The 55,383-nt window shown below is 63.8% G+C and carries 59 protein-coding genes (2 of these 59 cut by a window edge); 25 read left to right on the top strand and 34 right to left on the bottom strand.

The window, feature by feature from the left end; genetic code table 11:
- Positions 1-121, top strand: partial view of a hypothetical protein gene (locus XI06_RS10450; RefSeq protein ID WP_237858720.1) — the 3' portion only. 35 nt of this gene lie to the left of the window's left edge; the window shows 121 of its 156 coding nt (coding positions 36-156); its start codon lies beyond the left edge, outside the window; the stop codon is at positions 119-121.
- A 16-nt stretch (positions 122-137) separates the two neighbouring features.
- On the opposite strand, the gene XI06_RS10445 is transcribed toward XI06_RS10450, so the two are convergent.
- Complete coding sequence (locus XI06_RS10445) at positions 138-764, bottom strand: ParB-like protein (RefSeq protein ID WP_237858722.1); 627 nt, start codon at positions 762-764, stop codon at positions 138-140.
- Between the two features lie 289 nt (positions 765-1,053).
- On the opposite strand from XI06_RS10445, the gene XI06_RS10440 reads away from it, so the two are divergent.
- The 6 genes from XI06_RS10440 (at position 1,054) to XI06_RS10415 (ending at position 5,867) form a co-directional block, all read left to right on the top strand.
- The gene (locus tag XI06_RS10440) at positions 1,054-1,398 is read left to right on the top strand and encodes a hypothetical protein (protein WP_237858724.1); all 345 of its coding nucleotides are present in this window, start codon (positions 1,054-1,056) and stop codon (positions 1,396-1,398) included.
- A gap of 258 nt (positions 1,399-1,656) precedes the next feature.
- Entirely contained in the window at positions 1,657-1,944 is a 288-nt protein-coding gene (locus tag XI06_RS10435) for an acyl carrier protein (protein WP_007592476.1), read from the top strand.
- Positions 1,945-1,954: 10 nt separating this feature from the next.
- On the top strand, positions 1,955-2,425 hold the full coding sequence (locus XI06_RS10430) for a 3-hydroxyacyl-ACP dehydratase FabZ family protein (RefSeq protein ID WP_237858726.1): 471 nt from the start codon (positions 1,955-1,957) through the stop codon (positions 2,423-2,425).
- Entirely contained in the window at positions 2,422-3,627 is a 1,206-nt protein-coding gene (locus XI06_RS10425) for a beta-ketoacyl-ACP synthase (RefSeq protein ID WP_237869600.1), read from the top strand. Before XI06_RS10430 ends, XI06_RS10425 begins: the two co-directional genes overlap by 4 nt.
- A gap of 18 nt (positions 3,628-3,645) precedes the next feature.
- A complete protein-coding gene (locus XI06_RS10420) occupies positions 3,646-4,923 on the top strand; it encodes a beta-ketoacyl-ACP synthase (RefSeq protein WP_237858730.1) in 1,278 nt (425 codons plus the stop codon).
- Positions 4,924-4,934: 11 nt separating this feature from the next.
- Positions 4,935-5,867, top strand: coding sequence for a lipid A biosynthesis lauroyl acyltransferase (locus XI06_RS10415; protein WP_237858732.1), 933 nt, complete (start codon positions 4,935-4,937; stop codon positions 5,865-5,867).
- A gap of 19 nt (positions 5,868-5,886) precedes the next feature.
- Here XI06_RS10415 and XI06_RS10410 read toward each other — a convergent pair whose 3' ends face one another.
- From XI06_RS10410 to XI06_RS10355, 12 genes are all read right to left on the bottom strand, one after another.
- On the bottom strand, positions 5,887-6,999 hold the full coding sequence (locus tag XI06_RS10410; protein WP_237869603.1) for a polyamine ABC transporter substrate-binding protein: 1,113 nt from the start codon (positions 6,997-6,999) through the stop codon (positions 5,887-5,889).
- Between the two features lie 6 nt (positions 7,000-7,005).
- Entirely contained in the window at positions 7,006-8,184 is a 1,179-nt protein-coding gene (locus XI06_RS10405) for an aminotransferase (RefSeq protein WP_237858736.1), read from the bottom strand.
- 7 nt (positions 8,185-8,191) lie between these two features.
- A complete protein-coding gene (locus XI06_RS10400; RefSeq protein ID WP_237869604.1) occupies positions 8,192-8,518 on the bottom strand; it encodes a rhodanese-like domain-containing protein in 327 nt (108 codons plus the stop codon).
- A gap of 156 nt (positions 8,519-8,674) precedes the next feature.
- On the bottom strand, positions 8,675-10,603 hold the full coding sequence (locus tag XI06_RS10395) for a potassium transporter Kup (RefSeq protein WP_237869605.1): 1,929 nt from the start codon (positions 10,601-10,603) through the stop codon (positions 8,675-8,677).
- 155 nt (positions 10,604-10,758) lie between these two features.
- Positions 10,759-12,657 (bottom strand): potassium transporter Kup, encoded by a 1,899-nt coding sequence (locus tag XI06_RS10390; protein WP_237858740.1) that lies wholly within the window; start codon positions 12,655-12,657, stop codon positions 10,759-10,761.
- Positions 12,658-12,831: 174 nt separating this feature from the next.
- The gene (locus XI06_RS10385) at positions 12,832-13,662 is read right to left on the bottom strand and encodes an OmpA/MotB family protein (RefSeq protein WP_237858741.1); all 831 of its coding nucleotides are present in this window, start codon (positions 13,660-13,662) and stop codon (positions 12,832-12,834) included.
- Positions 13,663-13,686: 24 nt separating this feature from the next.
- Positions 13,687-14,460, bottom strand: a complete 774-nt coding sequence (locus XI06_RS10380; RefSeq protein WP_237858742.1) for a motility protein A — start codon at positions 14,458-14,460, stop codon at positions 13,687-13,689.
- A 212-nt stretch (positions 14,461-14,672) separates the two neighbouring features.
- Positions 14,673-15,497 (bottom strand): SDR family NAD(P)-dependent oxidoreductase, encoded by an 825-nt coding sequence (locus tag XI06_RS10375; RefSeq protein ID WP_271605243.1) that lies wholly within the window; start codon positions 15,495-15,497, stop codon positions 14,673-14,675.
- 12 nt (positions 15,498-15,509) lie between these two features.
- The gene (locus tag XI06_RS10370) at positions 15,510-16,229 is read right to left on the bottom strand and encodes an RraA family protein (RefSeq protein WP_271605242.1); all 720 of its coding nucleotides are present in this window, start codon (positions 16,227-16,229) and stop codon (positions 15,510-15,512) included.
- Positions 16,230-16,349: 120 nt separating this feature from the next.
- The gene (locus XI06_RS10365; RefSeq protein WP_237869609.1) at positions 16,350-17,231 is read right to left on the bottom strand and encodes a CDP-alcohol phosphatidyltransferase family protein; all 882 of its coding nucleotides are present in this window, start codon (positions 17,229-17,231) and stop codon (positions 16,350-16,352) included.
- Between the two features lie 87 nt (positions 17,232-17,318).
- Positions 17,319-18,023 (bottom strand): phosphatidylserine decarboxylase, encoded by a 705-nt coding sequence (locus XI06_RS10360; RefSeq protein ID WP_271605454.1) that lies wholly within the window; start codon positions 18,021-18,023, stop codon positions 17,319-17,321.
- Between the two features lie 75 nt (positions 18,024-18,098).
- Positions 18,099-20,039: an ABCB family ABC transporter ATP-binding protein/permease gene (locus XI06_RS10355; protein ID WP_237858755.1), complete on the bottom strand. Its 1,941-nt coding sequence runs from the start codon at positions 20,037-20,039 to the stop codon at positions 18,099-18,101.
- Between the two features lie 202 nt (positions 20,040-20,241).
- On the opposite strand from XI06_RS10355, the gene XI06_RS10350 reads away from it, so the two are divergent.
- Complete coding sequence (locus XI06_RS10350; RefSeq protein ID WP_237858756.1) at positions 20,242-20,847, top strand: TIGR00730 family Rossman fold protein; 606 nt, start codon at positions 20,242-20,244, stop codon at positions 20,845-20,847.
- A 2-nt stretch (positions 20,848-20,849) separates the two neighbouring features.
- Here XI06_RS10350 and XI06_RS10345 read toward each other — a convergent pair whose 3' ends face one another.
- The 4 genes from XI06_RS10345 to cysS form a co-directional block, all read right to left on the bottom strand.
- The gene (locus XI06_RS10345) at positions 20,850-21,227 is read right to left on the bottom strand and encodes a VOC family protein (protein WP_271605241.1); all 378 of its coding nucleotides are present in this window, start codon (positions 21,225-21,227) and stop codon (positions 20,850-20,852) included.
- Positions 21,228-21,303: 76 nt separating this feature from the next.
- Positions 21,304-22,902: a citramalate synthase gene (gene cimA / locus XI06_RS10340; protein WP_271605240.1), complete on the bottom strand. Its 1,599-nt coding sequence runs from the start codon at positions 22,900-22,902 to the stop codon at positions 21,304-21,306.
- The gene (locus tag XI06_RS10335) at positions 22,899-23,408 is read right to left on the bottom strand and encodes a GNAT family N-acetyltransferase (protein ID WP_271605239.1); all 510 of its coding nucleotides are present in this window, start codon (positions 23,406-23,408) and stop codon (positions 22,899-22,901) included. Before XI06_RS10335 ends, cimA begins: the two co-directional genes overlap by 4 nt.
- 115 nt (positions 23,409-23,523) lie before the next feature.
- Positions 23,524-24,921: a cysteine--tRNA ligase gene (gene cysS / locus XI06_RS10330; protein WP_271605238.1), complete on the bottom strand. Its 1,398-nt coding sequence runs from the start codon at positions 24,919-24,921 to the stop codon at positions 23,524-23,526.
- A 293-nt stretch (positions 24,922-25,214) separates the two neighbouring features.
- Between cysS and XI06_RS10325 the strand changes: the two genes are divergently transcribed.
- Both XI06_RS10325 and XI06_RS10320 read left to right on the top strand, forming a co-directional pair.
- Positions 25,215-25,520, top strand: coding sequence for a hypothetical protein (locus tag XI06_RS10325; RefSeq protein ID WP_237858766.1), 306 nt, complete (start codon positions 25,215-25,217; stop codon positions 25,518-25,520).
- A 143-nt stretch (positions 25,521-25,663) separates the two neighbouring features.
- Positions 25,664-26,842, top strand: a complete 1,179-nt coding sequence (locus XI06_RS10320) for a DUF2865 domain-containing protein (protein ID WP_237858768.1) — start codon at positions 25,664-25,666, stop codon at positions 26,840-26,842.
- A gap of 139 nt (positions 26,843-26,981) precedes the next feature.
- Here the strand turns inward: XI06_RS10320 and XI06_RS10315 are convergent, their stop codons facing one another.
- From XI06_RS10315 to XI06_RS10305, 3 genes are read right to left on the bottom strand one after another with little or no spacing between them, the layout of a single operon-like run.
- Positions 26,982-28,739: an NAD+ synthase gene (locus XI06_RS10315; RefSeq protein WP_271605237.1), complete on the bottom strand. Its 1,758-nt coding sequence runs from the start codon at positions 28,737-28,739 to the stop codon at positions 26,982-26,984.
- A 15-nt stretch (positions 28,740-28,754) separates the two neighbouring features.
- Positions 28,755-29,108, bottom strand: a complete 354-nt coding sequence (locus XI06_RS10310) for a diacylglycerol kinase (protein ID WP_237858772.1) — start codon at positions 29,106-29,108, stop codon at positions 28,755-28,757.
- 4 nt (positions 29,109-29,112) lie between these two features.
- Entirely contained in the window at positions 29,113-30,501 is a 1,389-nt protein-coding gene (locus XI06_RS10305) for a class II 3-deoxy-7-phosphoheptulonate synthase (RefSeq protein ID WP_271605236.1), read from the bottom strand.
- A gap of 181 nt (positions 30,502-30,682) precedes the next feature.
- Here XI06_RS10305 and XI06_RS10300 point away from each other — a divergent pair, with 181 nt between their 5' ends.
- Positions 30,683-31,579, top strand: coding sequence for an alpha/beta hydrolase family protein (locus XI06_RS10300; protein WP_237869615.1), 897 nt, complete (start codon positions 30,683-30,685; stop codon positions 31,577-31,579).
- Between the two features lie 143 nt (positions 31,580-31,722).
- Entirely contained in the window at positions 31,723-32,514 is a 792-nt protein-coding gene (locus XI06_RS10295; RefSeq protein ID WP_271605235.1) for a COG4705 family protein, read from the top strand.
- On the opposite strand, the gene XI06_RS10290 is transcribed toward XI06_RS10295, so the two are convergent.
- Positions 32,511-32,774: a hypothetical protein gene (locus XI06_RS10290; RefSeq protein WP_237858777.1), complete on the bottom strand. Its 264-nt coding sequence runs from the start codon at positions 32,772-32,774 to the stop codon at positions 32,511-32,513. The genes XI06_RS10295 and XI06_RS10290 overlap by 4 nt on opposite strands.
- A 198-nt stretch (positions 32,775-32,972) precedes the next feature.
- Between XI06_RS10290 and XI06_RS10285 the strand changes: the two genes are divergently transcribed.
- Complete coding sequence (locus tag XI06_RS10285) at positions 32,973-33,350, top strand: winged helix-turn-helix domain-containing protein (protein WP_237858778.1); 378 nt, start codon at positions 32,973-32,975, stop codon at positions 33,348-33,350.
- A gap of 3 nt (positions 33,351-33,353) precedes the next feature.
- Here XI06_RS10285 and XI06_RS10280 read toward each other — a convergent pair whose 3' ends face one another.
- Both XI06_RS10280 and XI06_RS10275 read right to left on the bottom strand, forming a co-directional pair.
- Complete coding sequence (locus XI06_RS10280) at positions 33,354-33,731, bottom strand: hypothetical protein (protein ID WP_237869620.1); 378 nt, start codon at positions 33,729-33,731, stop codon at positions 33,354-33,356.
- 129 nt (positions 33,732-33,860) lie between these two features.
- Positions 33,861-34,433 (bottom strand): hypothetical protein, encoded by a 573-nt coding sequence (locus XI06_RS10275; protein WP_237858780.1) that lies wholly within the window; start codon positions 34,431-34,433, stop codon positions 33,861-33,863.
- 160 nt (positions 34,434-34,593) lie between these two features.
- Between XI06_RS10275 and XI06_RS10270 the strand changes: the two genes are divergently transcribed.
- Both XI06_RS10270 and XI06_RS10265 read left to right on the top strand, forming a co-directional pair.
- Positions 34,594-35,532 (top strand): LysR family transcriptional regulator, encoded by a 939-nt coding sequence (locus tag XI06_RS10270; protein WP_271605234.1) that lies wholly within the window; start codon positions 34,594-34,596, stop codon positions 35,530-35,532.
- Positions 35,533-35,633: 101 nt separating this feature from the next.
- Positions 35,634-36,581 carry a helix-turn-helix domain-containing protein gene (locus XI06_RS10265; protein ID WP_237858784.1) on the top strand — a complete coding sequence of 316 codons (948 nt, stop codon included), beginning with the start codon at positions 35,634-35,636 and terminating at the stop codon, positions 36,579-36,581.
- Between the two features lie 18 nt (positions 36,582-36,599).
- On the opposite strand, the gene XI06_RS10260 is transcribed toward XI06_RS10265, so the two are convergent.
- The 5 genes from XI06_RS10260 to XI06_RS10240 all read right to left on the bottom strand — a co-directional run bounded on the left by XI06_RS10260 (position 36,600) and on the right by XI06_RS10240 (position 39,385).
- On the bottom strand, positions 36,600-37,172 hold the full coding sequence (locus XI06_RS10260) for a TIGR00645 family protein (protein WP_237858786.1): 573 nt from the start codon (positions 37,170-37,172) through the stop codon (positions 36,600-36,602).
- A 29-nt stretch (positions 37,173-37,201) separates the two neighbouring features.
- Complete coding sequence (locus tag XI06_RS10255; RefSeq protein WP_237869625.1) at positions 37,202-37,840, bottom strand: TerC family protein; 639 nt, start codon at positions 37,838-37,840, stop codon at positions 37,202-37,204.
- Positions 37,837-38,199: a hypothetical protein gene (locus XI06_RS10250; RefSeq protein WP_237858791.1), complete on the bottom strand. Its 363-nt coding sequence runs from the start codon at positions 38,197-38,199 to the stop codon at positions 37,837-37,839. Before XI06_RS10250 ends, XI06_RS10255 begins: the two co-directional genes overlap by 4 nt.
- 2 nt (positions 38,200-38,201) lie before the next feature.
- A complete protein-coding gene (locus XI06_RS10245) occupies positions 38,202-38,648 on the bottom strand; it encodes a TerB family tellurite resistance protein (RefSeq protein ID WP_271605233.1) in 447 nt (148 codons plus the stop codon).
- Between the two features lie 356 nt (positions 38,649-39,004).
- Positions 39,005-39,385, bottom strand: a complete 381-nt coding sequence (locus tag XI06_RS10240) for a nuclear transport factor 2 family protein (protein WP_271605232.1) — start codon at positions 39,383-39,385, stop codon at positions 39,005-39,007.
- Positions 39,386-39,569: 184 nt separating this feature from the next.
- On the opposite strand from XI06_RS10240, the gene XI06_RS10235 reads away from it, so the two are divergent.
- From XI06_RS10235 to XI06_RS10225, 3 genes are all read left to right on the top strand, one after another.
- Positions 39,570-41,321 carry an MOSC and FAD-binding oxidoreductase domain-containing protein gene (locus XI06_RS10235; protein WP_271605231.1) on the top strand — a complete coding sequence of 584 codons (1,752 nt, stop codon included), beginning with the start codon at positions 39,570-39,572 and terminating at the stop codon, positions 41,319-41,321.
- Positions 41,322-41,337: 16 nt separating this feature from the next.
- Positions 41,338-41,928, top strand: a complete 591-nt coding sequence (locus XI06_RS10230; RefSeq protein WP_237869633.1) for a redoxin domain-containing protein — start codon at positions 41,338-41,340, stop codon at positions 41,926-41,928.
- Between the two features lie 107 nt (positions 41,929-42,035).
- A complete protein-coding gene (locus XI06_RS10225; RefSeq protein ID WP_237858800.1) occupies positions 42,036-42,665 on the top strand; it encodes an FMN-binding negative transcriptional regulator in 630 nt (209 codons plus the stop codon).
- A gap of 17 nt (positions 42,666-42,682) precedes the next feature.
- On the opposite strand, the gene nhaA is transcribed toward XI06_RS10225, so the two are convergent.
- Complete coding sequence (nhaA, locus tag XI06_RS10220) at positions 42,683-43,909, bottom strand: Na+/H+ antiporter NhaA (RefSeq protein ID WP_271605230.1); 1,227 nt, start codon at positions 43,907-43,909, stop codon at positions 42,683-42,685.
- Positions 43,910-44,539: 630 nt separating this feature from the next.
- Between nhaA and XI06_RS10210 the strand changes: the two genes are divergently transcribed.
- A complete protein-coding gene (locus XI06_RS10210) occupies positions 44,540-45,775 on the top strand; it encodes a carboxylate-amine ligase (RefSeq protein ID WP_271605229.1) in 1,236 nt (411 codons plus the stop codon).
- 13 nt (positions 45,776-45,788) lie between these two features.
- On the opposite strand, the gene XI06_RS10205 is transcribed toward XI06_RS10210, so the two are convergent.
- The gene (locus XI06_RS10205) at positions 45,789-46,097 is read right to left on the bottom strand and encodes a hypothetical protein (RefSeq protein WP_237858806.1); all 309 of its coding nucleotides are present in this window, start codon (positions 46,095-46,097) and stop codon (positions 45,789-45,791) included.
- 354 nt (positions 46,098-46,451) lie between these two features.
- On the opposite strand from XI06_RS10205, the gene XI06_RS10200 reads away from it, so the two are divergent.
- Positions 46,452-47,591, top strand: coding sequence for a hypothetical protein (locus XI06_RS10200; RefSeq protein WP_271605228.1), 1,140 nt, complete (start codon positions 46,452-46,454; stop codon positions 47,589-47,591).
- A gap of 43 nt (positions 47,592-47,634) precedes the next feature.
- Here XI06_RS10200 and XI06_RS10195 read toward each other — a convergent pair whose 3' ends face one another.
- The 3 genes from XI06_RS10195 to XI06_RS10185 form a co-directional block, all read right to left on the bottom strand.
- Complete coding sequence (locus tag XI06_RS10195) at positions 47,635-48,255, bottom strand: general stress protein (RefSeq protein WP_271605227.1); 621 nt, start codon at positions 48,253-48,255, stop codon at positions 47,635-47,637.
- A gap of 12 nt (positions 48,256-48,267) precedes the next feature.
- Complete coding sequence (locus XI06_RS10190) at positions 48,268-48,603, bottom strand: hypothetical protein (protein WP_237859413.1); 336 nt, start codon at positions 48,601-48,603, stop codon at positions 48,268-48,270.
- A 125-nt stretch (positions 48,604-48,728) separates the two neighbouring features.
- Positions 48,729-48,932 carry a hypothetical protein gene (locus XI06_RS10185; protein WP_237858812.1) on the bottom strand — a complete coding sequence of 68 codons (204 nt, stop codon included), beginning with the start codon at positions 48,930-48,932 and terminating at the stop codon, positions 48,729-48,731.
- A gap of 861 nt (positions 48,933-49,793) precedes the next feature.
- On the opposite strand from XI06_RS10185, the gene XI06_RS10180 reads away from it, so the two are divergent.
- From XI06_RS10180 to XI06_RS10160, 5 genes are all read left to right on the top strand, one after another.
- Complete coding sequence (locus XI06_RS10180) at positions 49,794-50,801, top strand: alpha/beta fold hydrolase (RefSeq protein ID WP_237858814.1); 1,008 nt, start codon at positions 49,794-49,796, stop codon at positions 50,799-50,801.
- An 86-nt stretch (positions 50,802-50,887) separates the two neighbouring features.
- Positions 50,888-52,183, top strand: coding sequence for a DUF892 family protein (locus XI06_RS10175; protein WP_237870025.1), 1,296 nt, complete (start codon positions 50,888-50,890; stop codon positions 52,181-52,183).
- Positions 52,184-52,284: 101 nt separating this feature from the next.
- Positions 52,285-52,434, top strand: coding sequence for a hypothetical protein (locus XI06_RS10170; protein WP_237858817.1), 150 nt, complete (start codon positions 52,285-52,287; stop codon positions 52,432-52,434).
- Between the two features lie 149 nt (positions 52,435-52,583).
- The gene (locus XI06_RS10165; protein ID WP_237858819.1) at positions 52,584-53,051 is read left to right on the top strand and encodes a hypothetical protein; all 468 of its coding nucleotides are present in this window, start codon (positions 52,584-52,586) and stop codon (positions 53,049-53,051) included.
- Positions 53,052-53,292: 241 nt separating this feature from the next.
- Entirely contained in the window at positions 53,293-54,936 is a 1,644-nt protein-coding gene (locus tag XI06_RS10160; protein WP_237890141.1) for a porin, read from the top strand.
- Between the two features lie 55 nt (positions 54,937-54,991).
- On the opposite strand, the gene gor is transcribed toward XI06_RS10160, so the two are convergent.
- Positions 54,992-55,383 carry the final stretch of a glutathione-disulfide reductase gene (gene gor, locus XI06_RS10155; protein ID WP_237858824.1) on the bottom strand. 997 nt of this gene lie beyond the right edge of the window, so 392 of the gene's 1,389 nt are visible here — the last part of the coding sequence; its start codon lies beyond the right edge, outside the window; the stop codon is at positions 54,992-54,994.

The raw sequence follows: 55,383 nt of genomic DNA, 5'->3' as shown, positions 1-55,383 counted from the left end.
GCACCTCGTCGTCGGCTCGTATCGAATCCGCACGCCCTTCCTGGAGACCCAGGACCGCGCGCTGGTCGTGACATACGCCAGGCGTGCCTACCCCGGCGCCAAGATATTCCAGCGCGACTGATGCGAACGCTGCGCGCCTAATCGTCCGATGCCGGCCCGCACCAGCCGGGCAGGTAGATTGCGTCCTTGCTCTTGGCCGCGGCCAGCGCCTTCTCGAGTGCCTTGTCGAAATTGACGTCCACGGCCTTGCGCGTCAGCTTGCGGCGCAGGAAGTCGGCCCACAGAAATTCGGAGAACGGCGTGGTGTCCTTGGCGAAGCCACCCATGCGGCGGAGCTCGCCGGCGAGGCTGCGGAACGGATCGTCCTTGAGGTCGGCGACCGATTTCGGCAGATCTCGGAACGAGCGACGCTCGCCCTTGGAGTCGTAGGGATAGACCCAGCGCTTGTTGTCCATCACGCCCCAGAACGCCTCTTTCTCGACCATGCGAAGGTCGCCTACCACCGTCACCAGCACCTGTTTGATGCCCTCGTCGTGCAGCGCGCGGCCGAGATGGTGATGGTCGATCACGTAGTAGCGCCCGTCAGGTCCGGCGACGACGGGGATCATGTGGGTGCCGAGCAGGTCGGCCTGCTTCTTCTTGCCGTGCTCGCGCCAGCGCTTGCGCTTCTCCTTGACCTCGCGCATGCCGACCGTCATCTGCGTCGGCCGAAGCGACAGGATCGGTACCGGGTGCACTCTCGGCTCGCGCGCATTGGTCGTCATGATCGAGGGCCTCGTCTGGTTGCAGGCTGTCGTCCGGGTTCCCGATTATGCCATGGGTCTTGCGACGGCAACATGCGTTCGAGGCGACAAGCGCGATCTGACCCGCAGTGTTGCGGCGCAACCCCAGAGGTCCCCTGATGCCGGGATGACAACCGGGCCCGTGATGGAGCGCTTCTGTCCTGGACGATCATGCGAACGCGCAATACACGTGCGCGTTGAGAAGATTTTCTGCACCCCCGATGTCGCCTATGCTATCTAAAAATCGCTGCTTCGGAGTAATCCCCGCCCCATGAAATCCCAGCGGCCCATAACCTCGGACGACGAGCACCGGGTGCTCCAGTTCAGGCCGCGCACGACGCCCTCTCCGGCGATTCATCGGGGCAGCGGTGTCGTCCAGAAGCTGCATGCAGCGACGCCCGAGCCGCTCGACCTGTCGCGCTACGAGCAGCCCCGCGCCGAGCCCGACGATTTCCGGCATCGCATGCTCGCCAATATCGCCGCGCTTGCCTTCACCATCGCCTTGACTGCGATCGGGATCTGGCTTGCGGTCAGCATCGCCGATTTGCGCCGCACCCAGGATTGCGTCCTGATGGGCCGACGCGACTGCGTCAAGATCACGACGCCACACATCTAGGCCCGGCCTGTCCAGGCAGGGCCTGGAGCCCGTAGCCTGCCCGCGGCGGGTTATCCCCGGCTGGGGCCTTGCTGACAGGCATCCCCAGGCCTGTCCACGGCCCTGTCCGGCTCCATTGAACTCAGGGCGGCGCTCCGATATACGGGCTCTCGACCCATCCAGAGGGGGGTTTGAGGGCGTCATCAGGGGCGCGATGCCCACCCACCGTGCCACTCTGGGAAATCTGAAAAATACCCGCAATATATCAAAGGCTTAGTGATGTCTTCCACATTCGATCAGGTCGCTACGATCATCGCTGAAACCTGCGACATCCCGCGCGACACGATCACGCCGGATAGCCATGCCATCGATGACCTCGGCATCGACAGCCTCGATTTCCTGGACATCGCGTTCGCGATCGACAAGCAGTTCGGCATCAAGCTACCGCTGGAAAAGTGGACCCAGGAAGTCAACGACGGCAAGGCGACCACCGAGCAGTATTTCGTGCTGAAGAACCTGTGCGCGCGCATCGACGAGCTGGTTGCCGCCAAGGGCGCGAGCGCCTAATCGGGCGGCCATGCAACTCGAATACTTCCACATGATCGATCGCATCGTCGACCTCAAGGTCGACGAGAAGACGATCGTCGTCGAGGCCCAGGTCCCCAAGGAGAGCACCATCTTCGAGGGGCACTTCCCGGGCTATCCCCTGATGCCCGGCGTGCTGCTGATCGAATCGATGGCGCAGGCCTCGGGCTTTCTCCTGCTTGGCGTTCTGAAGTTCGAGCGCATGCCGATTCTCGCCGCCGTGAAGGAAGCCAAGGTGCGCGGCTCGGTGTTTCCAGGCGACCTCATGACGCTCGAAGCAAGCGTCGCTCATGAGGGCTCGGGCTATGCGATGACCGAGGCGAAGATCCGGGTTGGCGGCAAGCTGCGTGCGAATTCGACGCTCACCTTCACGCTGATCCCGTTCCCCAATTCGGATATGCGCGGATACATGGACGCTGTCGCAGCCCGCGTCGGCTTTCCGCAACAGGCCGTTTCGCCATGACTGACACCGCCTCGAAGCCGGGCCAGACCGAAGTCTGGATAACCGGCATTGGTCTTGCCACCTCGCTCGGCGAAGGACTCGACGCCAACTGGGCTGCGCTCCAGGAAAAGCGCATCAATGTCGACGAGAAGGGCTTTGCGCCCTTCATCGTGCACCCGTTGCTGCCTGTAAGCTTCGACAGCCAGATCCCGAAGAAGGGCGACCAGCGCCAGATGGAAGCCTGGCAGCGCATTGGCGTCTATGCGGCGGGCCTCGCGCTCGACTCGGCCGGCATCAAGGGCAACAAGGACATCCTGTCGAAGATCGACATGGTGGTGGCCGCCGGCGGCGGCGAGCGCGATCTCAACGTCGACACCGGCGTGCTGAACGCCGAAGCCAAGGGCGCCAATGCGCCGGGCTTCCTCAACGAGCGGCTGATGAGCGATCTCCGGCCGACGCTGTTTCTGGCCCAGCTCTCCAATCTGCTCGCCGGCAACATCGCCATCGTCAACGGTCTCGGCGGCACCTCGCGCACCTTCATGGGCGAAGAGGTAGCGGGCGCCGATGCGCTGCGCATCGCGCTGTCGCGCATCGCCTCGGGCGAGAGCGACATTGCGCTGGTCGGCGGCTCGCATAATGGCGAGCGCAAGGACCTGCTGGTCCTCTACGAATTCGGCGACTTCAACCTGAAGGACAAGTTCGCTCCCGTGTGGGCGCGCAAGGACCACGCCGGCTTCGCGCTCGGCTCGGCCGGTGCCTTCCTGGTCCTGGAGTCGAAAGCGCATGCAGAAGCGCGCGGCGCCAGGCCGTACGCGAAGCTTTCGAGCGTCGTGACCGATCTGGCCCGGCGCAAGCAGTCCGGCGACATGGAAGCGACGCTGGAGAAGCTCTGGGACAAGCTGCCCAAGCGCGACGGCAAGGGCGCGATCATCTCGGGCGCATCGGGCGCAGAGCCGGCGACTTCAGAGGAGCGCGACTTCCTAAAGAAGCACGCCGACTTCCCGGTGCGCGCGACCGGTACGATGTTCGGGCACACCATGGAAACGCAGTTCCCGCTCGGGATTGCGCTCGCGGCGCTCTCGATCTCGCGTGGCGCGCTGTTCCCGCCGAACGATTCGACCGGGACCGAGATTGAAATGCAGGGGGCGCCCACCCAGATTGTCGTGGTGGGAGCCGGACACTGGCGCGGCGAAGGCATGGCGCTGGTCGAGGCAATTGACTAGCTCTGGCGGGGGATCGACATGACTGCACCACGCGACAAACTCGGGCGTCCCGTCGTCGTCGTCACCGGCATGGGCATCATGACCTCGCTCGGCGCCGGCAAGGCAGACAATTGGGCCAAGCTCGTCGCCGGCGAATCCGGCATCCGCACCATCACGCGCTTTCCGGTCGATGGCCTGAAGACCACGATGGCCGGCACCGTCGATTTCGTCAGCGTCGATCCGTTCTCCTCGACCGGTCTCTCCGAGCGGATGGCTGAGCTTGTGACAGAAGAAGCGCTCGAGCAGGCCGGCATCGGCAACAAGGCTGATTTCCCGGGTCCCCTCTTCCTCGCGGTTGCGCCGGTCGAAGTCGAATGGCCGCAGCGCCGCGAGCTCGGCCGCGCCGTCGGCGCGCCCGACTTCACCTATGACGATTTGCTGCGCATCTCCGGCGGCGGCAAGTACAGCGCCTATCATCACCGCTTCATGTTCGGCTCGGTCGCAGCTCACCTCGCCGAGACCTTCGGCACCAAGGGCTCGCCGATCTCGCTGTCGACGGCCTGCGCATCCGGCGCGACCTCGATCCAGCTCGGCGTCGAGGCGATCCGCCGCGGCGAGACGAATGCGGCGCTGTGCGTCGCCACCGACGGCACCGTGAATCCGGAAGCCTTGGTGCGCTTCTCGCTGCTCTCGGCGCTGTCGACCCAGAACGATCCGCCGCAGGCGGCCTCCCGCCCCTTCTCCAAGAACCGCGACGGTTTTGTCATGGCCGAAGGCGCCGGCGCCCTGGTGCTCGAAAGCTATGAGGCGGCCACGGCGCGCGGCGCCAAGATTCTCGGCGTGATCGCCGGCTGCGGCGAGCTCACCGACTCCTTCCATCGCACCCGCTCCTCGCCCGACGGCAAGCCGATCATCGGCTGCATGAACAAGACGCTGGCTGATGCCGGCATGACGCCTGACCAGATCGACCACATCAACGCGCACGGCACCGCGACGCCCGAGAACGACAAGATGGAGTTCAACACGACCTCGGCCGTGTTCGGCGATCTCGCGCAGAAGATTCCGGTCACCTCCAACAAGTCGATGGTCGGCCACACCATCTCGGCCGCCGGTGCGGTCGAGGCGATCTTCTCGCTGCTGACGCTCGAGCATCAGCGCATTCCGCCGACCATCAACTACGAGACGCCGGATCCCACGATCCTGTTCAACGTGGTCGGCAACAAGGCGCGCGACGCTCGCGTCACCGCTGTGATGTCGAACTCGTTCGGCTTCGGCGGCCAGAACGCCTCGCTGATCCTGACCCGCGAACCGGCCTGACCGGACGCAGCATGGCGCTGATTTCTATCAGCACGAAGATTCGCGCGCGGAATGCAGCCAAATCGATCGCCGGAGGCCTGATCGGCGCCGCCACGGTCGGCATGCTGCGCACCACGCGCTATTTCGACCCGGTCAAGACCTCGGACTTTTTCGCACGCGTCACCAAGCTGATCGGGCCGCGCCTGCGCGAGCATCGCATCGGCCGCGCCAACCTCACCGCGGCCTTTCCGGAAAAATCGCCGGAAGAGATCGAACAGATCCTGATGGGCGTGTGGGACAATCTCGGCCGCGTCGGCGCCGAGTTCGCCCATATCGACCATGTCTGGGATTACGATCGCGAGCATCCGGAACGCAGCCGGATCGAGCTGCCCAAGCGCACCATCGAGATCTACGACCGGATCAGGGACGACGGCAAGCCGGCGCTGATCTTCGCCGCGCACCTTGCCAATTGGGAATTGCCCGCGCTCGCCGCGCCCGCACATGGGCTCGATGCGGCGATCCTCTATCGCCGGCCGAACATCGCCTCCGCCGACCGCATCATCCAGGAGATGCGCCAGGTCAACATGGGCACGCTGATTCCCGCGGGCCGCGACGCACCCTTGCGGCTCGGACAGGCGCTCAGGGACGGCAAGCACGTCGCCATGCTGATCGACCAGTATCTGACCGGCGGCGTCGAAGTCACCTTCTTCGGCCGCAAGACCCGCGCCAACCCGACGCTGGCGCGCCTGCTCCGCCAGGTCGAATGCCCCATCCACGGCGTGCGCGTCATCCGCCTGCCCGGCTTCCGCTTCCGCACTGAGCTGACGGAAGAGATCCAGCCGGTGCGCGACGCCGAGGGCAAGATCGACATCCAGGGCACGACGCAGGCGATCACCAACGTCGTGGAAGGCTGGGTGCGCGAGCATCCCGAGCAGTGGCTCTGGCTGCATCGCAGGTGGCGGTAGGCGCTGCCTTTACGCTCCCTTACCTTCCCGTCTTCACCTTGGTCCAGAGCCGGTTGATGACGCGCTGGGTGGCCGGATCGCGCGCCGTGATGACGAACAGCTTTGAGAGCGTCGCCTCATCGGGATAGATGTTCTTGTCGTTGAGGATCTTTGGATCGACCAGCTTTTGGCTAGCGAGATTGCCGTTGGCGTAGGACAGGAAGTCCGAGTTCTTGGCGGCAACGTCGGGGCGGTAGAGATAGTTGATCAGCTCGTAGGCCTCCTTGACGTTCTTGGCATCCGCTGGGATCGCCAAATTGTCGAAGAACATCTGCGCGCCTTCTTTCGGGATCGTGTAGCCGATCTCGATGCCGCTCTTGGCTTCGGCTGCACGGGCGCGCGCCTGCATGATGTCGCCGGACCAGCCGACCACGAAACAGATCTCGCCGGTCGCGAGCGCGCTCAGATATTCGGACGAATGAAACTTGCGTACGGACGGGCGAACCTTGGCGACGACGTCGGCAGCCTTCTCCAGGTCGGCCTGCTTGGTCGAGTTCGGATCGAGCCCGAGATAGCTCAGCGCCGCCGGAAAGATATCGTCGGCGGAGTCGAGCATGTGCACGCCACAGTCTTTGAACTTGGCGAGGTTCTCCGGCTTGAACACGATCTCCCAGCTTTCGATCTTGGCATCAGGCCCGAGGATCTGCTTCACCTTGGCGACGTTGTAGCCGATGCCCGTCGTACCCCACATGTAGTTCGCGGCGAATTCGTTGCCGGGATCGTAGGTCGCGAGATTCTTGGTCACCATCGGCCAGGCATTGTCGAGGTTCGGCAGCTTCGACTTGTCGAGCTTCTGGAAGATGTTCGCCTTGATCTGGCGCTGCAGGAAATAGGCGGTGGGCACCACGACGTCGTAGCCGGACTTGCCGGCCATCAGCCGCGTCTCCAGCGTCTCGTTGGCATCGAAGGTGTCGTAGACCACCTTGATGCCTGTCTCCTTGGTGAAGGCCTCAAGGACGTCGGGCGCCATGTAGTTCGACCAGTTGTAGAAGTTGACGACGCGCTCCTCGGCGCCCGCCCCCTGCGAGAGGAACGTCAGCGCTGCGGCGATCGCGAAACCAAGGCAAAACCTGGAGCGGCTGACGTTCGTCATCTCGGTCTACCTCTTGCGTCCGCGTATCGCGTCCGACAGCCGCTCCAGCGCGGTGTCGAGGGTCTGGTCCTTCTTGGCAAAGCAGAAGCGCACCACCGAGGTCACCGGGTCCTGCTCGTAGAACGCCGAGACCGGGATCGCGGCGACCTTGTAGTCTTTGACGATCCGCCAGCAGAACTCGGCATCGCTCTCGTTGAGCCCAAGCGGCGACAGGTCGACGGTGAGGAAGTAGGTCCCTTGCGACTTCAACACGGGGAAGCCGAGGCTCTCCAGCCCCTTGGTCAGGCGGTCTCGGCTCCGCGTCAGGTCTTTCCGCATCGACAGGAAGTAGTCGTCGGGCTTGCCGAGGCCGTAGGCGACGGCGGCCTGCAAGTTCGGCGCGGTGGTGAAGGTCAGGAACTGGTGCACCTTGGCGGCGACCCGCAGCAGCGGCGGTGCAGCGCAGACGAAGCCGATCTTCCAGCCGGTCAGCGAGAAGATCTTGCCGGCCGAGCCGACTTTGATGGTGCGCTCGCGCATGCCGGGGATGGTGATCAGCGGGATGTGCTTGTGCTCGTCGAAGGTGACGTGCTCCCAGACCTCGTCGCAGATCGCGATGACGTCGAACTCCTGGCAGTAGCGCGCCAAGAGCTCGAGGTCCTCGCGCGGATAGACCACCGCGGACGGATTCAAGGGATTGTTGAACAGTACCGCCTTGGTCTTTGAATTGAAGACGCTTTTCAGCATGTCCTCATTCAGCCGCCAGCCCGGCGGCTCGAGCCTCACCAGCCGCGGAATGCCGCCGGCCTGGCGGATGATCGGCAGGTAGGAATCATAGACCGGCTGGAAGCAGACCACCTCGTCGCCGGGCTGCACCACCGCCAGGATCGCCGAGGTCAGCGCCTCGGTGCCGCCAGAGGTGACCATCACCTCGCTCATCGGATCGAGCTTCAGCCCGTGCCAATGGCCGTAATGGGTGGCGATCGCCTGGCGCAGTTCCGGGATACCCATCATCGACGGGTACTGGTTGTAGCCGTTCAGGGAGGCGTCGGCCGCGGCGCGGCGGATGTCCTCGGGGCCGGGATCATCAGGAAAACCCTGGCCGAGATTGATGGCATTGTTGTCGCGCGCGGCCTGCGACATCGCCTCGAAGATAGTGACCGGAAGGTCGGCGAAGACCTTGTTCAGCGAAGAGCTCTTGGTCATCGCGACGTTAGCCACCGACCTTGCTGGGGAGACCCGCCGCCTTCCAGCCGAGCATGCCGCCGGCCAGATGCTTGTCGTAAGGCAGGCCTGCAGCCTGGGCGGCGAGTGAGGCGGTCACCGAGCGCTTGCCGGAGCGGCACGCAAACACGACCTCCTTGCCTTGGGGATCGGGGATCGCCTTGGGATCGAAGGTCGAGAGCGGCACGACCACGCCGTGAGGGTAGGCCTCGGCCTCGACCTCGTTCGGCTCACGGACGTCGACGAGCAGATAGCGGCCCTCTGCGACACCCTTGGAAACCTCCTCGGGGGTCAGATCCTGTACTTGATTTGCCACATCATCCTCCAACGTCGCAGGGCTCGCGCCGGGGCGATCCCGGCGGCGGCAACCTCGCCTCTCGGCATGCGAAAATCAAGCGCTACAAAGGCTTGAGCTGCCTTGCGCAAGTTAAAGCTAAATCGCAGCGAGTTGAAGCGCGCTTTGAATCCAGGCCTAGATCGTGACCTGCGTGCCGACCTCGACGACGCGTCCCGAAGGGATCTGGAAATAGTCGGTGGCGTCGTTGGCGGAGCGGCTGAGCGAGATGAACAACCGGTCCTGCCAGCGCGGCATGCCCGAATGGACAGCGGGCTTGAGCGCCCGCCGTGACAGGAAGAACGAGGTCGACATGATGTCGAACTGCCAGCCGAGCTTGCGGGCGATCGCCAGGGCCTTCGGCACGTTGGGCGATTCCATGAAGCCGAACTTCAGCGTCACCTTGGAGAAGGTCGGGCTGATCGCCTCCAGTCGCACCCGCTCGGCCGGATCGATGCGCGGGGTCTGCGCAGTCTCGATGGTGAGAATGACATTCTTCTCGTGAAGCACTTTGTAGTGTTTCAGACTATGCATCAGCGCGGTCGGCGCGCTCAGGGGATCGCTGGTCAGGAACACCGCGGTTCCGGGCACCCGCTGCGGCGGCCGCTTCTCCAGCATCGCCACGAGGTCGGCCAGCGGGAATTCCAGCTTGCGCGACTTTTCGAACAGCAGCCGGCTGCCGCGCCGCCAGGTGTACATCATGATGATCATGAGCGAGCCAAGCGCGAGGGGCACCCAGCCGCCCTCGAACACCTTGAGCAGGTTGGCGGCGAGGAACGTCAGGTCGAGGAACAGGAACGGCGCGATCAGGGCGGCCGCCGCAAACGGCGACCACCGCCATACCTTCCAGATCACGACAAAGCCCATCATCGCCGTGACCACCATGGTTCCGGTCACGGAGATACCATAGGCCGAGGCCAGCGCGCTGGATGAGCGGAACAACAGCACCAACAGTACCACGGCAACCAGCAGCAGCTGGTTGATGCGTGGGATGAAGATCTGGCCGGAATGGGCTTCCGACGTATGGCGAATTTCAAAACGCGGCAGCAAGCCCAGCTGAATCGCCTGCCGCGTCAGCGAATAAGCGCCGGTGATGACGGCCTGGCTTGCGATCACGGTGGCGGCAGTCGCAAGCACGACCATGCCGCCGCGCATCCAGCCTTGCGAAAACAGTTGGAAGAACGGACTCTCGATCGCGGCGGGATCGGCGAGCACGAGCGCACCCTGCCCAAGATAGTTCAGCGCCAGCGACGGCAGCACGATGAACAGCCAGGCGGTCTGGATCGGCCGCTTGCCGAAATGGCCGAGGTCGGCATAGAGCGCCTCGGCACCGGTGACCGCCAAGAACACCGCGCCCAGCGTCACGAAGCCGATGATACCATGATGCAGCATGAAGGACACGGCGTAGAGGGGATTCAGGGCAAACAGCACCTGCGGCTGCTGGATGATCGGGTGGATTGCCGCCGCAGCGATCACCGCAAACCAGACGCACATGACAGGTCCGAAGAACGCCGCAACACGGGCGGTGCCGCGGGATTGCACGGCGAACAGGACCACCAGGATCACCACTGTCAGCGGAACGATATAGGGCTCGAACGTCAGGGTGACGTCCTTCATGCCTTCGATCGCTGACAGCACCGACAGTGCCGGCGTGATCACGGCATCGCCGTAAAACAGGGCGCCGGAGATGATGCCGAGCATGACAATGGTCGCCCCGCCGGTGCCGACCGCGCGCTGGGCCAGGGCCATCAGAGCCAGCGTGCCGCCCTCGCCGTTGTTGTCGGCGCGCAGGAGGATCACGACGTATTTGAGCGTCACCACGACAATGAGCGCCCACAGGATCAGGGACGCCACGCCGAGGACGGCCGCCGACGTCGGCGCGCCTTCCGCGCCGGACGCCGCAATCACCGCCTCGCGGAACGCGTAGAGCGGGCTGGTGCCGATATCGCCGTAGACGACGCCGATGCTGCCGAGCGTCAGCGCGCCAAAGCCGGCGGTGGTGTGGGCATCGCCATGCCCATTGGTCGCCGCCGTTTCCGGGGCGGGAACTGCTACGTCACTTGTCATGGGAGAGCCTGGTGGCCTCTAAAAATGCTTCACTGCACAACGGCTGAAGAGAGCGCGCGGCTTATAGTCCTGCGCTGCCGGCATAGCCTAGCCCGATTCTGGGCCCTTGGCATGCAAATTTCGCATGGGTCCGTCATTGCGTCCCAATTGCCGCCTCAGATGGTGACTTGGGTTCCGACTTCAACCACCCGACCGGTCGGAATCTGGAAATAGTCGGTGGCGTCATTGGCCGAACGGCTGAGCGCGATGAACAGATGGTCCTGCCAGAGCGGCATGCCTGATTGCGCCGAGGCCTTCAGCGAGCGCCGCGACACGAAGAACGACGTCGACATGATGTCGAACTGCCAGCCTTGCTTGCGCGCAATCGCGAGCGCCTTGGGCACGTTGGGCTGCTCCATGAAGCCGAAGCGCAGGCGGACCTTGGAGAACTTCTCGCTGATCTTCTCCATCTTGAAGCGCTCGGAGAGATCGACCCGCGGCGTGTGCCCGGTCTCGATCGTCAGGATCACGTTGTGCTCATGCAGCACTTTGTTGTGCTTGAGATTGTGCAGCAGCGCGGTCGGGACGAAAGCTGGGTCGCTAGTCAGGAATACCGCCGTGCCCTTGACGACGTGCGGCGGCCGCTTTTCCAGGCTGCGGATCAGATCGTCCAACGGCACCTCGATCCGGCGCGTCTTCTGGATCAGGATTCCCGAGCCGCGCCGCCAGGTCCAGATCGTCCCCGCCATCGCCGCACCGAACAGCAACGGGACCCAGGCGCCTTCGAGCAGCTTCAGCAAATTCGCGCTGAAGAAGGTGATATCGACCATGACGAAGGGCAGGATCACGACCGCCGCGGTCGCAGCCTTCCAGTTCCACAATTTCCAGATCACGACAAAACCCATGATGCCGTCGGCGACCATGGTGGTGGAGACCGCGATGCCATAGGCCGAAGCGAGATTGCTGGGTGTGTGGAACAACAGCACCAGCAGCATCACGCCGATCAGCAGCAGCCGGTTGACGCGCGGCAGATAGATTTGACCGGCGTGGGTCTCCGACGTGTAGCGCACCTCGAAGCGCGGCAGGAGACCGAGCTGCACGGCCTGATAGACCAGCGAATAGGCACCTGTGATCACCGCCTGGCTCGCGATGACGGTAGCAGCAGTCGCAAGCCCGACCAGCGGCAGCACCAGATGCTCGGGCACCATGCGATAGAATGAATGCTCGATCGCGCCCGGATTGGACAGCACCAGCGCGCCCTGCCCGAAATAGTTGATCAGCAGCGAGGGCAGCACAAAGAACATCCAGGCCGATTGAATCGGCTTGCGGCCGAAATGGCCAAGGTCGGCGTAGAGCGCTTCGCCGCCGGTCACAGCGAGAAACACGGCGCCAAGCGTCACCAGGCCGATCGTGCCGTGCGACAGCAGGAATTGCAGTGCGTAATAGGGATTGATCGCAGCCAGCACCGACGGGTCGTCGGCGATGTGAATGACGCCCAGCACCGCAAGACAGGCGAACCAGACCACCATCACTGGCCCGAAGGCCGAGGCGACCAGCGCCGTGCCCTTGCTCTGCACCGCAAACAGCAGCACCAGGATCAGCACCGTGAGTGGCACGACATAATGCTCGAATGCGGGCGTCGCGAGCTTGAGTCCGTCGACCGCTGACAGCACCGAGATCGCCGGCGTGATCATGGAATCGCCGATGAACATCGAGGCGCCGACCACGCCGAGGGCGAGCAGGAACCAGCTCCGCCGCCCCAGCGCGCGTTGGCCGAGTGCCATCAAAGAGAGTGTGCCGCCCTCCCCGTTATTGTCGGCGCGCAACAACAGCAACACGTATTTGGCAGTGACGACGATCAGGAGCGCCCACAGGATCAGCGACAGCACGCCGAGCACCATCAGCCGCGTCACCGGCGCGCCGTGAGCTGCGCCCCTCACCGCCTCATGAAACGCGTAGAGTGGCGAGGTGCCGATGTCGCCGAAGACGACGCCGATGCTCCCGAGCGTCAGGGCCCAAAAACCTGATGTGACCGGCCCCTCCTGGGTCTCGGTCTGTGTGATGCTCGCCGTCATGAGAGTGGAAAACGCTTCGTCCCTGGAATTGATCCGGCGCCTTTCGACGCTTCGGGTACGCCTGTCAATCGGCCCACCACCATAGCAGGGGCCGCGGCAGATGCTGTGACGGAGCAGCCACGCTCGCCGTCATCGCGACCGGCCGCTCTCAGGTAAAATAGTAACGTAAGGCGATTAGGGCTTCAAGTTCGGCGGCAGCGGCGGATCTTCGCGCATCAGGGTGATGGTCACGCGGCGATTCGCCGCGAGCGATGGATCGTCCGGGAACAACGGCTGGGTGTCCGCCTTGCCGGAGACGGAAAAGATGTGCGACGGCGGCAGGCCCTCGCGCTCCAGGATCTGGCGCACCGCGTTGGCGCGATCGGCCGACAGGTCGAAGGCACCATAGTCGCTGCGTGTCGGCACGAAGCCCGCCGCGGTGTGGCCGGCAATGGAGACGCGCAAGGGTGTGGCCTTGAGCGGGACCGCGAGCTTCTCGATCAGGCGCCGGGTGCGATCATACGGCACCTTGGATCCGTCCGCGAACATCGAGCGGCCGTCCTGGTCGACGATCTCGAGATTGAGGCCCTGCTTGGTCTCCTCGAACATGATGTGCTTGGACATCTCGGTCAGTTCCGGCATGTCCTGCAGCGCCTGGCGCAGCGAGGCCGCGGCCAGTGCAAAATTGCGATCGATCTTCATCTTCGCGCCCTGCGTGCGGTCGCGATCTTCCTGGTCCGGCGTCGGCGTGTTGGAAGCGTCCTCGGGCTCGATGTGGTCGACGTTCTTCAGCCGCGGCCGGGTCGGCAGACCGTCCGACTCGACGATGCCGGCATAGCGCGCTTCGCTTTGGACGCCGAACGCATCCCGCATGGAGCCCGCGACGACCTTCAGCTTATTGGCATCCTGCGTCGAGAACGCCACGAGCATCACGAAGAAGCTCATCATCAGGCCCATCAGGTCGGCGAAGGTCACGAACCAGCCGTGACCGCCTCCATGTGAGTCGCCGCGCTTCTTCTTGGCCATATCTCAAAATCCCGGCGGGCGGCGTCAGGCCGGCACTGGCTCGCCTTCGGCGTGGCGATGCTTCTCCGGCAGATAGGCCAGCAGCATTTCGCGCACGAGCGTCGGGCTCTTGGAATCGCGTATCATCAGGATGCCGTCGATGATCAGCGTGCGATTGGTCTCTTCGTCCAGGAGCTTGCCATGCAGCTTGTCGGCGATCGGGATGCAGAAAAGGTTGGCGACCAGCGCGCCGTACAGCGTCGCGAGCAGCGCGGTCGCCATGAACGGGCCGAGCTTGGAGGGGTCGGTCATGTTGGCGAACATCTGCACCATGCCGATCAGGGTGCCGACCATGCCGAAGGCCGGGGCGCAATCGCCGACGGCGCGATAGATCTTGCTCCCCTCGTCGAGGTGCATGAGGAAGTTGTCGCGGTCGCGTTCGAGATTGTCGCGGATGAAATCGAGGTCGTAACCGTCGGCGACATAGCGGATGCCCTTGGCGAGGAACGGCTCGTCGGTCTCGACCTTTTCGAGACCGACCGGACCCTGCTTGCGGGCGATCTCGGCGATGCGGGCGAGCTCGTCGACGAGGTCGTGCGCCGACAGACGGCTCATGGTGAAGGCGAACTTGGCGCCGAGCGGCAGGCCGTGCATCAGCGCCGAGAGCGGAAACCGGATCATGGTCGCTGCAGTCGATCCGCCGAAGATGATGATCATCGCATGCTCGGAGATGAACATGTGAAGATCGCCTCCCAGCAGCATCATCGTCGCGATGACGATTATGCCCGCCACGAGGCCGACGCCCGTCATGATATCCATGGGAGACTCCAACGCGAACGCAACAACGGCCATCCTGGCCGGTGGCGCGGTCCAACCCCGAACCGCATCGGAAACCGTAGAGTGGTGCCCTTAAAGCCGCGTAAAGGTTAAGTTCATCCGATGCGACCGAGCGGCGCAACGCAACGGAACGACGGCGGCTTTGCCGTTCTGCGACATCGATCTCAACACTTTGCTAACCATAAATGAGGCCGTCAGGACGACAGCCCTGTCAGCTTCAGGCTGAGCGCGCGCAGCTGCCGGCGCGCATCGGCATCATAGGCCTGCGGATTGGCACGCGCTTCGTTCATGCCGTTGAAGAACAGGCCGCTTCTAGCGGCAACGTCGTCGCCCTCGACCAGATGGAGGATCGCCGCACCGCCCTGCTCCACGGTCGACATCGGCGCAATGCCGCCGGCGCGAACCATCGTGGTGTTCATGTAAGTCGCCGGATGCAGCGCGTTCACGGTGATGCCGGCCCCCTTCAACTCCTCCGCGAGATCGATCGTGAACATGATCTGCGACAGCTTGCTCTGCGCATAGGCGCGCGAGCCGCTATAGCCTTTCGTGATCATGACGTCGTCGAAATCGATCGGATGCTGGCCGAGCGACGCGACATTGACGATGCGCGAGGGCGCGGCGGCCTTCAGCAACGGCAGCAGCAAACGGACGAGCAGGAAGCCGGAGAGATAGTTCACGGCGAAGCGCAGCTCGTAACCGTCGCGGCTCTCCTGTCGTTGCGGGCCGTCGTTCTGCGAACCAATGCCGGCGTTGCTGACGAAGACATCGAGACGCTTGTGATCCCGGATCACCGCCGCGGCAAGCTCGCGCGCGCCTGCCATCGACGATAGATCGGCCTGATAGAAGGTCGGCGCAGCGTGGCCGGCCTTCACGATCTCGTCGATCAGCGCCTTTGCGCGCTCGGCACTCCGGCCATGGATCAGGACATCAGCGCCTTCGGCGGCAAGGCGGGTTGCAACATAGCGCCCGACACCATCGGTCGAGCCCGTGATCAGCACCGTCTTGCCGCGCATGTCCATGGCCTACTCCCGTCAGTGGATCTCCGCCGAGCGCTTCAGCGCCGCTTTCAGCTTCTCCAGCGAGAAGTCGGGGCTGCGGGCGATCTCGAGGATCGGCGTCTCGCGACGGCCGCAGAGCTCGGCGGCCTCAGGCAGTTTCGCTGCGACGTCCAGCGGGATCACGATGGCGCCATGCTGGTCGGCGTGGATGAGGTCGTCCGACTTCACGGTCATGCCGGCGACGCGCACCTCGCCGCCAAAGCTCTCCGCGTGCACCCAGGCATGCGACGGGCCGATCGAGCCGGCCAGCGCCTGGAAGCCAGGAGCCCATTGCGGAATGTCGCGGATCGAGCCGTCGGTGATGACGCCGAGGCAGCCGAGCGCCTTGTGCACGTTGCTTTGCACCTCACCCCAGAACGCGCCGTAGCCGACGTCGGGGCCGTCGATGTCCTGGATCACCGAGATGCGCGGGCCGTGGCCGGTGCCGACATATTCGTAATATTCGATGCGGCGCTTCGACTGCTCTTCGGGTGCAAGCGACGATTTCAGCACCGAGCGGATCGCGACGGTGCGGGCGTAGCCGACGATCGGCGGCAGATCCGGGAACGGGCAGACCAACTGCTTGGTGGTGTAGCCGATCAGGCGGCGCTCCGGCGCCACGATCTCCATGGCATTGCAGATCGTCGGCGTGTCATAGCGGCCCAGCGCTTCGAGGACGGAAGCGGGCAGCGGCCCGGTCGCGGTATTGGTCACGGCGTTCTCTCCCAGATTGGCGGCTGATTGACGCGATGCCGCCGGCACAGGGCGATATAGCCGAGATCGGGCCTCAGCCCAACTCAGGCGCTCTCATGGCAGATATCCGCGCGCGATAGCTCAGTGCAGCCGGCCAGGCCGGTCATCATCGCGCGGTGGCTCCGACAGGCTCGCCATTGTCGGCGCGGACGGCGGCGACGGCACTTCGCCGCCGGCAGGCGACGCAGCTTGCAGCGCGCGCGCCTGATCGCGGTAAGATTTGTAACCGAGCGGCAGGCAGAGCAGATACAGCGCCGTGCCGACCGACAGCACGTGCCAGGGATAGGCAATCAGGATCGCAATGAAGACGACGACCGCGACGAAAGCCGGCAGCACCAGCTCTGGCGACACGCGCATGCGCTTGGTCTTGCCGGAGAACACCGGCAGGCGCGAGACCATCAGGAAGGCGATCAGCAGCGTATAGGCCGCGGTCAGCGCCGCGGGCGCGCGGCCGAGCTCGAGAAACGCGACATAGATCGGCAGCAGCACGGTGATGGCACCGGCCGGCGCCGGCACGCCGGTGAAGAAATTGGCGGCGAAGGCGGGCTTGTTCGGATCGTCCATGGTGGCGTTGAAGCGCGCAAGCCGCAGGCCACCTGATATCGCGAACACCATCGCGGCGATCCAGCCGGCATTGCCGAGCTCGTGCAGCTGCCAGAAGTACAGCATCAGGCCCGGCGCGACGCCGAAATTGACGAAGTCGGCAAGGCTGTCGAGCTCGGCGCCGAACTTGGACTGGCCCTTGATCATGCGCGCGACGCGGCCGTCGATGCCGTCGAGCGCGGCCGCGAACACGATGGCGTAGACGGCAAGCGTCATCCGCCCCTCGATCGACAGCCGGATCGAGGTCAGGCCGGCACAGATCGCCAGCAGCGTGATGACGTTGGGCACCAGCATGCGCACCGGGATCGGGCGGAACCGCCGGCGGCGAATATCGGGATCTCGGTAGTCGTAGGGCGTCATTGGCTCGTCCTCACCTCTCAGCGAGATATAGCAAGCCGCGTTCCCCTCCGCCATCGCGGCGGAAGGGCCCCGACAGCGGCGCGTTGGTTAATTGGCGCGGTAAGTGCGGCCGGGGTCGTCGCCGGTAAGGTCGGCCAGGATGGTCTCGCCGGCGATCGCAGTCTGCCCCTCCGAGACCAGCGCCTTGGTGCCGACAGGCAGGTAGACGTCGAGCCGCGAGCCGAAGCGGATCAGGCCGAACCGCTCGCCGGCGCCGACCGCCTGCCCCTCCTTGACGAAGCAGACGATGCGCTTGGCCACGAGGCCTGCGATCTGGATCACGCCGATACGGCCCTGCGGCGTCGAGATGACGAGTGAATTGCGTTCATTGTCCTCGCTCGCCTTGTCGAGCTCGGCGTTGATGAAGAGCCCCGGCCGATAGGCGATACGGTCCACCCTGCCCGCCACCGGGCTGCGATTCACATGGCAGTTGAACACACTCATGAACACCGAGATGCGCGGCAGCGGCCGGTCGCCGAGCCCGAGCTCGGCCGGCGGCAGCGCCATGGTGATCATCGAGACACGGCCGTCGGCGGGCGACACCACGAGCCCGTCGCGCTGCGGCGTCACGCGCACGGGATCGCGGAAGAACAGCGCGCACCACACGGTGAGGATCGTGCCGATCCAGCCCAGCGGCGACCACAGCCACATCAGGAAGATGCTCACCGCCGCGAAGATGCCGATGAAGGGATAGCCCTCCTTGTGGATCGGCGGGATCTGACGTTGGATCGAATCGAGGATGGACATCGCTATCTGCCGCTGGAGGGGTTGATGGCACGGGTGGGTCGCGCGAGCCTGTTTAGGCCAGAGTTGGGACCGGAGACAAGCTCACTCCGCGGCCGCCTGCGCCGTCAGGGCGTCCTCCACCGGCGGCGGCTCCCGGTTGGGCGCCTCGCTGCTGTCGGCCATACGGGCCAATTTCTCGCGCGCGGCCTCGGCCTCGCGCTGCCTGTTCCACATGCTGGCGTAGAGACCGTCCTGTGCAAGCAGGCTGGCATGGGTGCCGCGCTCGGCGATACGGCCCTGGTCGAGCACGATGATCTCGTCGGCACCGACGATGGTCGAGAGCCGGTGCGCGATCACAAGCGAGGTGCGGTTCTTCGCCACGCGGTCGAGCGCGCCCTGGATCTCGTGCTCGGTGTGGGTGTCGAGCGCCGAGGTCGCCTCGTCAAGCACCAGGATCGGCGGCGCCTTCAACACGGTGCGCGCGATCGCGACGCGCTGCTTCTCGCCGCCCGACAGTTTCAGGCCGCGCTCGCCGACCTGGGTCTCGTAACCCATCGGAGCCATGCGGATGAAATGATCGATTTGCGCGAGGCTAGCGGCCTCCTCGACCTCGTCATTGCTGGCGTCCCAGCGGCCATAGCGGATGTTGTAGCGGATGGTGTCGTTGAACAACACCGTGTCCTGCGGGACCATGCCGATCGAGGCGCGCAAGCTTGCCTGCGTGACTTTGCGGATGTCCTGGCCGTCGATCAGGATCTTGCCGCCAGAGATGTCATAGAGGCGGAATAGCAGCCGCGAGATGGTCGACTTGCCGGCGCCGGACGGGCCGACGATCGCCACCGTCTTGCCGGCCGGCACCTCGAAGCTGATGCCTTTGAGGATCGGCCGCGTCGGCTCATAGGCAAAGCGCACGTCCTCGAAGCGCACGGTGCCGGCGGAAACGACGAGCGGCTGCGCATCGCGCGCGTCCTTGATCTCGGCCTCGCGATGGATCACGCTGAACATCTTCTCGATGTCGATGATCGCCTGCTTGATCTCGCGATAGACCATGCCCATGAAATTCAGGGGTTGGTAGAGCTGGATCATCATGGCGTTGACCAGCACGAAATCGCCAACCGTGTTGGTTCCATTGCGCACGCCGATCGCGCACATCAGCATGGTCGCGGTCAGGCCCAGCGTGAATATCACGGCCTGGCCGGTGTTGAGCACCGCGAGCGAAGTATAGGTGTGGATGCTCGCTTCCTCGTAGCGCGCGACCGACTTGTCGTAGCGCTCGGCTTCGCGGGCCTCGGCGCTGAAATATTTGACGGTCTCGTAATTGAGCAGCGAGTCGATCGCCTTGGTATTCGCCTCGGTGTCGGAATCGTTCATCTTGCGGCGGATGCCGATCCGCCACTCGGTCGCGATGTAGGTGTAGTACATGTAGACCGCGACGGTGATCAGCGTGGCGGCCACGTAGCGCCAGTCGAATTGCCAGAGCAGCACGGCCATCAGCAGCGAAACCTCGACGATGGTCGGGATCAGCTGCAGGATCACCATACGCACGATCACCTCGATGCCCGAGCGACCGCGCTCGAGCACGCGCGTCAGGCCGCCGGTCTTGCGCTCCAGATGAAAGCGCAGCGACAGTTCGTGCATATGGATGAAGGTGATGGTGGCGAGCTTGCGCACCGCATGCATGGCGACACGGGCAAAGATGCCGTCGCGCCATTGCGTCAGCACCGCCATCACGATTCGCATGACGCCGTAGCTCGCCGTCAGGAGCAACGGCGATGCAATCACCCAGAGGTGCCAATTGCTGGCCTGCACCGGTGCGGTGTTGGCACCGGTCAATGCGTCCGTCGCCCATTTGAAGCTGAACGGCACCGACAGGGTGATCAGCTTGGCAGCGAGCAACAGCACAATCGACCAGACCACACGCATCTTCAGGTCGACGCGGTCGCCGGGCCAGATATAGGGCCACAGATGCGCCAGCGTGCCCATCAGCGTGGCCCGCTCCAGCGGTCCGGGCTCAGGCACGTCGGGCGAATGAGGAGGGCTCATGAAGAAACCTGGAAGGGCCCGCCGGATGCGGGCGCGTTGCGATTAACTGTTTTCGCTCGTCATATAGAAGCTTCCAGGGGCAAGCGCACCCCGCCAGATGGCGAATCTTCGATTGTTTGTCGCCATTTACCGGTAGATTTCCGGGTAGTCCGAATCACCGGAAGGGCTTGACGGCCCTCCGCTGCAATGCATCATGGCGCCAATGAGCACAATCAAAACCGTCTGTGTCTATTGCGGCTCCGGCCCCGGAACCAATCCCCACTTCACCGAAGGCGCCGAGGCGTTCGGCAAGGCACTCGCCGAGAACAACATCCGCCTGGTCTATGGCGGCGGCTCGCTGGGCCTGATGGGCTCGGTCGCGACCTCCGTGCTGGATCACGGCGGCACCGTCACCGGCATCATTCCCGAATTCCTGCGCAAGCGTGAGAATGCGCTGACGCGCGTGCAGGAGATGATCGTCACCCCCGACATGCACGAGCGCAAGCGGCTGATGTTCGAGCGCTCCGATGCCTTCGTGGCGCTGCCGGGCGGCCTCGGCACGCTGGAGGAGCTGGTCGAGCAATTGACCTGGAAGCAGCTCGGCCGGCACGCCAAGCCGGTGCTGCTCGCCAACATCGACAATTTCTGGGAGCCGCTGTTCTCGCTGCTGTCGCATATGCGTCAGACCGAGTTCATCCGCGCCGGTCTTTCGGTCGACATCCTCAAGGCCGATCGCGTCGAGGACATCCTGCCGAAGCTGAAGGCGGCAGCGGCACAGATCGCCGAGACGGAAAAGCAGCTCGCTCCGGAAGTGGCGCGGAAGCTGTAAGTCTATTCTGCCGGAAACGTCACCGCCTCGATCCGGTTGCCGTCGGGATCGGTCACGAAAGCCGCGTAGTAGCGCACGCGGTCATGCGGGCGGATGCCCGGCGCACCATCGGATGCGCCGCCGCTCGCAACCGCTGCGGCGTGGAATGCATCGACCTCACCTGTCGTCTTCGCGCGCAGACAGATGTGCACGCCGCTCTCCGGGGGGACAGGCGGCATGGCTTCGCGCAAGTTGATCCAGAATTCGGGATAGGCCTTGCCGAAGCCGACTGTGCGCGGTCGCGTGACGAGGCGCGTGAGACCGAGCGCCGCGAGCGTGGCCTCATAGAATTTTGCGGAGCGCTCGAGCTCGCTGACGCCGACGGAGATGTGGTCGATCATTGTTGGCGCTCCCCCTCTCTCCTCTCGTCATTGCGAGCTACGCTCGCAATGACGGTGTTTACGGCACCACCGGTTCTTACGCCGGCGCGCCCGATTTCACGAGCTTGTAGATCACCGAATCCATCAAAGCCTGGAACGAGGCGTCGATGATGTTCGGCGACACGCCGACCGTGGTCCAGCGATCGCCGTTCTCGTCCTCGCTCTCGATCAAGACGCGCGTCACCGCGCCGGTGCCGCCATTGAGGATACGGACGCGGTAATCGATCAGCGTCAGGCCTTCGATGTATTTCTGGTACTTGCCGAGGTCCTTGCGCAAGGCAACGTCGAGCGCGTTGACGGGACCGTTGCCTTCAGCGGCCGAGATCAGATGCTCGCCGGCGACGTCGACCTTGACCACGGCGAGCGCCACGGTGACGCGCTCGCCGAGCGCGTTGTAGCGCTGCTCGACATTGACGTCGAACTGCTCGACCTCGAAATAATGCGGCACCTTGCCAAGTGTCCGGCGCGCCAGCAGGTCGAACGAGGCATTGGCGGATTCATAGGCGTAGCCCTGCGCCTCGCGCTCCTTCAACTCCTCGACCAGCCGCGTCAGCTTCGGATCACTCTTCTCGTAGGCGATGCCGGCACGATCGAGCTCGGCAATGACGTTGGAGCGGCCGGCCTGGTCTGACACCAGCACCTTGCGGTGATTGCCGACCGTTTCAGGCAGCACATGCTCGTAGGTCTGCGGATCCTTCATCACGGCGGATGCGTGAATGCCCGTCTTGGTGACGAAGGCGCTCTCACCGACATAGGCCGCATGGCGGTTCGGCACGCGGTTGAGCATGTCATCGAGCGTGCGCGAGACTTTGACGAGGGTCGCCAGCTTCTCCGGCGTGACCGAGATCTCGAAGGCGTCCGAAAATTCCTTCTTCAGTTTCAGCGTCGGGATCAGCGAGCAGAGATTGGCATTGCCGCAGCGCTCGCCGAGGCCGTTCAGCGTCCCCTGGATCTGCCGCGCTCCGGCGCGGACCGCGGCGAGCGAGTTGGCCACTGCCTGCTCGGTGTCGTTATGGGCGTGGATGCCGACATGATCGCCGGGAATGTGTTTTGTCACCTCAGTGACGATGGCCTCGACCTCGTGCGGCATGGTGCCGCCATTGGTGTCGCACAGGACCACCCAGCGCGCGCCGGCGTCATAGGCCGCCTTGGCACAGGCGAGCGCAAAGCTGGCATCTTCCTTGTAGCCGTCGAAGAAATGCTCGCAGTCAAGCATGACCTCGCGGCCAGCGGCCTTTGCGGCTGCGACGCTGTCGCGGATGGAGGCGAGGTTTTCCTCTTTCGTCGTCTCCAGCGCGACACGGACCTGATAGGCGGAGGATTTTGCCACGAAGCAAATCGCATCCGCCTTCGCCTCCAGCAGCCCGGCGACACCGGGATCGTTGGAGACCGAACGCCCTGCCCGCCGCGTCATGCCGAAGGCGGTAAAACGAGCATGGTTGAGCTTCGGCTTGGAGCTGAAGAACTCGGTGTCGAGCGGATTGGCTCCGGGATAGCCGCCCTCGACATAGTCGATGCCGAGATCGTCGAGCATCCCTGCGATGACCTGCTTGTCGGTCAGCGTGAAATCGACGCCGTTGGTCTGCGCCCCATCGCGCAGTGTGGTGTCGAACAGATAAAGGCGCTCCCTGTTCATTGCAGCGCTCCTGACGCCGGTGTCGTGACGAGCGTCTTCTTCATGGTGGTGTTGGCGAGCCACTCGTCGTTGACGGTGACGCTGTTGCGCTGCTGCGCCGCGTAGCCGCGCTTGGCGAAAAAGTTTTGGGCGGTGTCGCTCGCATCGACCGTGAGGTTGGTGGCGCCGCGGCCGCCGGCAAGCTTCTCCAGCGCGTCAACTAGCAGGGTTGCGATCCCCTGCCCCGCCACGGCCGGGTGAACATAGAGCATGCGGATATGGTCGGCGCCGCGAAGAGAGGCAAAGCCGACGGGCGAGCCGTCAAGCGTCGCCACCAGCGTCAGGTCGGACGCGAGCCCCTTGCCGAACTCTTCGTCCTCCGCTGTCTCCATCCAGGCTTGCTGCTGCGCCTCGCTATAATCGTCACCGGTCAGCTCCTCGATGCTGGCGGTGAAGATGCCGGCAAGAACCGGCACGTCAGCCGGCAAGAAGGGCCGCAAACCGGGCTTTGGCAAAGTCTGTCCCATCGTCTTCACCACATCCCATAGAGCTTGAGCACCAGCGCCACCGCAGCGCCGAGCAGGAGGATTTTCAGCGCGATGTAATAGAGCCAATGCCTCGGAAAAGGCGTGTCGGGCCGGGTCATCGCTTGAGCTCCCAGGTCGTCACCGGCTTGCCCTCGGCGTCCTTGCCATCCTTGATCAGGACCCCCATGGCGGCGAGCTGATCGCGAATGCGGTCAGACTCGGCGAAATCCTTGCGCGCACGCGCGGCCGTCCGCTCCGAGATCAGGCGTTCGACCTCGTTGACGTCGACGCCGCTCGCCTGCTGCTTGCGATCCTTCCATTGCGCCGCGCTCTCGGAGAGGAAGCCGAGCAGCCGCAACGAGCCCGCAAGCGCGGGCACGTCGCTGCCCCGTAGGCCGTGCAGCGCCGCGATCGCCTGCGGTGTGTTGAGATCGTCGAGCAGCGCGTCGACCACGGACGCAGCCGGCTTGCCGGGTTCGACGTCGGCGGCGATCCGATACCAGTCGTCAAGCGTCTTGCCGCTCTCCTCCAGCGACTTCATGGTCCAGTCGATCGGCGAGGTGTAGTGCGTTTTCAACATGTTGAGGCGCAGCACTTCACCCGGCCAGTCCGCCAGCAGTTCGTGGATGGTGATGAAGTTGCCGAGGCTCTTCGACATCTTCTCGCTCTCGACCTGCAGAAAGCCGTTGTGCATCCAGTAGTTCGCCATGCGCTGCCGGTGGAAGGCGCAGCAGGTCTGCGCGACCTCGTTCTCGTGATGCGGAAACACGAGATCGATGCCGCCGCCATGGATGTCGAACTGCTCGCCGAGATGCTTCCACGCCATGGCCGAGCACTCGATGTGCCAGCCCGGACGGCCCTCGGCCTTGATGCCTGATGGCGACGGCCAGGATGGCTCGCCGGGCTTGGATGGCTTCCACAGCACGAAATCGGTGTTGTCCTTCTTGTAGGGCGCGACATCGACGCGGGCGCCGGCGATCATCTCGTCCAGCGAGCGATTAGACAGCGCGCCGTAGCGCGGCAGTCCGTCGTTGGCCGCATTCATCGCCTGCGGTGAGAACAGCACGTGGTCCTCGGCGGCATATGCGAAGCCACCGGCAACGAGCCGTTCGATGATCTCGCGCATCTCGGCGATATGCTCGGTCGCGCGCGGCTCGACGCTCGGACGGAGCGCGCCAAGCGCATCGACGTCGGCGTGAAACTGCCTGCCGGTCTGCTCGGTGACCTTGCGGATCGCCTCGTTCAACGGCAGGCCGGGAAAGTCCCGCGCGGCGCGGTCGTTGATCTTGTCGTCAACGTCGGTGATGTTGCGGACATATTTGACGTGCGCCTCGCCATAGAGATGGCGAAGCAGCCGAAACAGCACGTCGAACACGATCACCGGCCGGGCGTTGCCGATATGGGCGAAGTCATAGACGGTCGGTCCGCAGACATACATGCGGACGTTGTTCGCATCGAGCGGCACGAAGGTGCGCTTCTCCTTCGTCAACGTATCGTAGAGACGCAATTCCATATGGACACCCGTCGGCTGTTGGCCGGGCGTCCAGTGCTCTCAATGTGTTTTGAGAAAAGACGGCTCCAGCCAGCGAATCGCTAGCTCGTAATCTCGCGGCAAATAATGCAGATGGCGAGGAGACCGTTCATGCGGCGACATATGGGCTATCAGGCCGGCTTTCGTCAAGAGAGCCACGGAAATGCCGCTTTATTTCCGCAAAGCGCGGCCCCCCGCCGAGATGGTTCATCATCCTTAACCATTTGAGCCCATTCTGGAACTGGCGGTTCCTATTTTTGCCCCAAGGTGTTTTCATGCGATCCTTGCTCGCGCTTATTTCCTGCGCCTCGATCCTTGCTGCATCCAGCGCCTGGGCCGAGACCCGCGTCTTCATCATTGGCAACCAGGCCGACGGCCATGGCGTCGACCAGTGCCTAGCCAAGGGCGATAAATGCGGCGCCCAGGTCGCCCGCACCTACTGCCAGTCACGGGACTTTGCACAGGCATCCGCCTACCGCCGGGTCGATCCCGACGAAATTACCGGCTCTGTCCCCAAATCCGGCGCAAACTGCTCCCATGGCCATTGCGACGAATATGTCGCAATCACCTGCCAGCGCTGAATTCGCTCGGAACTGGCGGACCTTAGGACCAGTCTTCGGCCCCTGAAACGACGTGACGATGCCGCGGGAAGCGGCTATTGGAGGGCGCGCGTCGGCCTCCCAAATCGCATCGGTAAGTCACTTGCGGCCGTGACCTCGCTAGAATGGCGGATATGCCTGAATTTTTGTCTCTGTCCCGTCCCCGCTTTCTCCTTGCCTGCACCGTGCTTCTCAGCGTCGTGCTCGCCACCGATGCCTTCGCCCAGGCTGGCCCGCCCGGAGCGGCGCCGCCTCCGCCTGCCCAAAGCGGCCTCGGACCGAACCCGATGTGCGTGCGCCTGGAAGGCCAGCTCGCCGCGCTGGATCGCGGCGGCAGCGACCCTGCCCGCGAGGACCAGATCCGCCGCTACCAGGATTCCCAGGCCAAGCAGCAGGCTGAGCTCGATCGCGTCACCATGCAGGCCAAGCGCATGGGCTGCGACTCGTCCGGCTTCTTCTCGCTGTTCAACGGCCAATCCGCACAATGCGGTCCGGTTAACACCCAGATCCAGCAGATGCGCGCCAACCTGGACCAGATCACTAGCAATCTCGAGCGCCTGCGCGGTGGCGGTCCGGGCGGCGGCAACCCCGAGCGCGACAGCCAGCGTCGCTCGGTGCTGATTGCGCTCGCGCAGAACAATTGCGGCCCGCAATACGCCAATGCCGCGCAGTCGCAAGGCGCCGGCAACTTCCTGAGCAATCTGTTCGGCGGCGGCAACAACCCGAATAATCCGCAAGGTGTGCCGCCATCCGATCTCGGCCCGCAATCCGGCACCTATCGCACCGTGTGCGTGCGCACCTGCGACGGCGCCTATTTCCCGATCTCGTTTGCGACCGTGCCGGCGCGCTTCCCGGACGACGAGAAGACCTGCAAGGCGTTGTGCCCGGCAGCCGAAGCGGTGCTCTATGCCCACCGCAATCCCGGCGAGGACATGAACTCCGCGGTCTCGATCAGCGGTCAGCCCTACACGTCGCTGCCGACCGCCTTCAAATTCCGCAGCGAGTTCAACCCGTCCTGCTCCTGCAAGGCGGCCGGCCAGAGCTGGGCCGACGCGTTGAAATCGGCCGACGACAAGGCCGCGGTCGAGCAGCAGGGTGACATCATCGTCACCGAGGAAAGCGCCAAGAAGATGCAGCAACGGCAGCTCACCAAGGGCGCACCTGCGAATGGCAAGAAGGGCGCAGCTCCGGCCACCGCCGCCGCGCCGGCGACGACGCCACCTGCGGATTCGAGCGCAACCGCGACCTCGGAAAACAAGCCGATCCGCTCGGTCGGCCCGACCTTCCTGCCGCAGCAGAAGTAGTAACTCAGCCCCCAACTCAGCTGTCATGCCCCGCGAAAGCGGGGCATCCAGTACTCCGCGGCGCCGATTGGTTTTCACGATATCCGCCGCGGAGTACTGGATCATCCGCTTTCGCGGATGATGACAGCGGAATGAATGGCTACCCCTCGAACGCGTCGATCGACGCCTTGCTGCCGCGTGACACCAGGGTCTCATCGGGTGCGGGCAGCTTCTCGCCCCGATCGCGGAAGCGGTTGGTGATGGGATAGCGGCGGTCGCGGCCGAAGTTTTTGCGCGTGACCTTCACCCCGGGTGCGGCCTGGCGGCGCTTGTATTCGGCGACGTTGAGCAGATGGTCGATCCGGGACACCGTCTCGCGGTCGAAGCCGGCTTCGATGATCTGGTCGAGCGGCTCCTCGCGTTCGACCAGACGCTCCAGGATCGCATCGAGCACGTCGTAAGGCGGCAATGAATCCTGATCGGTCTGGTTTTCACGCAATTCGGCCGTCGGCGGACGCGTGATGATATCAGGCGGAATCACCTCGCCTGCGGGCCCGAGTGCCCCCTCCGGCTTCCATGCATTGCGCAAGCTTGCGAGCCGAAACACTTGGGTCTTGTAGATGTCCTTGATCGGATTGAAGCCGCCGTTCATGTCGCCATAGAGCGTGGCGTAGCCGACCGACATCTCCGACTTGTTGCCTGTCGTCACCACCATCAGCCCGGTCTTGTTGGAGATCGCCATCAGCAGCGTGCCGCGGGTCCGAGCTTGAAGATTTTCCTCGGTAATATCATGCGGCAGGTTCTTGAAGAGGCCGGACAGGATGGTCTCGAAGCCGGTTACGGCTTCCGCGATCGGCAGCACTTCGTAACGGATACCGAGATGGCCGGCGAGCTCGCCGGCATCGGCAATCGAGTGAGCCGCTGTGTAACGATACGGCAGCATCACGCCATGCACCTGATCTGCCCCAAGCGCATCCACCGCGATCGCCGCACACAGCGCGGAGTCGATGCCACCGGAGATACCGAGCAGTACACCGGGAAAGCCGTTCTTGGCGACGTAGTCGCGCAGGCCCAGCACACAGGCAGCGTAATCAGCGCGGTCGCCTTCGGGCTGCTCTGCGATTGGACCGGTGCAGTGCCAATCCCCGCCGGTCCTGACGAAGCGCAAGGTCGTGACGCTCTCTGCGAATGCCGGCAGTTGCGCGGCGAGCGAGAGATCGCCATTGAGCGCGAACGAGGCTCCGTCGAACACGAGTTCGTCCTGGCCGCAAACCTGGTTGAGATAGACCAGCGGCAGGCCGCTTTCGGTGACGCGCGCGACCGCCACCGACAGACGCACATCGTTCTTGTCGCGGGCATAGGGCGAGCCATTCGGCACCAGGATGATTTCGGCGCCGGTCTCGGCCAGCGTCTCGACAACGTTCTCGTAATCCTCGGACTCTTCCAGCCAGATATCCTCGCAGATCGGCACGCCGATCCGCACGCCGCGCACGGTGACAGGACCTGAGGCAGGCCCGCGCGAAAACAATCGCTTCTCGTCAAACACGCCGTAATTCGGCAGATTGCATTTGAACCGCAGGCCGGCGATGCGCCCGCCATCGAGCAGCGCGCAGGCATTGTAGAGCTTGCCGTCCTCGACCCAGGGCGTGCCGACCAGCAAGGCCGGGCCACCGTCAGCAGTCTCGCGCGCGAGCGTTTCGATCGCGACGCGGCAGGCCGCCTGGAAGGCCGGCTTCTGCACCAGATCCTCCGGCGGATAGCCGGCGATGAACAATTCCGGAAACAGCACGAGATCGGCGCCATCGGCGATGGCGCGCGCGCGTGCGACGCGAACCTTGGCGGCATTGCCCTCGATATCGCCCATGGTCGGATTGAGCTGGGCGAGCGTGACCGCGAAGGCGTTGAGACGTTCGGTCATGGCCGCCTCGTCCAGCTAGAGGAATCCCAATCGCTCGACGATGGCGATGATCCAGAATGCGCCGGCCATCAGCAGCGCGACGCCAACTGCAGCCGAGCCCATGTCCTTGACCCGCCCGATCTGCTTGTCGTGATCCATGGTAAGGCGGTCGGCGAGTTTCTCGATCGCGGTGTTGAGCAGCTCCACGACCAGCACGAACGCAACCGCACACACCAGCTCGACTGCCCGCATCGCGGTTGCGGCGACGAACCACGCCACCGGCAGCGACAGGATCAGCGCAAAGACCTCCTCGCGGATGGCCTGCTCCGAACGGAACGCAAAGGCCATTCCGTTGCGGGAATTGATCGTGGCCTTCCAGATCCGCAGCAAGGTCTTAGAGCCCCGCTGCGGCCGGCATCGGCCGAACCTTGCCGGCGCGTTCCTGCTTCAGCAGTTCGGCGACCAGGAAGGCCATGTCGATGGATTGCTCCGCATTGAGGCGGGGATCGCAGACCGTGTGATAGCGGTCGTTGAGATCCTCGTCGGTGATGGCGCGGGCGCCGCCGATGCATTCGGTAACGTCTTGGCCGGTCATCTCAAGATGCACGCCGCCGGCATGGGTGCCTTCTCCGGCGTGGATGGTGAAGAACGACTTCACCTCCGACAGCACGCGATCGAACGGCCGCGTCTTGTAGCCTGACGTGGAGGTGATGGTGTTGCCGTGCATGGGATCGCACGACCAGACCACCACCTTGCCTTCGCGCTTCACCGCGCGGATCAGGCCCGGCAGATGATCGGCGACCTTGTCGGAGCCGAAGCGGTTGATCAGCGTCAGCCGGCCCGGCTCGTTGTCGGGGTTGAGCACGTCGATCAGCTTCAGCAGCTCGTCGGGCTTGAGCGACGGGCCGCACTTGAGGCCGATCGGGTTCTTGATGCCGCGGAAATATTCGACATGGCCATGATCGAGCTGGCGGGTGCGGTCGCCGATCCAGATCATGTGGCCAGAGGTCGCGTACCAGTCGCCGGTCGTGGAATCGACGCGGGTCATGGCCTGCTCGTAGCCGAGCAGCAGCGCCTCATGGCTGGTGTAGAAATCGGTGGCGCGCAGCTCCGGATGGCTTTCGAGGTCGAGGCCGCAGGCGCGCATGAAGTTGAGCGCGTCCGAGATGCGGTCGGCCAGCTCCTTGTAGCGGCGGGATTGCGGTGAATCCTTGAGGAAGCCGAGCATCCACTCATGCACGCTACCGAGATTGGCGTAGCCGCCGGTCGCGAACGCGCGCAAGAGGTTCAACGTCGCGGCCGACTGGCGATAGGCCATCAACTGGCGCTGCGGATCCGGCACGCGCGCTTCCTTAGTAAAGGCGATGTCGTTGACGATGTCGCCGCGATAGCTCGGCAGCTCGACGCCATCAACCTTCTCGGTCGGCGACGACCGCGGCTTGGCAAACTGGCCGGCGATGCGGCCGACCTTCACCACCGGCACGGCGCCGGCATAGGTCAGTACCACCGCCATCTGCAGCAGCACGCGGAAGAAGTCGCGGATGTTGTTGGCACCGTGCTCGGCAAAGCTCTCGGCGCAATCGCCGCCCTGCAGCAGGAAGGCATCGCCGGCCGCAACGCGCCCCAGCGCCTTTTTCAGATTGCGCGCCTCGCCGGCGAACACCAGCGGCGGAAACGTTGCAAGCTGCGCCTCGACGTCGGCCAAGGCCTTGGCGTCGGGATATTCGGGCACCTGTAGCACCGGCTTGCTGCGCCAGGACTCGGGCGTCCACCGCTCGGACATCGCAATCTCTCCGTGAAGCGAAAAGTGCAACCTGATCTGTGGGTTGCGAGGGCCGCCTTATACACAGGCTGGCGCGACATCGCCAGTTGTAAATCCATTTCGCGACGCAAACCCTTGCGGGAAAAGCCGAATTCGCATTTGCTGGGGGGTGGCAGAGCAAACCGGCAAGACAGCTTCCCCCATGGACGCGCCACTGGACGACGTTTTCATCGACGAGATCAGCTTCCCGGCGACCGACGGATATGCGCTGACAGGCACGCTGTTCCTGCCGCGCGGCGCCAAGCGCCATGCCGTCCTGATCAATTCGGCGACCGCCGTCCCGCGCAAAATCTACAAGGGCTTTGCCTCCTACCTCGCCCATCGCGGCTGCGCGGTGCTGACTTACGATTATCGCGGCATTGGCGACTCCCGGCTGCCCGCGATGGTCGGCTACAACCAGCCGAAATCGCTGGTTGGCTTCAAGGCCTCGATGTCGGACTGGGCCGCGCAGGACGTCACCGCCGCGGTGCGCTGGATGCGTGAACGCTATCATGGCCTTCCGCTCGCTTACGTCGGCCACTCCTTCGGCGGTCAGGCGCTCGGGCTGATCGAGAACAACAGCGAGATTTCGCGCGCGGCGTTCGTGGCCTCCCAGGCCGCGACCTGGCGGCTGATGACGTCGCCGGAGAAATATCGCGTCTTCGCCTTCATGAACCTCATTGGCGTGCCGCTGGTCCACGCATTCGGCTACGCGCCAGGCTGGGTCGGCATCGGGGAGGATTTGCCCAAAGGGGTGTTCCTGCAATGGGCCGATTGGGTTTCGAGCCCGCGCTATCTGTTCGATTCAAAACTGCCGGCGCTGGAGAACTTTGCGAAGTTCAAAGGCGAGCTGCGCGCGCTCTGCTTTTCCGACGATCCCTGGGCGACGCGGCCCGCTGTCGAGCTGCTCACGTCAGGTTTCACGGCGATCAAGCCGGAGGTGCTGACAGTGAAGCCGTCCGACGTCAGCGCAAAAGCGATCGGCCATTTCGGCTTCTTCCGCCCCGACCATCGCGACACGCTGTGGCGCGGCGTGGCGGAGTGGATCCAGGGGGAGTGACGTCTGGCGGCGGCATTGCCGCTCATCACGTCTTCGTTGTCTGCCAAATTGAAACTGATTTCCGCCACCGTCGTTTGCGAATGCCAAAGGGGCGGCAACGCGGTTGATCTCGTTGCGACCACACTCGACGCGACGAGGACATCATGGAACATCACTCCAGGAGCGGCGGCCCCGTCAGCGAAAGCAAGGTCCCCGAGGTCACGCTCGGCTTCTGGATCATCAAAATCGCAGCCACGACGCTGGGCGAGACCGGCGGCGATACCGTGACGATGACGCTGAACTGGGGTTATCTCGCGGGTACGTGCCTGTTCCTGGCGGCGATGGTCGTCCTCGTCGCCGCACAGATCCGCGCGCAGAAATTCCATCCAGCACTTTATTGGTCAACCATCGTGGCCTCGACCACATTCGGGACCACGATGGCCGACTTCGCCGACCGTTCGCTCGGCATCGGCTACACCGGTGGCGCGACGCTGCTGCTGATCTGTCTCGTGCTGGTGCTCGGCCTCTGGTATCGCTCCGAAGGAACTATCTCGGTCAACAGCGTCAGCAGCCCGCGGGCGGAAGCCTTCTACTGGGGTGCAATCACTTTCTCGCAGACGCTGGGGACCGCGCTCGGCGACTGGATCGCCGACACCGGCGACATGGGCTATCGCGGCGGCGCGCTGATCTTCGCGGCCGGACTCGCCGTGGTCGCAGCGCTGTATTTCTGGACGCGTGTCTCGCGCGTGACCCTGTTCTGGGCCGCCTTCATCCTGACGCGACCTCTGGGCGCGACCGTCGGCGACTTCCTCGACAAGCCGCTCGGTCAGGGCGGGCTGGCGCTCAGCCGACCATTGGCCTCCGCCGTCATCGCGGCATTCATCGTGATCTGCCTGCTGCTGATTCCACAGCGCGCCGGACAGCATCCGGGCGATCACGCAGCCGAGCGCGCCTAGCGAATGATCGTCGTCAGAGACGAGTAGCGCTTGTTCGGTTTGGCTTCCGCCGCCGAGAATTGCGCAAAGGCGTCGCTGACGCGGGTTGCCGGCGGCGTGTCGCTGGCGAAACGGAATTCCTGCGGCTTGGGCGCGTAGAAGCTGGCGCTGTAATAGGAATCGTCGAAGCGCGCCTCGCCGACCCCGAACAATGTGTCGCATGCAAACAGGAGTGCGTAGACTCCCATGACTGCTGCGACGACCTCCTTGAGAACTGACATGTTGATGCCCTGCCCTTTTGCGGCAGAATGCAGGTCGGTTCCAAACCTCTGGTTTAAGGCGCCAGGCTTCTTATCCGCACGGTTTGCCGCTCCTGAACGGATTGCAGACAACTTTATCGATCTCGAAAAGAGAGCCCGCTTGATTAGGCGTCATCAAGAATGGCAAGCTCGAATTAGAACCGTTCAAGAGACGCCGTCATGTCGCGCGCGAGCGCCAAATCTCTGCCCCAGCTGAGCCTTCGCATCGACCTCGACGGCGAGGACCGGATCGGGCCCGGCAAGATCGAGCTTCTGGAGCAGATCCGCGAACAAGGCTCGATCTCCGCGGCCAGCCGCGCCATGGACATGTCGTACAAGCGCGCCTGGGATCTCGTCGACGAGATCAACCGGATCTGCGGACATCCCGCGGTCGAGCCGCAGGCCGGCGGCAAGAACGGCGGCGGCGCCATGCTGACCCCGTTCGGCGAAAAGCTTGTCGCGCGCTACCGCAAGATCGAGCGCGACGCCGCACGCGCCGCGCACAAGGACCTGGAAGCACTCAAGAGCGACATCGTCCGTTCCCGCAAGTCCTCTTGACCGTCAATTCGGCCGCGCCATCATCTTGGGCATCGGCTGGACCAGCGCTTCGCCCAGCAGGCTCTGCTCATCCCTCGGGATCGAGAAGCGGACCTTGAAACCGTCCTCGGTCTCCAGCGTGATGATGCGCTGGGTCGTGTCGGTGGATTGTTCCAGCACCCAGGATGCCAGCGGATAGGCGTAGCGCAAGCTCTGGTCGCCGTAGCGAGCCTTCAGCGCCGCCTCGAGCAATCCGGGCAGCGTCATGATGAGAGCGCCGACCTGGTTGAGCGAGACGCTGACCGCGGCGGGATTGCCCGACACATCCTCGAAGCCCAGCGAGATCGCTCCGCCATCGGACGCTACCTCGCAGGTCGTGAGCTGCCTCACCTTGATTTCCATCGTCACGTCCCGGGAACACACTCCGCTATATCCGTCACGATATATCGACACGTCGAGCCGCGTCCAGCCGCTTTTTCTGGAATTGATCGATATCCGAGGGTCTACGAAACTCTCACATAACGCGGCGGATCAGAAGACCGGATGGTCCTTCAGCGCGGCGATCACCTGCTGGCCCGGCACGGTGAGGCGATAGGTCACCAAGGGGCGGCTCGACGGCGGCTTGCGGTCGATCTCGACGATATAGCCGCGCACCATCAGCGCTTCGAAGCTGCCATAGTAGCCGTACATGCTGATCTCTTTCTGCTTGAGCAGCTTGAACTCGCGCAGCAGGCGGATCTCGTTGCCCGAGAGCAGCGAGCGGCGCACGCGCTGGACGAAGCTCGCGCGCTGCTCGAACCAGCCCGCATCTGGCAGCTCTCGCGAAGACGGCAAGGCGTCGCGGTCGCACGGACGCGCCTCGACTTCGGTTTGCACCACCCGCTGCGACGGCAAGCTACTGCCGACCGCTTCCCTGGCATCGTCGAGCAACGCGATCGGCCAGCGCCTCTTGTTGTCGACCATGACAGGCGGCGGCACGACATTGTCGCGCACCAGCTGCTCGAAGCGGCCGGCGGTCACGCCGACATAAGCAGCCGCGCGGCGGCGGTCGACCAGACGGGCATCCCGCCCGTGCTCCAGCTCGCAAGCGATCGTCTCATTCACCCCAAAATCCCCTGCCGCATCGTTGCGGGCGCGTGACCGCGCGGGCCCGAGGGGCCCGTTGGCACATGACACTAGGGAGAACTCAGCGCTCTCAAAAGGCAGAGAATTTCGCACAGGTTGCTGCCGTTTCGGCAACAGCTATAGTGGCACCAAGGGTCCCATGCGCTTTCATTCACCTTCGATCCAGTACTTTCACGCCGTCCGTCGCACCGGCTCGATCCGAGCCGCAGCACGCCTCCTGAACGTCGCTTCCTCGGCCGTCAGCCGGCAAATTCTCAAGCTTGAACAAGAGGTTGGATCGCCCTTATTCGAGCGAACCGCGCGCGGCCTGACGCTGACTACAGTCGGCGAGATGCTGGCACGCCACGTCATGAACGTGCTGCAGGACCTCGACCGCTTCCGCTCGGATGTCGCCTCGCTGTCCGGCGCCTGGCACGGCACCATCAGCATCGCCTGTATCGAGTCCCTCACGGAGTCGGTGTTGCCGGATCTGATCGCCTCACTTCGCAGCAGGAATCGGCGTGTCAGCTTCACCACCGAGGTGATGGGATCGTCCGACGTGCTCGAAGCCCTGCGCCGGGGCGAGGCCGATATCGGCATCGCCATCGCGCTCATTCATCCGCCCGATCTGCGCCAGGTCGCATTGAAGCGGTTTCGCCTCGGGGCGCTCGTCGCCCGCGAGCATCCGCTGGCGCGCCGCAAGACCGTGACGCTGGAGCAATGTCTCGCCTTCCCCATCATTCAGGCGCTGCCGGAGCTGTCGATCTACCATTTGCTGCAGCCCTTGATCGCGCAGCGCTCCGAAACGCCGGAGCCGGCGATTCAGGCCAACTCGATCGACCTGATGCGCGAGCTCGCCGCGCGGGGCGTCGGCGTCGCCTTCCAGACCCAGCTCGGTATTATCAGGCTATCGCGCGACGCGCAGCTCGTGTTCCTGCCGCTCGACAATGCCGGCAGCCCGGTCTGGTCCGATCTCGGCATCTATGTCCGCGCCGAGCGCACCCTGCCCGCCGTCACGGACTCATTTCTCCAGGAGCTGGTGCGGGAACTGGGCGAGCGCGAGCGTCGAGAGAATGCCGCATATGCGCAAGTCGTGTGATGAGGCGTCGCAGTAGTTTCCCGGAATAGGGCTGAGGGCCGGCCATCTGATACCTTTCACGCATTATTTCCCCTCCTCCTGGCAGCGCTCCGTATCCAGACATGCCGATACGTCAGCTCACAGCTTCGCGCATCCTCCGCATCGAGCGTTTCTCGGACTTCGACGAGTTTCGCGCCAATGACGTCCTCGGCCTCGGCGTCAGCACGCCGCTGCGCCCGCATGAGGTCTCGCTGTCGCGCGCCATCCTGCCGCTCCAGGACGGGCTGTTCGTGTTCCAGCGCGCCTTCGCTCGCCGTTTCGAGGCCGAGGTCGGCACCGACCAGGGCATCGGCCTCACGGTCCCGTTTTCGTTTCACTCAATCACCAACGGCCATGAGATCGACAGCTCCGTGGTGAACGTCGTGCGCGGCAAGGTCCCGATCGATTCCCTCGCATATGGCACCAACACCTACCTGATGATGCGCTTCAACTCGGAAATGCGCCATCGCGGCTGGGCTGACTACACCAGTGGGCTTAGCTATTACCGTCCACAAGACGCGGCCATGACACGGCTGCGAACCGCGATCACGAGCATGTTCAACCTGGCCTCCAGCCTCAACGACCCCAGGGAGTTCGCCATGCTCAACCGGCCGATCCAGGAGACGCTGCTCGCCTGCCTCGACGACACACTGGTGGCGTCCGACAGTCTCCGCGCACGGCCGGGGTCGTTCGACAAGCACCGCAAACTGATCGCGCAGCTCGACGAAGTCGCGGCGACGTTCGGCAGCCGCCCGCTCTACAGCGAAGACCTCGCCGCCGCGCTCAACATCTCGGTGCGCACACTCCAGACCGCGACGCATGCGGTGCACGGCGTGAGCTTGCATCATTATCTGCGGCTCAAGCGGCTGTGGTCTACCCGCATTCAGCTCATGTCCGGCTTCTCTGGCTTGAGCGTCAAGGCCGCGGCTCTCGGCAACGGCTTCTGGCACCTCGGCGACTTCTCGCGCGGCTACCGGGTGGCGTTCGGCGAGATGCCCTCCGAGACGCTGGCGCGGAGCCGGCGTCTCTGATCAGACCAGCTCACGTCATCACGCGTGACCGTTCTCCTTGCGATGTCCATTCTCGCTGAGACGATCGACCCAGGCGATGCCGATCGCCGAGATGATGAAGGTCAGGTGGATCAGCACCTGCCACATCACGCCGGTCTCGGTGAAATTGCTGCGTGTGGTGCCGAGGTTGCCCGCCTCGATGAAAGTCCTGAGCAGCGAAATCGATGAGATGCCGACGATCGCCATCGCGAGCTTGATCTTGAGCACGCTGGCATTGACGTGACTCAACCATTCCGGCTCATCGGGATGGCCGCGCAGGTTCAGGCGCGAGACGAAGGTCTCGTAGCCGCCGACGATCACCATCACGAGCAGGTTGGAGATCATGACGACGTCGATCAACCCGAGCACGACCAGCATGATCTGCTGCTCGCTGGCGTCGAAGGAGTGCGCGACGAGGTGCCACAGCTCCTTCAGGAACAGCAGCACATAGACCGCCTGTGCGACGATGAGGCCGACATAGAGCGGCAATTGCAGCCAGCGCGAGCCGAAGATCAACCGCGGAAACAGGCCGATTGGCGGGTTCGCCAAAGGTGCTTTGGGTTCAGACGACATCAATGACTCCAGGAAGGCGAAGGCGGGGTTCAGAGGCTAGCGATGACGGGCGCGAGCTCGAGCGAGCCGCGATAGATCATCTCGAAGGCGACGTAGACGATGATGGCGAGACCGACATAGGCGATCCAGCGCTGAGTCTGCAGCACGCGGCCGAGCAGATCGGCGGCAACGCCCATCAGCGCGACCGACAGGAGCAGGCCGAAGGCCAGGATGTAGGGATGCTCGCGCGCGGCACCCGCAACAGCGAGCACGTTGTCGAGCGACATCGAGACGTCGGCGGCAACGATCTGCATCGCCGCCTGCCCGAAGGTTTTCCGGGGCGCGGTCGCACCGGTCGCGCCGCCGCCATGGCTGAACGCGAGCTGTCTGGACTGCGCGGCCTGCTCGCGCAGCTCACGCCACATCTTCCAGCACACCCACAGCAACAGCACGCCGCCGGCCAGCAGCAGGCCGATCACTTGCAGAAGCTGCGTCGCGACGCCGGCAAAGACGATGCGCAAGCCTGTGGCCGCGATGATGCCGACGACGATGGCGCGGCGGCGCTGCTCGGCCGGCAGACCGGCGGCGGCAAGGCCGATGACGACGGCATTGTCGCCGGCGAGCACGAGGTCGATCAGAACGACCTGGACTAACGCGGTCAGCGCGTCAGCCGTGATGAAGTCGATCATGTCTCATCATTCTTCGGAGCGGACGGATCCAGCCAGTGCGGCTTGCGACGCTCGATCCAGTCGAAAGCCTTTGAGCGTGACGCGCGCAGCGCCGGCACGTCCTCGGCGAGCAGCGCGAGGCCGAGCGGCAGCATCCAGACGCCGAGCACCGGCAGGAAGGACAGCACACCACCGACGACGAGCAGCGCGCCCGAGGGAATCCGGACCCAGCGGCTGGAGGGTTGCAGGAGATAGTCGACGGTGCTGGCAACGCGCGGCGGCAATCGATGGACGAGCGCGTCGAGCCGCGGGTCGCCACCGGCAGGCCTGCCACTGGCAGCCTCGAATTTCGTCCTCTGCTCGTCCGAAGCTGCGCTCATGATCACCCCTTCGCGGCCGCTTCGACCGGCTTGGCGCGCGGCAGCACCAGCGTCAGCAGGCGCAACAGCTTGATCGCCTGCACTTCGTGCGGGTGCACGTCTTCGTCCGCCGCCGCGACACGCTCCGACAGCTCGATGAGATGGGACGACAGCGGCAAGTCCGAGACCGGACGCAGTGTGTCGATCACGACATTGGCAAAGTCAGGCTCCTCGAGCCGCGCAGCGAGCTCGTCGAACATGGAGGACAGGCGGTCATCGCTGATATGCGGCGCCAGACCGCGTTCCCTGATAAAGCGGATCACCTCGTCGCGCTCGACCGGAGAGACGCGGCGATCGGCGACGGCAACCAGCGCGCCTGATATCACCAGCGCCACCGCAGCCTGCTCGTTGAAGCGAGATGGCTCGGTGATCTCGAGTTCGATGGGATTGGAATAGTTGGCGTCAGACATCGTTGCTCCCTTTGCTTGCGAAATGGCCGCACGGAGCTGCAATGGGGACGATCGGGTCGGAGAGAGCTCAAGAAGGCCCGACAATCGGCCGATCCATCGCATTCGCGCGGGACAGGTCATCCGACATCGCGAGGTTTTGCTGAGATGGTCAGCGTCCTCGCCAGAGGGGCCCGGATTCTTGTTCGCTTGAGAGATAAAGATGGGTGGGCCGTAATCAAGGCGACACGACTGCGACCAGCCGCCGCAGCGGGGTTCGGTTCCCGTCGTCATTGCGAGCGCAGCGAAGCAATCCAGGCTGCCACCGTGGAAGGACTCTGGATTGCTTCGCTACGCTCGCAATGTCGGAGAAAGTTGATCTACCCCACCCGCTCCACGAGATGCGCGCGCGATGGTGACGGATCGAACCGGTCGCCGAAATACTGCGTTTCGTGCGCCACCAATCCGTCGCGGAATTCCATGATGCTGACGACGTAGGACGGCACACCGTCATAGGTCAACACGAATTCGCTGACCCAGAGATCGCCGCCGCCGATGATCCGCCGCACCGTGAAGCGCTTCTTGTTCGGCTGCACGAAACGGCTCTCCTGAATGTTCCGGCGGCCGCGGATGCGCTCGCCGGACTGCGGATAGTCGAGCACGGCATCCTCGCGATAGATGTCGTGCTCTGCCTCGAAATCGTTTGCATCCGATGCGTCCCAATGGCGCTGCAGCGCTGCGCGTGTGGCCAGGTCATCCATCGCTACCTCCCGCCTTGTCGTTTCCGGTCTTTAAATCGGCGTGCAGTCGGCCGGCGGCAAGACCATCTAGCAAAGTCTAACAACGCCTAACGCGCCAAGGCCACGATCCGGATGCAGATTGACACTGCCTCGATCCGGAATCCGTCCGGTCGCAGCGCCGCGCTGGTCAAGCCGGGGAACCGAAATGGCACGCTTGCTGTCCGTCAATGTCGGTCTGCCGCGCGACGTCGCCTGGCAAGGCAGGACCGTCCATACCGGCATCTGGAAGGCTCCCATCGAAGGCCGGCGCAGGGTGCGGCAGCTCAATATCGACGGCGATGGCCAGGGCGATACAGCGGGTCACGGCGGCGAACAGCGTGCCGTGTACGTCTATCAGGACGAGTCCTATCGTTACTGGCAAAGACTTCTGGGGCGCTCGAACCTCGTCCCTGGTCAATTCGGCGAGAACTTCACGGTCGAAGGCCTGGCCGATAGCGAGGTCTGCATCGGAGATCGTTACAGGATCGGCTCTGCCCTGTTTGAAGTCACGCAGCCGCGCGTCACCTGCTACCGGCTCGGCATTCGCATGGAAGAACCGGATATGGCTGCGCTGCTGGTCAAGCACGGCCGGCCTGGCTTCTATTTTCGCGTGATCGACGAAGGTGACGTCGGGGCCGGCGACGAGATCATTCAGGTCGCCCGTGGACCTGAAAGCATGAGCGTATCCGAGATCAACGCGCTGCTTTACCTGCCCCCTCACCCGCGTGACCGTCTCGAACGCGCGCTGAAGATCCCGGCGCTGAGCCGTGGCTGGCGTCGTTCCTTCGAGGCGCTGCTTGGCCAGAATGCGACAGCAGGCAATGCCGGGCTCGGCCCGGCGGCGAGCCCGCCTCCGGCATGGCGCGGATTCCGGCCATTTCGCGTCGTGCGCAAGATCGTCGAAACCAACGAGGTGACGTCGTTAGTCCTCGAACCTGCGGATGGACTTGCCGGCGCTGCCGGCCTGCCCGGTCAGTTCGTCATCGTCAGGCTCGGGCCTTCCGACACGACGGCAATGACCCGCAGCTATTCGCTGTCGCGCCGCGCCGATGCGGCGTCCTACCGCCTCAGCATCAAACGGGAGCCGCACGGCATCGCCAGCACATACGTCGCCGACCAGCTCCGCCCCGGCGACGTCGTGCAACTCGGTGCGCCCCGCGGCAGCTTTACGCTGCGGCGGGACACGCGGCCCGTCGTCCTGCTCAGCGCCGGCATTGGCGTGACGCCGGTACTCGCCATGCTTCACGCTCTCGCAGCAGAAGCATCGCCGCGAGACGTCTGGTGGCTGCACGGCACCCGCAACGGCCGCGAGCACGCCTTCGCGACCGAGGTGCGCGAACTTCTGACCAGGCTTCCCCACCATCACAGCCATGTCTGCTACAGCAGGCCCGATCCCGGCGATCGGCTGGAGATGGATTTCGACAGCGTCGGACATCTGGATGCTGCCCTGCTCCGGCAACTCGACTTGCCGCAAGACGCCGACTTCTATCTGTGCGGACCCGGCCCCTTCATGAGCGACCTCACCTCGGGGCTCCGCGCGTGGGGCGTCGTGCCCGATCATATCCACACCGAGTTGTTCGGCGCCGGACCGTCGCTGACGCCGGGCATCGCAACGCCGACGAAAGAGATACGCCCGCATGTGCCGGCGGGAGCGCCGGGCCCCGGGCCCATGGTGTCCTTTGCTCGCAGCGGTCTCAATGTTCGCTGGGGACCGTCCTATGCCAGCCTGCTCGAGCTCGCCGAGACCTGCGACGTCCCCGTGCGCTGGTCATGCCGGACCGGAGTGTGCCACAACTGCGAGAGCGGCCTCATTGCCGGTGACGTCAGCTATGCGCCCGATCCGCTCGACGCACCAGCGGACGGAAATGTTCTGATCTGCTGCGCCCAGCCACACAGCGACATCGTGATCGATCTTTAAGACACAGGAGAGCCTCATGCGACCCGACATGATGCCAGGAGCGACCTTCCCGGACTACGAACTCAGCGACCACACCGGCAAGCACCGCAGGCTCTCGGAGCTGCAGGGCATCGATCCCATGATTGTCGTGCTCGGCCGCGGCGGCTTCTGTCCGAAGGACCGTCGCCAGACCGAAGGTCTGCTGCAGCTCCATCGCGAGATGGAGGTCGGCTATTGCCGGCTCGTCACCATCACCACCGATACCATCATCCAGACCAACGAATATCGAACCGGCGCCGGAGCCCACTGGCCTTTCCTGTCCGATCCCAGGCGGATCGTGCAGAAGGATCTCGACATCGCCGAATACACTGATCCCGTCCACAATCCGATGATTCCGCATGTCATCGTGCTGGCGCCCGGCTTGCGCATTCACAAGATTTACAACGGCTACTGGTTCTTCGGTCGCCCGACCGTCGAAGAGCTTCGCGCGGATCTCCGAGCCGTCAGCATGAGCTGCCGTCCGGATTGGGACATCACTGCGCCCGGATTCAAGGCGCAATGGGATCAGGGCCACAAGGAGCATTTTTATCCCTACGGCAAGACTTACGCCGAAACGCTCGGCGAATAGGGCTGAAGTGCAGGCGATTGCCGATCTGGCCCGATGAAATCGCTGAAACCGGCCGTTTATGACAGGCCGGATTCCGGCTATCTCCGTATCAAGAACGGAGACACGCTATGTACATCCCCCCGGCTTTCAGGGACGACGACATCGAGAGCATCCGCGCAACCATTCGCGCAGCCCGCCTCGCGAGCCTCGTGACGGCGACCACGGAGGGTCCGGTCGCGACACCGTTGCCGCTTTTCCTCGACGAGAACGAAGGCGAGCGCGGCGCGCTGTATGGGCATGTCGCGAAAGCCAATCCGCAATGGAAGCTGCCGCCGATCGGCGATGCGCTCGCGATCTTCTCAGGCCCCGATGCCTATGTGACGCCGTCCTGGTACGCGACCAAGCAGGAGACCGAAAAGGTCGTACCGACCTGGAACTACATCGCCGTGCATGCCTACGGCCCGGTGGAATTTTTCCAGGAGCCGGAGCGCTTGCTCGAGGTCGTGACGCGGCTGACAAGCAAGCACGAAGGCGCGCGCGCAGAGCCTTGGGCGGTCAGTGACGCGCCTGCCGACTTCATCGCCGCGCAGCTGCGCGGGATTGTCGGAGTGCGCATCCCCGTGGTGCGGTTCGAAGGCAAGCGCAAGATGAGCCAGAACCGGCCGGAGGCCGATCGCATCGGTGTCGCGCAGGGCCTCGCGGCGAGCGACAACGCCGGTGATCGCGAGGTCGCAGGCCTGATCCCGCTGTCGGATTGACGATCGACAGCGCCGCTTTACTGATCGCGGTGCCTTTGCGCGTATTCTGCGCCCCAGCCGAGGCCGAGCGTCACTGAGATGAGCGAGCCGAGCAGCACGCCGAATTTCGCCGCATCCAGCATTCTCTCATCGGTGAACGCGAGCATGGCGATGAAGATCGACATGGTGAAGCCAATGCCGGCCAAAAGCCCGATGAGGCAGACGCCGGGCCACGTCACACCTGGCGCGAGTCGGCATCCACCCGCCCGCACCGCAAGCCAGGCCGCACCAATCACGCCGATGGGTTTTCCCGCGCACAGCGCGAGCCCGATACCGAGCGCCACGAATTCCGCTCCGTCAGCAAATTTGGCGTTTCTGAGGTCGATACCGGCGTTGGCCAGCGCGAACAGCGGCATGATGGCGTAGGCCACCCAGGGATGCAGTGCCGTCTCGACGCGGATGACAGGTGGCACGATCTCGGGCGCCGCCGAGCGAACCGGCGTGATCAAGCCGAGCACAACACCTGCGAGTGTCGGATGGAGGCCGGCCATGAGGAATCCCGCCCAGACAATCACGCCCGGCAGGATATAGGCAAACGCGGAGTCGAAGCCGAGCCGTTGAAGCCCGAGCGCCAGGAGCACGCCGAGTGCTGCGACTAGAAAGCCGCTGGAATCGAGTCCGCTCGTGTAAAACAGTGCGATGATGAGAACCGCGATGATGTCATCGATAATGGCCAGGGCCAGCAAAAACACTCTGATGCCGGCGGGAATCGATCGCCCCAACAGTGCGAGCACGCCGACCGCAAAGGCGATATCCGTCGCAGTTGGGATCGCCCAGCCTTGGCCGCGACCCGCGACGGTGTTCAAGCTCAAATAGATCAGCGCGGGAACGACCACACCGCCAACGGCAGCCACCACCGGCACTGCGGCCTGATCAAACCGGCTCAGCGCCCCCTCGTGGAGTTCGCGGCGGATTTCCATGCCGACGACGAGGAAGAAGATCGTCATCAATGCATCGTTGATCCAGAAATGCAGGGATTTGACGAAGACGAATCCACCGAAGTGAAATGAGATCGGCAGGTTCCAGACCTCATGATACGAATGAGCGAAGGGTGAGTTCGCCCACAGCAGTGCGGAAGCCGTGACAACCAGTAGCATGACGCCGCTGACGGCCTCGACATGCACGAACTGCTGGAGCGCCAAGAACGCTCGCTCAACGAAAAACGGTGAGTTGGGCAGGTGCCTGCCGGGCAGCTGATCGTTCATGGGCACACGCATCCTGCGTGGCGGCCCGACCATCGCTTGACCTGTCACCGCGACATGCAGTGAGCACCCACGGCTCTTCTACACGGCGCGAGCGTTAAGACAACCCACTCCGCGCGAGCCTGCGTCGAGCAAGAGGCAGGAACCGCGACGAGCTGAGGATGGTTGATGCACCTTCATGACACTTTGCCGCACGGGAACCGCATGTGCCGCTGGATCGCACACAGGGGCGAGACCACCTCGTTCGAGCCTCACGTTACCGAGTACGAGCATTCGCTGATGGCACAGAGCGATGAGAATCTGCGCGACCTCTGCCGTCATCTGAGCTCGGCTGCGCTTCACCAGCGCTATCGCCAATGGACGCGAGCTCTATGCGTTTCGCATCGCCGTCAACGATGTCGCCAACGCACTCTATTTCCGCGAGGTTGGCGACCAGGTCATTGTCGTGTCAGAGCCGTTCGACAAGGAAACGGACCGGACGGAAGTGCCAGCGAACCACGCGCTGATCGCGCGCGCATTCGAAGCTGCGAAAATTGTTCCGTTCGACCTTGCAATTTCCAGTGGCTCCGAGGCGGAACCGGCCCCCGTCCGACGGATTATCGCCCGCAGGTAGTACCGTCGCCGGGTGGCACAATGACAATTGCTTTGGACGTTTTGAAATTGCTGCGTCTCGAATCCTCCGACAACCGACAGCATCTCGTCATTCGCTCCGCTGGCGGCCGCGGCAAGGCGGCCGACTATTCCTTCGGAATCGAGGAGGAGTATTTCCTCGCCGATCGTCATACCCTCGAGGTCGCGATCCAGACTCCGAACGAGCTGTTCGAATCGGCGAACTGGTCGACCGGCGGCCAGGCCACGCGCGAGATGTTGCAGTCCCAGCTCGAGGTGGCCACCAATGTTCACGTCGACGTCAATGACGCACGGGAAGAGCTGAGGTTCCTGCGCCGCGAGGTCGGCAACGTCGCCGCGCAATACGGCTTTGTCATCATGGCCTGCGGCACGCACCCCACGGCGGTCTGGCGCATGTCGCAGCCGAGCCCGAAGCCACGCTACGAGGAGATGATCGAGGATCTGCGCAGCATCGGCCACCGCAACATGATGTGCGGCATGCACGTGCATGTTCAACTGCCGGATCCCGAGAAGCGTATGGCGGTGTTGCGGGCGATGCTGCCGCATCTGCCGCTGTTCATCGCGCTCGCGGCATCCTCGCCGTTCTGGAATTCGCACAAGACGGGACTGAAGGGCTATCGGCTCGCGGCCTATTCCGAGCTTCCACGCACCGGACTGCCCGAGCTGTTCGAGAGCAAGCGCGAATACGACGACTATGTCGGCGCATTGCAGCGCTCCGGCGTGATCCCCGACGAGAGCCACATCTGGTGGGCGATGCGGCCGTCGATGAAGCATCCGACACTGGAGCTTCGCGCGCCCGACACCTGCACCTTCGTCGACGACGCCGTCGCCATTGCCTCGCTGTATCGCTGCCTGACGCGCCAGCTCTATCTGCGGCCCCATCTGTCGAAGCAGGTTACTGCGGTCGAACGCGCGATTGCGGTCGAGAACAAATGGCGCGCCCAGCGCTACGGCACTGATTGCATCTTTGCATCCAAGGACGGTCCGGTGACGATCTCGGAAATGCTCTCCCGAATCATCGATGACACCATTGAGGACGCTGACGCGTTAGGCTGCGCCGCCGAGATCGAGCATTGCCGCACCATTGTGGACCGCGGCAGCTCGGCTGAATTCCAGCTCCGCGCCTATCGCGACAACGGCGACGACATCGCAGCCGTGTCACGATGGATCGCTCAATCGACGATCTCAGGAGCGAGCGCGCCGATCATGCACAGTACCCAGGCGCCCCATAGCGCTTGAGGCGTCCTTCGCCTCACGCCCGCGCCACCGAGCGAGGTCGGAACACGGACTCGACAGTTGGAGCCTGCGCAGCCGCCAGCTTTCGTGCCGACCTGCGCCGCGGAATGAAGAAGCTGCTCACGACGATCGGCTCGAAATCGCCGAGTGCGGTCCGCTCCTTCACCAGCAGACTCATGACCGAGCGCATCTTGATGACCTCCTGCGCCACGAAGCTGCAATCCTCATCGCGGTTGATCTGCTCGTGCATGATCGCCTCAGCCTCGCGCATGCTGACGCGGAGCGCTCTGATGGTTCTGCGAATGTCGTTGATGCGGTTGTCCATGGCTGCCTCCATCTCGGTCGCAGCATAAGAACAAAACATGAACAAAATGTCAATCACCGCCCCGACCAATTGCGGTGTCACGCGCGATCCGTCGACGGCGCCACTGCACGTGCACTGAGACGCTTGCTGACAAATTAGACAAGTCACGCCGCCGTCCGGCAATCGCGACGTCCTCGCGCAGCGCTGTGCGATCGACGTCAGCAGCCGATCTAAGCTCCCGTGCAGCCACCGGATTTTTTCCTGGACCGGTACGCCGCACGGCGGCGCCGGGCGCGCTCGCTGCTCCGCAAATCAACTGGCCCAAAATTCGCAATGACATTGCAAGCTTGGCAATGGCGCAGAGCGGAGAACGTCATGAACGTGCATGCTGCGGGCGATCTCAAGACCACCGGCCTCACCCATCCGAACGGCGCACCGCTCCGCCTCAACGCCCAGGACTTCGTTGCGATCGATCGCGACAAGGATGCCAAGTTCGAAGCGACCTACCGTCCGCAAGCGCTTTACAATCGCGCCAACGAAGGCTTTCACGCCAACAACGAGACCTTCCTGCTCCACGAGGTCGCGACCAACCTGCCGATCTATCGCCCCGACACCGGCCCCACCGACTTCCATCTGCACCTGCCCCCCGGCGGCTTTCAGCTCGTGCTGGTCACCTCGGGCGCGTTCACCTTCGACTATGACGGGCGCTGGTACAATGTCGGCCCCGGCGCGGTGATGCTGCAAAGCGCGATCGTGCACCGCCAGCTGTTCTACACCTGGTCGGGTTTGCCAACCGAAGAGAATTTGAAGACGCCGCAGACCGTGGTGCCGGATCCGATTTCGATGGGCTATTCCGGCAAATTCCTCGAAGCCTTCATCACCGATCCCACCACCTTCCCGAACCCGACCATCGTCGGTCCGGATCAGATCAACGAAGACGAAACGCCGCGCGTGGCCTGGAGCCATCCGCTGCATGATCGTCCCACTGACGCCGGCTTCTGGCTCCAGGATCCCCTCGCGCTGGATGCGCTCTACAAGCCGCTCACCGACGGTTCGGTCAAATCGGCCCAGCAGGTTTACGTGCGCGATATCGGCATCGAGATTCCGAGCGGTCATCTCGTGACCGGCTACGTCATCGCAACTGATCCGCGTGGGCACGCGCTCCTGCCGAAGAGCACGTCTGCGACCGCGGACGCGTCGTGCTTTGCCAAGGGCGAGGTCGTGATCTATCGCGTCATTCGCGGCAGCGCCGAGTTCAAGAAGAAGGATAGCGAGCGCTTCGAGCTCTCTGCCGGCGATGTGGTGACGGCGGGCAAGGATGCGATCAGCCTCGTCGGCCTCGCCGAGAACACCCACCTGCTTCGGCTCGGTCTTCTCAAGGACATCAACGATCTTCGCAGCTGGACACCGACGCAGCGCGACGAGATCGACGGCCTGGCCAGCCAGATCATCACGCAGAGGGACATTCGTCCGCTGCGCACCGAAGGCAAACCGGTCGGGTATCTCTACGCGTAAGCCGCAAAACGCGGCCCGCCGAAGCGGGCCGCAGAAAGCTCACTTAGCGCAGTGCCCCGCCGTAGAGCTGCCGCTCCTTGCGGACCTCTTCGGCACCATAAGGCTGGCTCGCGGGATCAAACGACTTCCATCCGCTCTTTTGCCAGGCGACACTGCGGTCCCGCAAATTGACAGCGGACTCGTTCAAGATCGAATCGAGCCGGGATCGGTCGGCATCTGCGACCCGCGCCGACACCAGCGTACCCCCGCGACGAACGCCCTCGGCATAGGAGTCTGCATCCTCCCGCGAAACGCCGGCCTCGGTGAGCGCACCGACGACTCCGCCAGTCGCAGCTCCAGCGGCGGCACCGACTGCAGTCGCGGCCAGCCAGCCGGCTGCGACAACAGGTCCGAGGCCGGGGATCGCCAGCAAGCCAAGGCCGGCCAAAAGACCCGCGGTACCACCCACGCCCGCACCGATGCCGGCACCTTTTCCGGCACCTTCGGCGCGATCGTCGACGCCATCGCGATCGCGATCGACCTTCTTGTCGCTGTTGAACCAGCTGTCGGAATTGTTGGCGACGATGCTGATGTCAGAATGCGGCACGCCGGCAGCCTCGAGCCGCTGAACCGCCCGCTGGGCGTCGCTGTATTTGTCGTAAAGACGGGAAATCGTAACGGTCATGTTGATTCTTTCTTACTTGGTTGAATTGACGTTGCCTTGGAAGTCGACGCTGACCGCGGCGGCCGATCCACCCTTACTGGCCTGGCCGCGCCAAACACCCTTGTCGTCCTTCTTCAGCGCGGTGACGTTGGCATACCCGGCGTCTTCGATCTTCGACTTGGCTTGTCCTTCAGTGAAACTGTTGCGACCGGCGACCGGCGCGTCGGAGTTGTTCTTCCCCGAACTATTAACCGCGTTGTTGTTCGGTCCTGATTGCGCCGGCGGATTTTGCGCCGAAGCCGGAGCCGTCGCCAATGCCGTGGCAGCCGCAAGCAAAGAAATACAAACGAAGAGTGATGGACGTTTCATGATTGTCTCCAGAGTATAAGGAGTAAGCCAAGCCCCCATCGGAGCTTTCGTTCCTCCGTATTCGCTTCGAGACATCGCGTTCGCGGTCACAACAGGCAGCGGCTAGGCCCGTCCCTGCGTGTTGGCTAATCCCGCGGCCGGCGCCCTGGAGAGGTCAGACAAGTGTTGATATCGGCGGCGATCGTGTTGCGGTGTGCTCTCTTCAAGAGTGCATCGCGTTCTGCACCGGGTTCGAGGCGCGCGGCCTGCTCACGCAGGCTTACGGCATCGGCCGCCAAACGCTCGCCGAGCGAACTCGCCCGACGTACGCGGTTGCGCTTCTCAGTCATGACAAGTGTCCCCGCCGCGGGTGTGGAATCGACGAGATCGAGCCTGTGCGCCCTGGCGGCAAGGGCCGTGCGACCGGCGCTACCGCGCCGTCGAGCCAATCCTGCGTCTCGGCAAGAGCGAGCCAGGAAGCGTTCATGCGCCTGAATTGCCTGCGCGTCGCGTCGTCGGAAGCGCTGTCTTCCAACGTCAAGCAGCGCCCGGCGTTTTCGCGAAGGTGCTCGGACTGGCTGGATTGGCTATCCGCACTTCTCGCTGGATAGTCGGAGGTCCGCCAGGAGTTGCAGCACTCAGAACACCGCCATTGATAGACGACATCGCCGCTGGGCAGGTAAGTTGAATATTCCGGAGCCTTGGCGAGGCGCCCGCACGCATTGCAGCCCTCGGTGCCTCGCGACGGGAACAGTTGGCTTCTGTCCTGGCCCCCTCTGGAGGTCCAACGACGCTTGGCTTCGCGCCAAAGATGCAAGGGATACAGTGCAACGTTCAACGGGCGCCTCCTGTTTTTGGCGGGAGCGCGGGAACGTCTCTCGGTCACCGGTGCCTGTCAGGTCCGTGCCAGTGATACCTTGCATATGGTGCCTCGAATGACATTCGCCAGAGCGCGGCCATCAGAAGCCGGCCGGAGGCGTTGAAGCAATGATCACGACCACACCTGCTTTACCGCATCGATTGGAGTGAGGAACAAATGTCCGATCCCCCTGTTGCGTCTGCACCAGGTGCCCCGTGAACGCGCATGTCGTACCCAAGGGGGAGATTCGGCCGCGCATGGACTTGGTCGCCACGACCAACGCGACGTCCGGCTCGGCACGGTTTCGGGCGGACTATTCTCTCAACAGCTGACCGGTTCAGCGAAAGCATTCATGCGCATTCTGAAAAAACGTTCGCCGTCCCTGACGGCCACGACCCTTCTTGCCCTCGCGGAACATCCCTTCGCCTCCGCGCTCATCGCAACAGCCGGCGTGATGGCCGCGACCGCAATCGTCAATCGGCGGCTTGCCGACAAGGCACAGCGCGATAACCCGCCCCAGGGACGGTTCATCGACATCGACGGCGTCCGCCTGCACTATGTCGAGCGAGGAACCGGCCGTCCTCTGGTCCTGTTCCATGGCAATGGCAGCATGATCCAGGATTTCGAGTCCAGTGGACTGATCGATCTCGCCGCCAGGGACTATCGCGTCATCGTGTTCGATCGTCCGGGCTTCGGCCACAGCCTGCGGCCCCGCAACGTCGTGTGGACCCCAGCGGCCCAGGCCGATCTCTTCAAGGATGCGCTTGCGCATCTCGGCGTCGAGAAGGCGATCGTGCTCGGCCATTCCTGGGGAGCGTCGGTTGCGGTCTCCCTGGCAAGCCGGCACCCAGCAATGGTCGAGGCGCTGGTGCTGGCATCGGGCTATTATTTTCCGACGGCTCGCACCGATGCGATGATGGCAATGGCCGGGCCGGCAATCCCTGGATTTGGCGATATCCTCAGTCACACGATTTCACCGATCCTCAGCCGCCTGATGTGGCCGGCGATGCTGCGGCAGCTTTTCGGACCGAAATCCGTCCCGCAAAAATTCGACGGCTTCCCCAAAGCACTGGCCGTGCGTCCATCGCAGCTTCGTGCCGGCGCCGCCGAGGCAGCGCTGATGGTCCCCGCTGCAATGCTGTCTGCGAAAGCCTACGGCGAACTGGCCATGCCGGTCACCATCCTGGCCGGGGAGGACGATCGCCTGATCGACATCGACGAGCAGTCCGGGCGGCTGCATGACGAAATCAAGCACAGCAAAATGCACCGCGTTCCAAACGCAGGACACATGATCCAGCAGTCCGATACAGCCGACTTGATGGCTGCGGTCGACGAGGCCGCGGCGCAAACGCTGCATTGAATCTGGGCGCGGCGCGACTTCGAATTAGGAACGTCGATGACAGCGCCAGGTTGTGCCTTGCATTCTCCCGCCAATCAGAGGTCTTCATGTATCATCACGTCAAAAAGCTCATGTTCACAGTCCGGGTCGACGAGCCCGATCCTCGCTTCGGCAACATGCTGCTGGAACAGTTCGGCGGGGCCAACGGCGAGTTGGCGGCCGCCATGCAATATTCTATCCAGGGTCTGAATTGCGAAGACCCGGATCGCAAGGATCTCCTGATGGACATCGGCACCGAGGAACTGAGCCATCTCGAAGTCGTCGGCTCGCTTGCGCGGCTGCATTTGAAGCCCATGAAGTTCGACAGGGACGCGGCGGAAGCCGATCCTTTGATCGCGATCGCCGGAGGCGGTGGTGTCAGCCTGTGTAATTCGCAAGGCAACGCCTGGACGGCCGACTACCTCAAGATCACCGGCGAACTCGACGTCGATCTGCGCAGCAACATTGCCGCCGAAGCGCGGGCCAAGATCGTCTATGAGCGCCTGATCAACTTCTGTGACGACGCGGGCACGAAGGACGCCCTGCAGTTCCTGATGACGCGGGAAATCACCCACATGAAGGCGTTCTCGCGCGCGCTGGAAAGCATGAACAAGCCCACGTTCAGCATCGGCCGCATCGCTCCGACGCCCGGTCTCGTGGACCAGTTCTTCAATGACTCGACAGGGTCCGGCGATAACGGCGAAATCGACACACGAGGTCCCTGGAACGAGGGCGACGACTGGGTTTTCATGGAATCCCCGGCACTCCAAAGCGGCGATACCGGCGCGGCGCCGTCGATCGTTGCCGAAAGTTCGCCATCGGAGCCTCTCGTTGGTCTTGACGACCTGCTGCTCGATCAGCTGCGGGACCTTCTACACGCCGAGAAGCAGTTGACGAAAGCGCTACCTCAAATGATCGAGGCCGCACGCTACGACCAGCTCGCCGAACTGTTTACCGTTCATCTGGCCGAAACCGAAGCGCAGATCGAGCGTCTTGACGAGTGCTTCGAACAGCTCGGGAAGAAGCCGCGCGCCAAGCCTTGCAAGGGAATGCAGGGACTTGTCGAAGAGGGCGACGAAGTGATCAAGGAAGGCTCCAAGAAGGACGACGCGGCCGCGGACCTTGGCTTGATCGGCGCGGCTCAACGTGTCGAGCACTACGAGATTGCGGGTTACACGACTGCTCGCAACCTTGCGCAGCAATTGCGCCACAGCGGGGTGGTCGCACTGCTGTCGAAGAATCTGGCCGAGGAGGAGAACGCGGATCAGTTGCTCAATCAGATCGCACGTTCCTTGATGTCGGTGGCGAAAATGCCGGCTGCTATCGAGCAGAGCTTCGTCGAGGATGAGCCCGCCGGCGAATAGGTCAGCACCTGAGCGTTGAGGAGGCGGTCCCACTCCGAGGGGCCGCTGATTGCTAACACATTCCGATTTTACAAACCGCAAGGCGGTTGGAAAGGATCAGCATGACCCCGAGGATCAAGGAGCATACCTGCCCGCTGTGCAACGGCACCGGCTTTCCCAAATCCATCCAGACCGCTCACCCCGGCCGTAAAATCTATCCGATCAAATGCGAGGTCTGCCAAGGCAAGGGAAAGATCACAGACATCGAGTGAAGTGATCAATGCCTCTATCTGCCGATTTCAAAGGTGAGTTTGACCTATGCTCCTCTGCTACAGGTCTGGCCTATTGAAGCGCTTGCCCCTCCGCAAACGGGACTGGTAGTTCATAGGCGATCGAATGCGCCTGGAGCATCAGCTCGCCCGTGAGCCCTGCCGTCACCAGAACCTGCGGAAGCTGCACCGCCTGCTGCGATGGCTGGCTGCAGATCGAGGTGCGCGGCCACAAGGTGGGCAAAGGGCAGCCCTGCCCGTTCAGCGTCGCGCATCAGTGCGCGATCTATCCCGAACGTCCGCAGCATCCCTGCCGCGAATTCATCTGCGGCTGGCTGGTTGCATCGAGCCCGCTGCCGGATTGGATGCGCCCTGACCAATCCAGCATGATCATGCTCGCCGCCAATTTCCTCTGGCGCGACCTGCCGGTCGACGTCGCAGTGCCGGTCGGCGCGCAGCCCAAGAAGAAAGCGCTGGACTGGCTGACGCAGTTTTGCGCCGAGAACAGGCGGCTGCTGGTCTACCAGATCGGCGATGAGTGGTTCGCGTTCGGCCCGTCGATGTTCCAGACCGACATCGCCAGCCGTCTCGCCCGCGGCGAAACGCCGTGGGGCGATTGAAGCAAGCCCAAGGCAAGTCTTCAAACCCACTAGCCTTTTTGGCGCGAAGGCGGCCGCGTCCGCCGCAATGCGGCAGATCGCCGCGCGACACACTTTGCGAGGAATAGTTGCTCGCTAGCCACACTCCGTCGGGAAAGCGACCAGCATCATACCAATCTGATTGTATACGGTATCTGGCATACATTACCTTCCACTTTATCCCGGACCCATCTGAGAGTCCGCGGCGATAAAGGGGAAACCAATGAGGAAGGCCTTTCTGCTCGGCACAGGCTTCGCGGCCCTTTGCACAACTACAATTAGCCATCAGCTAAAAGCTGCAACCATAGATGACGTCGTTGCCCGCCTCGATGCGCTCGAGCGCAGCAACGCCAAGCTTGCAAAGGAAAACGCGCAGCTGCGCGAACGCGTCAATCACATCAGCGAGCCGAGGGCCGCGGCAACCGCTGTCGCGCCTGGGTCGCCCAAGGGCAACCCGGTTCTTCACGCAGCGGTCGCGCCCTCCCCCGTACCCGCACCGGAGCACACCGTCGTCAGCCTTGGCGGCGCGCCGCTCTACAGCAAGGCGCCTGGAAGCAATCCCTTCATCGACAACACCACGGTAACGCTCTACGGCCACGTCGACCTCTCCGGCGACATCTTCAATCCCGGCGTCTACGATCAGGGCACCAAGTTCGGCGTCGCCAGCAACCTGACCTATTTCGGGGTTCGCGCGCGGCACAACCTCGATCCGTATGGCTATCCCGGATGGGCGGCCATCGCGCAGTTCGAGTCGCTCGTCGAGGTCGCAGCCGTTCCGACCGAACGCGCCGCGTTTGGCACGCGCGACAGCTTCCTCGGCATGGAGAGTCCGTGGGGTACGATCAAGGCCGGCAAGGCCGACACGCCTTACAAGAAGGCGACGGCGAAGTTCGATCCGTTCTCGGCGACGCTCGGCGACTACAACTCGATCATGGGCAACACCGGCGGCGATCTCCGCGCCGAGTTCGATTGGCGCGCCGCGCATGCGATCTGGTATGAATCGCCGGTGTGGAACGGCTTCCAGGCCACCTTCATGATCTCGCCGGGCCAGAACACGGCGAAGGACAACAGCGACTTTGCCCTCGGCGATTTCAACTGCCCTGCGACCTCGTCGCGCGGCAGCGGCTCGGGCTTCCCGCTCACATCGGCGCCGGAGGGCTGCACCGACGGCTCATACGGCAACCTCTACAGCGCATCGCTGACCTACAATCAGGGTGGCTTCACCGGCGTCGCCGCTTACGAGATGCACGAGGGCACCAACCGAACCGGCGACGAGGCCGTGACACCGCTGAGCAACGGCGGCGTGCTCACGGTGCCTACGGGAGCGGTCGGCATCGCCAACGAGTGGGCCGCAAAGGTCGGCGCGGGCTACAAGTTCAACGACATGATCGGCAGCCTGCAGCTCTACGGCATCTATGAGATCATGCGCCGCGAGAACACGGTCGCCGCCTTCAACGAGCGATCGCGCGACGGCTACTTCCTGAGCGCGACCCAGTCCGTCGACAAATGGGACCTCAGTGCGTCCTGGGCTCACGCCAATGCCTCGCCGGGCTCGCCGGGCACGGGCGTCATCAACGCCTACCCCACCCCAGGGGTCGCGGTCTCCGCTCCGGCCGGTGCCGCCGACTTCGCGCTTAACACCGTCGACTCCAGTGCCGACCAGTACGCGCTGGGCGTGAAGTATCACTTCAGCCCGTTCGTGAGCTGGTACATGGTGGGCAGCTATCTGCGCAACGGCCCCGGCGCGCATTACTGTCTGGGTGTCAGCGGACACGGCTACGGTGTCTGCGGGCGCGATGCCAACAACAATGTCGTTGCCGGCAACAAGGCCGAAGCCGTCACGACAGGAATGACGTTCGACTTCTGATCAGAAGCAAGAAGACAGCGGGGAGCCCATCGCGGCTCCCCGTTTTTTATCCGCCCTACTCCGCCGCCTGGCGCACGTGGCGCGCGGTCGGCGTGCGCATCGTCACGAGCTCCTCCGCCGCGGTCGGATGCAACGCGATGGTCGCGTCGAAATCGGCCTTGGTCGCTTTCATCTTCACGGCGATCGCGACGGCTTGCGTCACCTCGGCGGCGCAATCGCCGACGATGTGACAGCCGAGCACGCGATCGGTCGAACCGTCGACCACGAGCTTCATCAGCACGCGGGTGTCGCGGCCCGACATCGTCGCCTTGATCGGGCGGAACGTCGTCTTGTAGATGTCGACGTGACTGAACTGCGCGCGCGCCTCGGTTTCGGTCAGACCGACCGTGCCGACCTCCGGCTGCGAGAACACCGCAGTCGGGATGTTGGAATGATCGACCTGCACCT

The sequence above is a fragment of the Bradyrhizobium sp. CCBAU 11434 genome (assembly GCF_028128895.1).
In the GTDB taxonomy this organism is placed as follows: Bacteria; Pseudomonadota; Alphaproteobacteria; order Rhizobiales; family Xanthobacteraceae; genus Bradyrhizobium; species Bradyrhizobium zhengyangense.
This window is presented reverse-complemented; position numbering and strand designations above follow the sequence as displayed.

What these genes read in the sequence shown, in the direction of transcription:
- XI06_RS10335 (WP_271605239.1), bottom strand. Translation starts at nt 23,408, where the DNA reads ATGGGACAGACTTTGCCAAAGCCCGGTTTGCGGCCCTTCTTGCCGGCT.
- XI06_RS10255 (WP_237869625.1), bottom strand. Translation starts at nt 37,840, where the DNA reads ATGATCGACTTCATCACGGCTGACGCGCTGACCGCGTTAGTCCAGGTC.
- XI06_RS10285 (WP_237858778.1), top strand. Translation starts at nt 32,973, where the DNA reads ATGTCGCGCGCGAGCGCCAAATCTCTGCCCCAGCTGAGCCTTCGCATC.
- XI06_RS10445 (WP_237858722.1), bottom strand. Translation starts at nt 764, where the DNA reads ATGACGACCAATGCGCGCGAGCCGAGAGTGCACCCGGTACCGATCCTG.
- XI06_RS10195 (WP_271605227.1), bottom strand. Translation starts at nt 48,255, where the DNA reads ATGACCGTTACGATTTCCCGTCTTTACGACAAATACAGCGACGCCCAG.
- XI06_RS10385 (WP_237858741.1), bottom strand. Translation starts at nt 13,662, where the DNA reads ATGGCCAAGAAGAAGCGCGGCGACTCACATGGAGGCGGTCACGGCTGG.
- XI06_RS10365 (WP_237869609.1), bottom strand. Translation starts at nt 17,231, where the DNA reads ATGACGCCCTACGACTACCGAGATCCCGATATTCGCCGCCGGCGGTTC.
- XI06_RS10280 (WP_237869620.1), bottom strand. Translation starts at nt 33,731, where the DNA reads ATGGAAATCAAGGTGAGGCAGCTCACGACCTGCGAGGTAGCGTCCGAT.
- XI06_RS10240 (WP_271605232.1), bottom strand. Translation starts at nt 39,385, where the DNA reads ATGGATGACCTGGCCACACGCGCAGCGCTGCAGCGCCATTGGGACGCA.
- XI06_RS10410 (WP_237869603.1), bottom strand. Translation starts at nt 6,999, where the DNA reads ATGACGAACGTCAGCCGCTCCAGGTTTTGCCTTGGTTTCGCGATCGCC.
- XI06_RS10290 (WP_237858777.1), bottom strand. Translation starts at nt 32,774, where the DNA reads ATGTCAGTTCTCAAGGAGGTCGTCGCAGCAGTCATGGGAGTCTACGCA.
- XI06_RS10175 (WP_237870025.1), top strand. Translation starts at nt 50,888, where the DNA reads ATGTATCATCACGTCAAAAAGCTCATGTTCACAGTCCGGGTCGACGAG.
- cysS (WP_271605238.1), bottom strand. Translation starts at nt 24,921, where the DNA reads ATGGAATTGCGTCTCTACGATACGTTGACGAAGGAGAAGCGCACCTTC.
- XI06_RS10210 (WP_271605229.1), top strand. Translation starts at nt 44,540, where the DNA reads ATGACAATTGCTTTGGACGTTTTGAAATTGCTGCGTCTCGAATCCTCC.
- XI06_RS10300 (WP_237869615.1), top strand. Translation starts at nt 30,683, where the DNA reads ATGGACGCGCCACTGGACGACGTTTTCATCGACGAGATCAGCTTCCCG.
- XI06_RS10295 (WP_271605235.1), top strand. Translation starts at nt 31,723, where the DNA reads ATGGAACATCACTCCAGGAGCGGCGGCCCCGTCAGCGAAAGCAAGGTC.
- XI06_RS10270 (WP_271605234.1), top strand. Translation starts at nt 34,594, where the DNA reads ATGCGCTTTCATTCACCTTCGATCCAGTACTTTCACGCCGTCCGTCGC.
- XI06_RS10230 (WP_237869633.1), top strand. Translation starts at nt 41,338, where the DNA reads ATGCGACCCGACATGATGCCAGGAGCGACCTTCCCGGACTACGAACTC.
- XI06_RS10200 (WP_271605228.1), top strand. Translation starts at nt 46,452, where the DNA reads ATGAACGTGCATGCTGCGGGCGATCTCAAGACCACCGGCCTCACCCAT.
- XI06_RS10225 (WP_237858800.1), top strand. Translation starts at nt 42,036, where the DNA reads ATGTACATCCCCCCGGCTTTCAGGGACGACGACATCGAGAGCATCCGC.
- XI06_RS10405 (WP_237858736.1), bottom strand. Translation starts at nt 8,184, where the DNA reads ATGACCAAGAGCTCTTCGCTGAACAAGGTCTTCGCCGACCTTCCGGTC.
- XI06_RS10205 (WP_237858806.1), bottom strand. Translation starts at nt 46,097, where the DNA reads ATGGACAACCGCATCAACGACATTCGCAGAACCATCAGAGCGCTCCGC.
- XI06_RS10170 (WP_237858817.1), top strand. Translation starts at nt 52,285, where the DNA reads ATGACCCCGAGGATCAAGGAGCATACCTGCCCGCTGTGCAACGGCACC.
- XI06_RS10315 (WP_271605237.1), bottom strand. Translation starts at nt 28,739, where the DNA reads ATGACCGAACGTCTCAACGCCTTCGCGGTCACGCTCGCCCAGCTCAAT.
- XI06_RS10235 (WP_271605231.1), top strand. Translation starts at nt 39,570, where the DNA reads ATGGCACGCTTGCTGTCCGTCAATGTCGGTCTGCCGCGCGACGTCGCC.
- XI06_RS10435 (WP_007592476.1), top strand. Translation starts at nt 1,657, where the DNA reads ATGTCTTCCACATTCGATCAGGTCGCTACGATCATCGCTGAAACCTGC.
- XI06_RS10320 (WP_237858768.1), top strand. Translation starts at nt 25,664, where the DNA reads ATGGCGGATATGCCTGAATTTTTGTCTCTGTCCCGTCCCCGCTTTCTC.
- XI06_RS10390 (WP_237858740.1), bottom strand. Translation starts at nt 12,657, where the DNA reads ATGACGGCGAGCATCACACAGACCGAGACCCAGGAGGGGCCGGTCACA.
- XI06_RS10415 (WP_237858732.1), top strand. Translation starts at nt 4,935, where the DNA reads ATGGCGCTGATTTCTATCAGCACGAAGATTCGCGCGCGGAATGCAGCC.
- XI06_RS10260 (WP_237858786.1), bottom strand. Translation starts at nt 37,172, where the DNA reads ATGTCGTCTGAACCCAAAGCACCTTTGGCGAACCCGCCAATCGGCCTG.
- XI06_RS10265 (WP_237858784.1), top strand. Translation starts at nt 35,634, where the DNA reads ATGCCGATACGTCAGCTCACAGCTTCGCGCATCCTCCGCATCGAGCGT.
- XI06_RS10185 (WP_237858812.1), bottom strand. Translation starts at nt 48,932, where the DNA reads ATGACTGAGAAGCGCAACCGCGTACGTCGGGCGAGTTCGCTCGGCGAG.
- nhaA (WP_271605230.1), bottom strand. Translation starts at nt 43,909, where the DNA reads ATGAACGATCAGCTGCCCGGCAGGCACCTGCCCAACTCACCGTTTTTC.
- XI06_RS10375 (WP_271605243.1), bottom strand. Translation starts at nt 15,497, where the DNA reads ATGGACATGCGCGGCAAGACGGTGCTGATCACGGGCTCGACCGATGGT.
- XI06_RS10355 (WP_237858755.1), bottom strand. Translation starts at nt 20,039, where the DNA reads ATGAGCCCTCCTCATTCGCCCGACGTGCCTGAGCCCGGACCGCTGGAG.
- XI06_RS10325 (WP_237858766.1), top strand. Translation starts at nt 25,215, where the DNA reads ATGCGATCCTTGCTCGCGCTTATTTCCTGCGCCTCGATCCTTGCTGCA.
- XI06_RS10180 (WP_237858814.1), top strand. Translation starts at nt 49,794, where the DNA reads ATGCGCATTCTGAAAAAACGTTCGCCGTCCCTGACGGCCACGACCCTT.
- XI06_RS10395 (WP_237869605.1), bottom strand. Translation starts at nt 10,603, where the DNA reads ATGACAAGTGACGTAGCAGTTCCCGCCCCGGAAACGGCGGCGACCAAT.
- XI06_RS10345 (WP_271605241.1), bottom strand. Translation starts at nt 21,227, where the DNA reads ATGATCGACCACATCTCCGTCGGCGTCAGCGAGCTCGAGCGCTCCGCA.
- XI06_RS10190 (WP_237859413.1), bottom strand. Translation starts at nt 48,603, where the DNA reads ATGAAACGTCCATCACTCTTCGTTTGTATTTCTTTGCTTGCGGCTGCC.
- XI06_RS10425 (WP_237869600.1), top strand. Translation starts at nt 2,422, where the DNA reads ATGACTGACACCGCCTCGAAGCCGGGCCAGACCGAAGTCTGGATAACC.
- XI06_RS10430 (WP_237858726.1), top strand. Translation starts at nt 1,955, where the DNA reads ATGCAACTCGAATACTTCCACATGATCGATCGCATCGTCGACCTCAAG.
- XI06_RS10305 (WP_271605236.1), bottom strand. Translation starts at nt 30,501, where the DNA reads ATGTCCGAGCGGTGGACGCCCGAGTCCTGGCGCAGCAAGCCGGTGCTA.
- cimA (WP_271605240.1), bottom strand. Translation starts at nt 22,902, where the DNA reads ATGAACAGGGAGCGCCTTTATCTGTTCGACACCACACTGCGCGATGGG.
- XI06_RS10250 (WP_237858791.1), bottom strand. Translation starts at nt 38,199, where the DNA reads ATGAGCGCAGCTTCGGACGAGCAGAGGACGAAATTCGAGGCTGCCAGT.
- XI06_RS10380 (WP_237858742.1), bottom strand. Translation starts at nt 14,460, where the DNA reads ATGGATATCATGACGGGCGTCGGCCTCGTGGCGGGCATAATCGTCATC.
- XI06_RS10245 (WP_271605233.1), bottom strand. Translation starts at nt 38,648, where the DNA reads ATGTCTGACGCCAACTATTCCAATCCCATCGAACTCGAGATCACCGAG.
- XI06_RS10420 (WP_237858730.1), top strand. Translation starts at nt 3,646, where the DNA reads ATGACTGCACCACGCGACAAACTCGGGCGTCCCGTCGTCGTCGTCACC.
- XI06_RS10160 (WP_237890141.1), top strand. Translation starts at nt 53,293, where the DNA reads ATGAGGAAGGCCTTTCTGCTCGGCACAGGCTTCGCGGCCCTTTGCACA.
- XI06_RS10350 (WP_237858756.1), top strand. Translation starts at nt 20,242, where the DNA reads ATGAGCACAATCAAAACCGTCTGTGTCTATTGCGGCTCCGGCCCCGGA.
- XI06_RS10440 (WP_237858724.1), top strand. Translation starts at nt 1,054, where the DNA reads ATGAAATCCCAGCGGCCCATAACCTCGGACGACGAGCACCGGGTGCTC.